Source organism: Xanthomonas hortorum pv. cynarae (assembly GCF_002939985.1).
Lineage (GTDB): Bacteria > Pseudomonadota > Gammaproteobacteria > Xanthomonadales > Xanthomonadaceae > Xanthomonas > Xanthomonas hortorum_D.
The window spans coordinates 1-57,671 of record NZ_MDFM01000027.1; the positions used below are offsets into that span (position 1 = coordinate 1).

41 protein-coding genes and 1 pseudogene are annotated in these 57,671 nt (G+C 62.7%); 24 read left to right on the forward strand and 18 right to left on the reverse strand.

Features of this window, described 5'->3' with window-relative positions:
* The coding region (locus XcyCFBP4188_RS16910) for an apurinic/apyrimidinic endonuclease family protein (RefSeq protein WP_487410576.1) at positions 1 to 736 on the forward strand (736 nt) is incomplete at its 5' end.
* 68 nt (positions 737 to 804) lie between these two features.
* Here the strand turns inward: XcyCFBP4188_RS16910 and XcyCFBP4188_RS16915 are convergent.
* Positions 805 to 1,821 (reverse strand): LacI family DNA-binding transcriptional regulator, encoded by a 1,017-nt coding sequence (locus XcyCFBP4188_RS16915; protein ID WP_225306921.1) that lies wholly within the window; start codon positions 1,819 to 1,821, stop codon positions 805 to 807.
* Between XcyCFBP4188_RS16915 and XcyCFBP4188_RS23465 the strand changes: the two genes are divergently transcribed.
* From XcyCFBP4188_RS23465 to XcyCFBP4188_RS16945, 7 genes are all read left to right on the forward strand, one after another.
* The gene (locus XcyCFBP4188_RS23465) at positions 1,772 to 1,960 is read left to right on the forward strand and encodes a hypothetical protein (RefSeq protein ID WP_225306922.1); all 189 of its coding nucleotides are present in this window, start codon (positions 1,772 to 1,774) and stop codon (positions 1,958 to 1,960) included. The genes XcyCFBP4188_RS16915 and XcyCFBP4188_RS23465 overlap by 50 nt on opposite strands.
* Positions 1,961 to 2,111: 151 nt before the next feature.
* Positions 2,112 to 4,250 (forward strand): alpha-glucuronidase family glycosyl hydrolase, encoded by a 2,139-nt coding sequence (locus tag XcyCFBP4188_RS16920; protein ID WP_428977246.1) that lies wholly within the window; start codon positions 2,112 to 2,114, stop codon positions 4,248 to 4,250.
* On the forward strand, positions 4,247 to 6,211 hold the full coding sequence (locus tag XcyCFBP4188_RS16925) for a sialate O-acetylesterase (protein ID WP_104592491.1): 1,965 nt from the start codon (positions 4,247 to 4,249) through the stop codon (positions 6,209 to 6,211). The genes XcyCFBP4188_RS16920 and XcyCFBP4188_RS16925 overlap by 4 nt, the downstream gene beginning before the upstream one ends.
* An 11-nt stretch (positions 6,212 to 6,222) precedes the next feature.
* Positions 6,223 to 7,482 (forward strand): D-mannonate dehydratase ManD, encoded by a 1,260-nt coding sequence (gene manD / locus XcyCFBP4188_RS16930; protein ID WP_043907214.1) that lies wholly within the window; start codon positions 6,223 to 6,225, stop codon positions 7,480 to 7,482.
* Between the two features lie 137 nt (positions 7,483 to 7,619).
* Positions 7,620 to 9,311, forward strand: a complete 1,692-nt coding sequence (locus XcyCFBP4188_RS16935; protein ID WP_428977245.1) for a glycoside hydrolase family 43 protein — start codon at positions 7,620 to 7,622, stop codon at positions 9,309 to 9,311.
* A 2-nt stretch (positions 9,312 to 9,313) separates the two neighbouring features.
* The gene (locus XcyCFBP4188_RS16940) at positions 9,314 to 12,001 is read left to right on the forward strand and encodes a glycoside hydrolase family 3 protein (RefSeq protein WP_104592492.1); all 2,688 of its coding nucleotides are present in this window, start codon (positions 9,314 to 9,316) and stop codon (positions 11,999 to 12,001) included.
* A gap of 111 nt (positions 12,002 to 12,112) precedes the next feature.
* Entirely contained in the window at positions 12,113 to 13,576 is a 1,464-nt protein-coding gene (locus tag XcyCFBP4188_RS16945; protein ID WP_006448669.1) for a mannitol dehydrogenase family protein, read from the forward strand.
* A gap of 75 nt (positions 13,577 to 13,651) precedes the next feature.
* On the opposite strand, the gene XcyCFBP4188_RS16950 is transcribed toward XcyCFBP4188_RS16945, so the two are convergent.
* Entirely contained in the window at positions 13,652 to 14,038 is a 387-nt protein-coding gene (locus tag XcyCFBP4188_RS16950) for a bleomycin resistance protein (protein ID WP_006448670.1), read from the reverse strand.
* A gap of 108 nt (positions 14,039 to 14,146) precedes the next feature.
* Positions 14,147 to 14,764 (reverse strand): uracil-DNA glycosylase, encoded by a 618-nt coding sequence (locus tag XcyCFBP4188_RS16955; protein ID WP_043907210.1) that lies wholly within the window; start codon positions 14,762 to 14,764, stop codon positions 14,147 to 14,149.
* Positions 14,765 to 15,100: 336 nt separating this feature from the next.
* On the opposite strand from XcyCFBP4188_RS16955, the gene XcyCFBP4188_RS23470 reads away from it, so the two are divergent.
* From XcyCFBP4188_RS23470 to XcyCFBP4188_RS16980, 5 genes and pseudogenes are all read left to right on the forward strand, one after another.
* Positions 15,101 to 15,553: a SymE family type I addiction module toxin gene (locus XcyCFBP4188_RS23470; protein ID WP_228995967.1), complete on the forward strand. Its 453-nt coding sequence runs from the start codon at positions 15,101 to 15,103 to the stop codon at positions 15,551 to 15,553.
* A 219-nt stretch (positions 15,554 to 15,772) separates the two neighbouring features.
* Positions 15,773 to 15,931 carry a DUF2256 domain-containing protein gene (locus XcyCFBP4188_RS16965; protein ID WP_074056361.1) on the forward strand — a complete coding sequence of 53 codons (159 nt, stop codon included), beginning with the start codon at positions 15,773 to 15,775 and terminating at the stop codon, positions 15,929 to 15,931.
* A 234-nt stretch (positions 15,932 to 16,165) separates the two neighbouring features.
* Positions 16,166 to 17,170, forward strand: a complete 1,005-nt coding sequence (locus XcyCFBP4188_RS16970) for a 2-hydroxyacid dehydrogenase (RefSeq protein WP_006448671.1) — start codon at positions 16,166 to 16,168, stop codon at positions 17,168 to 17,170.
* Positions 17,171 to 17,208: 38 nt separating this feature from the next.
* Positions 17,209 to 18,820: pseudogene (locus tag XcyCFBP4188_RS23835) on the forward strand (L-lactate permease).
* 274 nt (positions 18,821 to 19,094) lie between these two features.
* Positions 19,095 to 20,132, forward strand: a complete 1,038-nt coding sequence (locus tag XcyCFBP4188_RS16980; RefSeq protein ID WP_104592493.1) for a Kelch repeat-containing protein — start codon at positions 19,095 to 19,097, stop codon at positions 20,130 to 20,132.
* 152 nt (positions 20,133 to 20,284) lie between these two features.
* On the opposite strand, the gene XcyCFBP4188_RS16985 is transcribed toward XcyCFBP4188_RS16980, so the two are convergent.
* The 6 genes from XcyCFBP4188_RS16985 to XcyCFBP4188_RS17010 form a co-directional block, all read right to left on the reverse strand.
* The gene (locus tag XcyCFBP4188_RS16985) at positions 20,285 to 21,322 is read right to left on the reverse strand and encodes an SMP-30/gluconolactonase/LRE family protein (protein WP_006448674.1); all 1,038 of its coding nucleotides are present in this window, start codon (positions 21,320 to 21,322) and stop codon (positions 20,285 to 20,287) included.
* 76 nt (positions 21,323 to 21,398) lie between these two features.
* Positions 21,399 to 22,583, reverse strand: a complete 1,185-nt coding sequence (locus XcyCFBP4188_RS16990) for an endo-1,4-beta-xylanase (RefSeq protein ID WP_104592494.1) — start codon at positions 22,581 to 22,583, stop codon at positions 21,399 to 21,401.
* Positions 22,584 to 22,633: 50 nt separating this feature from the next.
* Positions 22,634 to 25,345, reverse strand: coding sequence for a beta-galactosidase GalB (galB, locus tag XcyCFBP4188_RS16995; RefSeq protein WP_428977247.1), 2,712 nt, complete (start codon positions 25,343 to 25,345; stop codon positions 22,634 to 22,636).
* A 163-nt stretch (positions 25,346 to 25,508) separates the two neighbouring features.
* Positions 25,509 to 26,936 carry a glucuronate isomerase gene (gene uxaC / locus XcyCFBP4188_RS17000; RefSeq protein ID WP_006449513.1) on the reverse strand — a complete coding sequence of 476 codons (1,428 nt, stop codon included), beginning with the start codon at positions 26,934 to 26,936 and terminating at the stop codon, positions 25,509 to 25,511.
* A gap of 41 nt (positions 26,937 to 26,977) precedes the next feature.
* Positions 26,978 to 27,967: an endo-1,4-beta-xylanase gene (locus XcyCFBP4188_RS17005; RefSeq protein WP_043907831.1), complete on the reverse strand. Its 990-nt coding sequence runs from the start codon at positions 27,965 to 27,967 to the stop codon at positions 26,978 to 26,980.
* 10 nt (positions 27,968 to 27,977) lie between these two features.
* Positions 27,978 to 29,486: an MFS transporter gene (locus tag XcyCFBP4188_RS17010; protein ID WP_104592495.1), complete on the reverse strand. Its 1,509-nt coding sequence runs from the start codon at positions 29,484 to 29,486 to the stop codon at positions 27,978 to 27,980.
* A 281-nt stretch (positions 29,487 to 29,767) separates the two neighbouring features.
* On the opposite strand from XcyCFBP4188_RS17010, the gene XcyCFBP4188_RS17015 reads away from it, so the two are divergent.
* From XcyCFBP4188_RS17015 to XcyCFBP4188_RS17035, 4 genes are all read left to right on the forward strand, one after another.
* Positions 29,768 to 32,707, forward strand: a complete 2,940-nt coding sequence (locus XcyCFBP4188_RS17015; protein WP_167393561.1) for a TonB-dependent receptor — start codon at positions 29,768 to 29,770, stop codon at positions 32,705 to 32,707.
* A 143-nt stretch (positions 32,708 to 32,850) separates the two neighbouring features.
* Positions 32,851 to 34,338, forward strand: a complete 1,488-nt coding sequence (locus tag XcyCFBP4188_RS17020; RefSeq protein ID WP_104592496.1) for an MFS transporter — start codon at positions 32,851 to 32,853, stop codon at positions 34,336 to 34,338.
* 35 nt (positions 34,339 to 34,373) lie between these two features.
* Positions 34,374 to 35,408 carry a glycoside hydrolase family 43 protein gene (locus XcyCFBP4188_RS17025; protein WP_006449518.1) on the forward strand — a complete coding sequence of 345 codons (1,035 nt, stop codon included), beginning with the start codon at positions 34,374 to 34,376 and terminating at the stop codon, positions 35,406 to 35,408.
* A gap of 344 nt (positions 35,409 to 35,752) precedes the next feature.
* Entirely contained in the window at positions 35,753 to 36,286 is a 534-nt protein-coding gene (locus tag XcyCFBP4188_RS17035; protein WP_026064560.1) for a lipocalin family protein, read from the forward strand.
* A gap of 84 nt (positions 36,287 to 36,370) precedes the next feature.
* Here the strand turns inward: XcyCFBP4188_RS17035 and XcyCFBP4188_RS17040 are convergent, their stop codons facing one another.
* Positions 36,371 to 36,724, reverse strand: coding sequence for a ribonuclease E inhibitor RraB (locus XcyCFBP4188_RS17040; RefSeq protein WP_074058705.1), 354 nt, complete (start codon positions 36,722 to 36,724; stop codon positions 36,371 to 36,373).
* A gap of 522 nt (positions 36,725 to 37,246) precedes the next feature.
* Here XcyCFBP4188_RS17040 and XcyCFBP4188_RS17045 point away from each other — a divergent pair.
* The 3 genes from XcyCFBP4188_RS17045 to XcyCFBP4188_RS23225 all read left to right on the forward strand — a co-directional run bounded on the left by XcyCFBP4188_RS17045 (position 37,247) and on the right by XcyCFBP4188_RS23225 (position 40,115).
* Positions 37,247 to 37,504 (forward strand): XAC0095 family protein, encoded by a 258-nt coding sequence (locus tag XcyCFBP4188_RS17045; protein WP_006449522.1) that lies wholly within the window; start codon positions 37,247 to 37,249, stop codon positions 37,502 to 37,504.
* 173 nt (positions 37,505 to 37,677) lie between these two features.
* Complete coding sequence (locus XcyCFBP4188_RS17050; RefSeq protein ID WP_228995968.1) at positions 37,678 to 38,298, forward strand: hypothetical protein; 621 nt, start codon at positions 37,678 to 37,680, stop codon at positions 38,296 to 38,298.
* 5 nt (positions 38,299 to 38,303) lie between these two features.
* On the forward strand, positions 38,304 to 40,115 hold the full coding sequence (locus tag XcyCFBP4188_RS23225) for an XVIPCD domain-containing protein (protein ID WP_104592497.1): 1,812 nt from the start codon (positions 38,304 to 38,306) through the stop codon (positions 40,113 to 40,115).
* 99 nt (positions 40,116 to 40,214) lie between these two features.
* Here the strand turns inward: XcyCFBP4188_RS23225 and XcyCFBP4188_RS17060 are convergent, their stop codons facing one another.
* Positions 40,215 to 41,918, reverse strand: a complete 1,704-nt coding sequence (locus XcyCFBP4188_RS17060; RefSeq protein WP_006449525.1) for an AIPR family protein — start codon at positions 41,916 to 41,918, stop codon at positions 40,215 to 40,217.
* Between the two features lie 153 nt (positions 41,919 to 42,071).
* Positions 42,072 to 42,644, reverse strand: coding sequence for a hypothetical protein (locus XcyCFBP4188_RS17065; RefSeq protein ID WP_104592498.1), 573 nt, complete (start codon positions 42,642 to 42,644; stop codon positions 42,072 to 42,074).
* Between the two features lie 159 nt (positions 42,645 to 42,803).
* On the opposite strand from XcyCFBP4188_RS17065, the gene XcyCFBP4188_RS17070 reads away from it, so the two are divergent.
* Positions 42,804 to 43,007: a YdcH family protein gene (locus XcyCFBP4188_RS17070; RefSeq protein ID WP_023905744.1), complete on the forward strand. Its 204-nt coding sequence runs from the start codon at positions 42,804 to 42,806 to the stop codon at positions 43,005 to 43,007.
* 346 nt (positions 43,008 to 43,353) lie between these two features.
* Here XcyCFBP4188_RS17070 and XcyCFBP4188_RS17075 read toward each other — a convergent pair whose 3' ends face one another.
* The 4 genes from XcyCFBP4188_RS17075 to XcyCFBP4188_RS17090 form a co-directional block, all read right to left on the reverse strand.
* On the reverse strand, positions 43,354 to 43,911 hold the full coding sequence (locus tag XcyCFBP4188_RS17075; protein WP_180334346.1) for a hypothetical protein: 558 nt from the start codon (positions 43,909 to 43,911) through the stop codon (positions 43,354 to 43,356).
* Between the two features lie 379 nt (positions 43,912 to 44,290).
* Positions 44,291 to 45,271 carry a zinc-binding dehydrogenase gene (locus tag XcyCFBP4188_RS17080; protein WP_167393562.1) on the reverse strand — a complete coding sequence of 327 codons (981 nt, stop codon included), beginning with the start codon at positions 45,269 to 45,271 and terminating at the stop codon, positions 44,291 to 44,293.
* Positions 45,272 to 45,601: 330 nt separating this feature from the next.
* Positions 45,602 to 48,271, reverse strand: coding sequence for a glycerol-3-phosphate 1-O-acyltransferase PlsB (gene plsB, locus XcyCFBP4188_RS17085; RefSeq protein WP_104592501.1), 2,670 nt, complete (start codon positions 48,269 to 48,271; stop codon positions 45,602 to 45,604).
* Entirely contained in the window at positions 48,271 to 49,245 is a 975-nt protein-coding gene (locus XcyCFBP4188_RS17090; RefSeq protein WP_167393563.1) for a hypothetical protein, read from the reverse strand. The genes plsB and XcyCFBP4188_RS17090 overlap by 1 nt, the downstream gene beginning before the upstream one ends.
* Positions 49,246 to 49,653: 408 nt before the next feature.
* Between XcyCFBP4188_RS17090 and XcyCFBP4188_RS17095 the strand changes: the two genes are divergently transcribed.
* The 3 genes from XcyCFBP4188_RS17095 to XcyCFBP4188_RS17105 all read left to right on the forward strand — a co-directional run bounded on the left by XcyCFBP4188_RS17095 (position 49,654) and on the right by XcyCFBP4188_RS17105 (position 55,633).
* Positions 49,654 to 50,706, forward strand: coding sequence for a LacI family DNA-binding transcriptional regulator (locus XcyCFBP4188_RS17095; protein WP_074056347.1), 1,053 nt, complete (start codon positions 49,654 to 49,656; stop codon positions 50,704 to 50,706).
* 143 nt (positions 50,707 to 50,849) lie between these two features.
* Positions 50,850 to 53,882, forward strand: a complete 3,033-nt coding sequence (locus XcyCFBP4188_RS17100) for a TonB-dependent receptor (protein ID WP_104592502.1) — start codon at positions 50,850 to 50,852, stop codon at positions 53,880 to 53,882.
* Positions 53,883 to 54,112: 230 nt separating this feature from the next.
* The gene (locus tag XcyCFBP4188_RS17105; RefSeq protein WP_074056345.1) at positions 54,113 to 55,633 is read left to right on the forward strand and encodes a tryptophan halogenase family protein; all 1,521 of its coding nucleotides are present in this window, start codon (positions 54,113 to 54,115) and stop codon (positions 55,631 to 55,633) included.
* Positions 55,634 to 55,871: 238 nt separating this feature from the next.
* Here the strand turns inward: XcyCFBP4188_RS17105 and pyrF are convergent, their stop codons facing one another.
* Both pyrF and XcyCFBP4188_RS17115 read right to left on the reverse strand, forming a co-directional pair.
* Entirely contained in the window at positions 55,872 to 56,603 is a 732-nt protein-coding gene (gene pyrF, locus XcyCFBP4188_RS17110; protein WP_104592503.1) for an orotidine-5'-phosphate decarboxylase, read from the reverse strand.
* Positions 56,600 to 57,565 carry a 5'-nucleotidase, lipoprotein e(P4) family gene (locus XcyCFBP4188_RS17115; RefSeq protein WP_104592512.1) on the reverse strand — a complete coding sequence of 322 codons (966 nt, stop codon included), beginning with the start codon at positions 57,563 to 57,565 and terminating at the stop codon, positions 56,600 to 56,602. Before XcyCFBP4188_RS17115 ends, pyrF begins: the two co-directional genes overlap by 4 nt.
* Positions 57,566 to 57,671: the final 106 nt, after the last annotated feature.

A 57,671-nucleotide genomic window follows, 5' to 3' on the forward strand; every position in this document is an offset into this window, starting at 1 on the left:
CTATGCCTGCCTGCACAACACGCAGATGAAGCGCGAGCAGGACAACATGGCACGCTTCCTCACCCTGGCACGCGACTACGGGCGTGTGATCGGCTTCAAAGGCAATTTCCTGATCGAGCCCAAGCCGATGGAACCGATGAAGCACCAGTACGACTTCGACAGCGCCACGGTGATCGGCTTCCTGCGCCAGCACGGCCTGGACCAGGATTTCAAGCTCAATATCGAAGCCAACCACGCCACGCTCTCAGGCCATAGCTTCGAGCACGACTTGCAGGTGGCTTCCGATGCCGGCCTGCTCGGCAGCATCGACGCCAACCGTGGCAACCCGCAGAACGGCTGGGACACCGACCAGTTCCCGACCGACCTGTACGACACCGTCGGCGCGATGCTGGTGGTGCTGCGGCAGGGCGGGTTGGCACCGGGCGGCTTGAATTTCGATGCCAAGGTGCGCCGCGAATCGTCCGATCCGCAGGATCTGTTCCTGGCGCATATCGGCGGCATGGACGCGTTCGCACGCGGGCTGGAAGTGGCCAACGCGCTGCTGACGTCTTCGCCGTTGGAGCAGTGGCGCGCAGAGCGTTACGCCAGCTTCGACAGCGGCGCCGGTGCGGCGTTTGCCGATGGCACCAGCACGTTGGTGGATGTGGCCAAGCATGCGGCTGGCAACGAGCCAAAGCAACTCAGCGGCCGCCAGGAAGCCTACGAGAATCTGATCAACCAGTATCTGACGCGTTGATGCTGTGCAGGTGATCGCTGCACATGCACGCGATCACCTGCTGTCTGCGCGCCTGAAAGCGCGCAGCGTTAGGGCTGTTCCGCTGCATCCGGCGCTGCCGGTGCGGCTACCGAATCCCGCTTGACCAGCAGGTGCGCGACCACATGATCGACCATCTTCGCCGTACGCTCCTTGGCACGAATCGTCTTCAACAGGATATCCAGTGCAGCGTCGGCCATGGCGGCGATGGGCTGCTGCACGGTGGTGAGCTCGGGCCACACTGCGGTGGCGGCAGAAGTATCGTCGAAACCGACTACCGACAGATCGCGCGGCACATCCAGACCGCGCCGGTGCGCAACCGAGATTGCAGCGGCGGCCATATCGTCGTTGCTGGCGAAGATGGCGCTGGGGCGGCGTTTGCGCGCCAGCAGTTTTTCCGCAGCGACCAGACCCGATTTGTAGGTGTAGTCGCCCGGCTGCACCAGATGCCGATCCAGGCGCAAGCCGGCATCGGACAGCGCTGCCTGAAATCCTTCGAAACGACGTGCGCTTGCGGACAGATTGGGATGCCCGGCGATGTAGCCGATGCGGGTATGCCCCTGCGCAATCAGATGCTCGGTGATCTCCTTGGCGGCGGCGAACTCGTCGATGCGCACGCAGGCCACATCCGGGCTGAAGTGGTTGGAGGCGATCGCCACCACCGGCACCTTGGCGCGCACCAGTTCCAGTACTGCGGCCTTGGATTCGCACAGCGGCGGCGGCAGGATCACCCCGGCCACGCCCTTGGCGAGCTTGCGTGCGGCACGGCGTTCGGCATCGGCATCCAGGTCGTCCCAGCAATCGATCACCAACTGGATCGAGGTACGCGAGGCCACCCGCAACACGCCCAGCAGCAATTCGCGCAAATATGCGCCGCTGGGGTCGCTGTAGATCAATGCGATGCGCATGCTCTGCGCGGCGGCGAGTGCGCTGGCGGCCAGGTTGGGCGTGTAACCGAGCTTGTCCACGGCGCGCAGCACGCGCGCGCGGGTGGCATCGCGCACGCTGCCATTGTTGTTGACCACGCGCGAGACCGTCATCGGCGAGACCTTCGCCAGCGCCGCCACCTCATCGATGGTGATCGCGCGGCTGGTGCGGCGGACCGATTTCCTGACCTTCTCCAAGCGTGGCCTCTTCAAGTGGGTGGCGAACCTGCACGATGCACACATGCTGCGGGCAGAACGCAAGCGCCGCATGCGTGCGTGACGATGCAAGGCATGGTACCGGGAAGCAGGCACAGCGGCGATACACGGCGGCGCGCGTTGACGCCGATGGAGCATGCGGCATGAGCGCGCGCCTGACTGTTCGCTGCGTCGCGGATTGCCGTGCGTTGCTGCTGCAGTGGTTGCTGGTTCTGATGCTGCTATGTAGCGGGCTGTTAGCCAGCACCAGTGCGCAAGCCGAAGACGGCTATGATTTATGGTTGCGCTACCACCCGCTGGCCAACGCGGCGCAGTTGCGCGGGAACACGAGCGAAGTGATCGTTGCCGGTGATTCACCCAGCTTGCAGGCAGCCCGTGACGAGTTGCAGCGCGGACTGTCGGGCTTGCTTGGTGCCTCGCCGCAGTTGTCTGCCACTGTCACCCGCAATGGCGCGATTGTATTGGGTGCTGCCACGGCGCCGCAGATCGCTGCGTTGAAACTGCAGACCACCGGCCTGGGCCGCCAGGGGTATCTGATTCGCAGCGTCAGCGTGGGCGGGCATCGCATCACCGCCATCGTCGGCGGTAGCGACATCGGCGCCTTGTATGGCGCGTTTCACTTCCTGCGCCTGCTGCAGACCGGCCAATCGCTCACCGCACTGGATGTGCGTGAGTCGCCGCGGCTGCAGCTGCGCATGCTCAATCATTGGGACAACCTGGATGGCGTGGTCGAGCGTGGCTATGCCGGTGCCTCGTTATGGAACTGGCAGACCTTGCCCGGTTATCTGGATCCGCGTTATACCGACTACGCGCGCGCCAATGCCTCGCTGGGCATCAATGGCACTGTGCTCAATAACGTCAATGCCAAGGCATGGAGCCTGACGCCGCAGTACCTGGACAAGGCTGCGGCGCTGGCCAAGGTGTTTCAGCCGTACGGCATTCGCGTGTTTCTCAGCGCGCGCTTCAGTGCGCCGATCGAGATCGGTGGTTTGAAGAGCGCCGATCCGCTGGATCCGCAGGTGCAGCGGTGGTGGCGCGACACAGCCAACGCGATCTACGCACGCATTCCGGACTTTGGCGGCTTTTTGGTCAAGGCCAATTCCGAAGGCCAACCCGGCCCGCAGGATTACGGGCGCAGCCATGCCGATGGCGCGAATCTGCTGGCCGATGCACTGGCGCCGCATGGCGGTGTGGTGATGTGGCGCGCGTTCGTCTATTCGCATGAGCAACCGGACGATCGCGCCAAGCAGGCGTATAGCGAGTTCGTGCCGCTGGATGGAAAATTTCGCGACAACGTGATCGTGCAGGTCAAGAACGGGGCGATCGACTTCCAGCCGCGCGAGCCGTTCCATCCGCTGTTCGGCGCGATGCACAAAACGCCGTTGATGCCGGAGTTTCAGATCACCAAGGAGTATCTGGGCTTTTCGACGCATCTGGCCTACCTGGGCACGCTGTTTGCCGAAACCCTGCAGGCCGATACCTATGCGCGCGGCAAGGGCTCGACCGTGGCCAAGACCGTGGATGGTTCGCTCTTCAACGACACGCAACGCACCCGGCTGACCGGCATTGCCGGCGTGGCCAACATCGGCGCGGACCGCAACTGGAGCGGCTCGATCTTCGATCAGGCCAACTGGTATGCGTACGGGCGGCTGGCCTGGAACCCGGACCTGTCGCCGCAGACGATCGCGCAGGAATGGGTGCGCATGACGTTTTCCAACGATGCTGCCGTGGTCACGCCCGTGGTCGACATGATGCTGCGCTCGCGCGAGGCGGTGGTGGACTACATGACCCCGCTCGGCCTGCATCATCTGATGGGACGCGGCCATCACTACGGCCCGGCGCCGTGGGATGCGGGCAGCGAGCGCCCGGATTGGGACCCGGTGTATTACCACCGCGCCGACCGCAACGGCATCGGCTTCGACCGCAGTGCCAGCGGCAGCAATGCGGTGGCGCAATACGCGAAGCCGGTGGCGCGCATGTTCGGCGATGTGCAACGCGTGCCCGAGCGCGATCTGCTGTGGTTCCACCATGTGCCCTGGGACCACCGCATGGCCTCCGGGCGGCCGTTGTGGGACGAGTTGGTGTGGCATTACGACCATGGCGTGGACGAGGTGCGTGCAATGCGAGCCACCTGGCAGGGGCTTGCCGGCAGGATCGATGCGCCGCGTTATCAGCAGGTGGCGAACTTCCTGGCGATCCAGCAGGACGAGGCGCAGTGGTGGCGCGATGCCAGCATCGCCTACTTCCAGAGCGTGTCCGGTCGGCCGTTGCCTGCCGGCACGGCGCCACCGGCGCATCCGTTGACGTACTACCAGGCATTGAAATTTCCGTATGCGCCGGGGAATCCGAAATGAGCGTGCGTGGTTTGGCCGTGGTCATCGCCACGCTATCGGCATCGCTGCTACCACGCATCGCGCATGCAGCCGACGCACCGCTGCTGCATGCGCTGTTTCAGGAGCATGTGGTACTGCAGCGCGATGCGCCGATCCGCGTGTGGGGAGACGCCCCCCCTGGCGCGCGCGTGAGCGTGCAACTGGCTGCACAACAAGTGCAGGCACGCGCAGATCGACAAGGCCATTGGGAAGCGCGCCTGCCTGCGCAACCCGCGGGCGGGCCGTACACCTTGAGCGCACGCACCAACCAGGGCGCGGCGCAGCAAGTGAACGACGTGCTGATCGGCGATGTGTGGCTATGCTCTGGCCAATCCAATATGGAATTGCAGGTGCATCGCACATTGAATTCGCGCAGCGAGATCCCCGATGCCGACAACCCGCGCATTCGCATGTTCAAGGTGCCGGCGCAGTCCAGCCCGACGCCGCAGCGCAGCTTCGGTGGCGCTGCGGCATGGCAGCTCACCACACCGGAGACGGTGAAGGAGTTTTCTGCCGCCTGTTACTACTTCGCGCGTGAGTTACAGAAGACCGTCGATGTGCCGATAGGCTTGATCAACGCCTCGTGGGGCGGCTCGCAACTGCAGGCCTGGATCGGTGAGAAGGCATTGCGCGCAGCCGGCGACGATGGCGCGGCACTGGATGTGCTGGCGCGTTACGCACGCGACCCGGTGGATGCCGCGCCACGTTGGGGCGCGCTGTGGGAGGCCTGGTGGCATGCACACGGCGAAGGCGAGCCCTGGCAACCGGATGCGCCGGGCACGTGGCAAAGCGCACCAGCCGCGCTGGGCGCGTGGGATGACTGGGGCGTGCCGCAGTTGGTCGGCTTCAACGGCATGGTCTGGTATCGCACCAGCATCGAGTTGACCGAGGCGCAGGCCGCACAGGAGGCCACCTTGTTGCTGGGGCCGGTGGACGAGCTGGACCAGACCTGGGTCAACGGGCGCGGCGTGGGCAGCAGTTACGGCGCCGATCAGCCGCGTCGCTACAGCTTGCCGCGCGGGCGCCTGCATGCCGGGCGCAACAGCGTCGTGCTCAATGTGCTCAATACCTATCGGCGTGGCGGCTTGCTGGGCGATGCGCAATCGCGTGCGCTGCAGTTTGCCGATGGCAGCACACTAGCGCTGGCCGCGCCCTGGCAGTACCGCATCGTGCCGCCGCAACTGGGCTCGCCACCGCGTGCGCCGTGGTCGTCGGCGGCCGGGCTGACCACCTTGTACAACGGCATGATCGCCCCGCTCGGTCAGCTCGGCCTGCGTGGCGTGCTGTGGTACCAGGGCGAATCCAATGCCGGCGATGCAGCGCATTACCCGGCCTTGCTCACCGCATGGCAGCGCGATTGGCGGCAGCGCTTCGGTGCGCAGTTGCCGCTGCTGATCGTACAACTGGCCAACTACGGCGCACCGCCCACCCAGCCGGTCGAAAGCGGTTGGGCGCAACTGCGCGAGGCGCAGCGCCGCTTCGTCGCCAACGATGCGCATGCGGGCCTGGCAGTAGCGATCGATCTCGGCGACCGCTACGACATCCATCCGGCCAACAAGCAGGAGCTGGGCCGGCGCCTGGCGCGTGCGGCGCGACATGTGGTGTATGGCGAGGCGATTGCGCCCTCCGGACCGGTGCCGCGCAACGTGCGACGTGACGGCGACGCACTGCGCATCGACTTCGATGACGTCGACACCGCGTTGCTGAGCTATGGCGCCGATGCGCCGATCGGTTTCGAAGTGTGTGGCTCTGCGCCCAACACGTGTCGCTATGCAGTCGCCACCTTGCACGATCAGGCCATCAATCTGCGTATCCCCTCTGGCCTGGCTGCCACGCGCGTGCGCTATTGCTGGGCCGACAGCCCGGTGTGCACGCTGTATGACCGCAACGGCCTGCCCGCCGGCCCGTTCGAACTCCCCATCACTGCCGCTTCTTCCCCATGAGCGAGACCCCGATGTCACAGACTCCCGACTCCCCTGCTCCGCTGCAAGGCTCGGCCCGCGATCGCGAGATCGTCGAGGCGCGCGTCATCGTCACCTGCCCCGGGCGCAACTTCGTCACCTTGAAGATCCGCACGCGCTCGGGCATCACCGGGCTGGGCGATGCCACGCTCAATGGCCGCGAACTGGCGGTGGCGGCGTATCTGCAGGAACACCTGGTGCCGAACCTGATCGGCCGCGATGCGGGCCGTATAGAAGACATCTGGCAGTTCTTCTACCGCGGCGCGTATTGGCGGCGCGGCCCGGTGACGATGAGCGCGATCGCCGCAGTGGATGTGGCGCTGTGGGACATCCTGGGCAAGATGGCTGGCATGCCGCTGTATCAGTTGCTCGGCGGGCGCTCGCGCGAGGGCGCTTTGGTCTACGGCCATGCCAATGGCCGCGATATCGCCGAAACCAGCGAGGAAGTCGGCCGTTTTCGCGAGCTCGGCTTTATCGCCATTCGCGCGCAATGCGGCGTGCCCGGCGTCAAGAAGACCTACGGCATTTCCAGCGGCGGCAAACCGTACGAGCCGGCCGAAAGCGAACTGCCGACCGAAACGGTGTGGTCCACGCCACGCTATCTCGGCGTGGTGCCAAAATTGTTTGAGCAACTGCGCAACGATCATGGCGATGAGATTGAGCTGCTGCACGATGCGCACCACCGGCTCACCCCGATCGAAGCCGCCCGCCTGGGCCGCGACCTGGAGCCGTACCGATTGTTCTGGCTGGAAGACGCCACGCCTGCCGAAAACCAGCGCGCGTTCGAAGTGATTCGCCAACACACGGTCACACCGCTGGCGGTGGGCGAGGTGTTCAATTCGCTCTGGGATTGCAAGCATCTGATCGAGCAGCAGTTGATCGACTACATCCGCACCACGATTGTCCACGCCGGCGGCATCACCCATGTGCGGCGGCTGGCCGATTTCGCCGCGCTGCATCAGGTGCGCACCGGCTTCCACGGCGCCACCGATCTGTCGCCGGTGTGCATGGGCGCGGCATTGCACTTCGACACCTGGGTGCCCAACTTCGGCATCCAGGAATACATGTTCCATTCCGACGAGGCCAATGCGGTGTTCCCGCACGACTATGTGTTTCGCGATGGCCGCCTGCATTGCGGCGAGACACCCGGGCATGGCGTGGAGATCGACGAGGCGCTGGCGGCGAAGTATCCGTACGTGCCCAAGCAGTTGCCGGTTGCTCGCCTGGAAGACGGCGCGATGTGGGACTGGTGATGCGGTCCACAACGGCTGATGCCGCGGTGCGTCAAGGCGAACCCCATACAATGCCTGTGCGGCAGCCAAGCGGGCCTGTCCGGCATGCGGAGCCGGCGCCGAGCCTGCGGCGTCTGCGCGCCGCCTGCGCTGCTCTGATGCTGGCTCGCCACGTGGTGTTGGGTGCTGTCATCGCAGTGCTCGCACCCACGACCGTGCAGGCGCAAGCGCAAGCCGATGTCGCCTTCGATTGGTTCGACTATCGCGGCGACGATGCGGTGTTCGTCACGCCATTGCCGGCCGGCCATTACCGCAACCCGGTGCTGGCCGGGTTCTACCCGGATCCCAGCGTGACACGCGTGGGCGATCGCTATTACCTGGTGAATTCCACCTTTGCGTATTTCCCGGCGATCCCGGTGTTCGAGAGCACCGATCTTGTGCACTGGACGCAGATCGGCAACGTGGTCGAGCGCCGCGAGCAGTTGAACTACGACGGACTGGGTGTGTCGCGCGGCATGTTCGCCGCCAGCATTCGCCATCACGACGGGCGCTTCTATGTGGTGGGTACCTCGGTCGATAGTGGTGGCAACTTCATCGCCAGTGCCAGCAATCCCGCCGGCCCATGGTCGCCACTGACCTGGCTGCCGAGCATCGATGGTATCGATCCGTCGTTGTTCTTCGACACCGATGGCAGCGCCTATCTGCTCAACAATGGCCCGCCGGAAGGCACGCCATTGTACGAAGGCCATCGCGCGATCTGGATGCAGCGCTTCGACCTCGCCACCAATCAACCGACCGGCCCGCGCAAGGTACTGCTCAACGGCGGCGTGGATCTGGCCAGCAAGCCGATCTGGATCGAAGGCCCGCACCTGTATCAACGCGACGGCTGGTATTACCTTTCGTGTGCCGAAGGCGGCACCGGGCCGCAGCATTCGCAGGTGGTGCTGCGCAGTCGCAACGTGTGGGGGCCGTATGCCGCCTCGCCGCACAATCCGATCCTGACCCAACGCGACCTGCCGGCCGAACGCACGTACCCGATCAGCAACGCCGGCCATGTAGATCTGGTGGACACGCCGGATGGGCAATGGTGGGCGGTGTTTCTGGCCAGCCGCCCGTATGCGGGCGAGCGCTACAACACCGGGCGCGAAACCTTTTTGCTGCCGGTGCAATGGCACGATGGCTGGCCGTCGATTTTGCCGGCCGGCGAGCCGATTCCGTATCACGCACAGAGCCCGCGCGGTGGGAAGACACCCGCCGATCAAGCACCGTTGTCGGGCAACTTCACGTGGCGCGATGACTTCGCCGGCACCTCGCTGCAGCGCGAATGGCTCTATTTACGTGTGCCCAAACAGGATGTGGCCAACCTGCGCGCACGCCCCGGTTGGTTGACCCTGCATGCCAGTGCACACGGCCTGGACAGCACCTCTACACCGGCCTTCCTCGCACGGCGCCAGCAACACACGCGCTTCACTGCGAGCACTGAATTGACTGCGCCCACCCAGGCTGGCGTCAGTGCCGGGCTTGCCGCTTTTCAAAATTCCAATGCGTGGTATGCGTTGGGTGTGCGACGCAATGGCAACGCGCTGGAAGTATTTCTCGACAAGCGCGATGGCGACAACACCGCCACCCTCGCACACACACGTATACCGGCAACCACACAGTTGCGCCTGCAGATCAGCGGCGACGGCGGCGCCTACAGCTTCGCCTTCGACGCCGATGGTCGCGGCTGGCAATCGCTACGCCGCAACGACGATGCAGGCATGCTCAGCACCGCACAGGCCGGCGGCTTCGTCGGCAGCATGATCGGGCCTTTTGCCCAGCTGGAACCGGATCGCACCAAGGAGGACTGACCATGCATTCGCACTTCGCACCATCCGTTGCTCGCACACCCCGTGCACGCGCACGCAGCGTGCTGCTGGCGATTGCACTTGTCGCAACCACTGGGCAGGCCGCAACGCCACCGCCGTATCTGGACACGCAACGCCCCTTCGACGCCCGCGCGGCCGACCTGGTGGCGCGCATGACGCTGGAAGAAAAAGCCGCGCAGATGCAGAACGCCGCGCCCGCCATCCCGCGCCTGCAGGTGCCCGAGTACGATTGGTGGAACGAAGCGCTGCACGGCGTGGCGCGTGCCGGTGGCGCCACTGTATTTCCGCAGGCGATTGGACTGGCCGCCACCTTCGACACGCCATTGATGGCTGAGGTCGCCACTGCCATCAGCGACGAAGCGCGCGCCAAGCATCATGCCTTCCTCGCGCGCGGCGAGTACAAGCGCTATCAGGGGCTCACCTTTTGGTCGCCCAACATCAATATCTTTCGCGACCCGCGCTGGGGCCGCGGGCAGGAAACCTATGGCGAAGATCCGTTCCTCACCGCGCGCATGGGCGTGACCTTCGTGCAAGGCCTGCAGGCGCAGCAAGGTCCGTATCGCAAGCTCGATGCCACCGCCAAACACTTCGCCGTGCACAGCGGGCCGGAGGCCGACCGTCATCACTTCGATGTGCATCCCAGCGAACGCGATCTGCACGAAACCTATCTGCCTGCATTTCAAGCCCTGGTGCAGGAAGGCAAGGTCGCCGCGGTGATGGGCGCCTACAACCGCGTCAATGGCGAATCCGCCTCGGCCAGCACGCGGCTGGAAGGCATCCTGCGCCGCGACTGGGGCTTTGATGGCTATATCGTCAGCGACTGCGCGGCGATCCGCGACATCTGGCAGAACCACAAGATCGTCCCCACGCCCGAAGCCGCCGCCGCACTCGGCGTCAAGCACGGCACCGACCTGGATTGCGGCGACACCTATGCCGCGTTGCCGGCCGCAGTGCGTGCCGGTTTGATCGACGAGGCCACCATCGATACCGCGCTCAAGCGCCTGATGACCACACGCATGCGGCTAGGCATGTTCGACCCGCCCGCCAAGGTGCCGTGGGCGCAGATTCCCGCATCAGCCAATCAATCGCCGCAGCACGATGCACTGGCACGCCGCACTGCGCGTGAATCGCTGGTGCTGCTAAAAAACGACGGCGTGCTGCCGCTCAAGCCTACGCTCAAGCGCATCGCCGTGATCGGCCCCACCGCCGACGACCCGATGTCGCTGCTGGGCAATTACTACGGCACCCCGGCTGCACCGGTCACTATCCTGCAAGGCATCCGCGACGCCGCACCGCAGGCGCAGGTGATCTACGCGCGCGGCAGCGATCTGGTGGAGGGACGCGAAGACCCCAACGCCGCCGCACCGATCGACACGCGCTATCTGCGCCCGGCCGCTGGCGCCACGCAGAACGGGTTGACCGGCGAATACTTCAAAGGCCGCGCATTGGCCGGCACGCCGGTACTGACCCGCATCGACCCGCGCATTGCCTTCCGTTGGGATCGCAACGCACCCACCGACGATGCGGTGGGCCGTGGCGAGTTGCATGCCGACCGCGCACTCGACAAGGACGACTTCAGCGTGCGCTGGCATGGCCAGCTGCTGCCGCCGGTCTCGGGCAACTACGAGTTGCAAGTGGCCGCCGACGATGGTGTGCGCCTGTCTCTGGACGGCAAGCTGCTCATCGATTACTGGAGCGACGCCCCGCGCATGCGCGGCGGCAACGCCAGCGTGGCGCTGGAGGGCGGCAAGGCCTACGACCTGCGCGTGGAGTATTACGAGGCCACCCGCGATGCCGGCGTGCGTCTGGCCTGGCGCATGCCTGGCGCCAAACCACCGCTGCAGGAAGCCGTGGACGCCGCCCGCGATGCGGAGGTGGTGGTATTCGTCGGCGGCCTCACCGGCGATGTCGAAGGCGAAGAGATGGACGTCAACTATCCCGGCTTTGCCGGCGGCGACCGCACCGACACGCGCCTACCCAAACCGCAACGCGAACTGCTGCAGGCACTGCAGGCCACCGGCACGCCGGTGGTTGCAGTCCTCACCACCGGCTCGGCGCTGGCGATCGACTGGGCGCAGCAACACGTGCCCGCCATCCTGCTGGCCTGGTACCCCGGCCAACGCGGCGGCAGCGCGGTGGGCGATGTGCTGTTCGGCCAGGCCAGTCCCGGCGGCCGCTTGCCGGTCACCTTCTACAAGGAAGCCGAGCGCCTGCCCGCCTTCGACGATTACGCCATGCGCGGCCGCACCTATCGCTATTTCCAAGGTAAACCGTTGTACCCGTTCGGCCACGGCCTGTCGTACACGCAGTTCGCGTATTCGGAACTACGCCTCGATCGCACCACGGTTGCAGCCGATGGCACGCTTACCGCCACGGTCACGCTGAAGAACACCGGCCAACGCGCAGGCGATGAAGTGGTGCAGCTCTATCTGCATCCGCTGAAGCCACAACGCGAACGCGCCCTCAAGGAACTGCACGGCTTGCAGCGCATCACCCTGCAGCCCGGCGAACAACGGCAGCTGCGCTTCACCATCAAAGCGCAAGACGCCCTACGTATCTACGACGAGCAACGCAAAGCCTACGCGGTGGACCCAGGTGCCTACGAGGTGCAGATCGGGGCCTCAAGCGCTGACATCCGCAGCAAACAACGCTTCACCGTCACCCCAAACTGATCCCACCGCAAGCCGCGGAATCAAAGCCCCTCTCCCGCCGGGAGAGGGGTTGGGGTGAGGGTACGGCCATCAAACGAACTTGCAGCACCCCACGCTTTCAAACAAAAACCCATGCCAATTTCAACGCTCTCCATCGCAACACTCGGCCACCTACCTACCACCGTCCTCACTCCCAACTACAATGCCAAACACACCACCATCGGCATCGTCCACCTAGGCGCAGGCGCCTTCCACCGCGCCCACCAGGCCGTCTACATCGACGACCTACTCGCGCATGACCCCACCTGGGCGATCAGCGCCGTCTCGCTACACAGCCCACACGTGCGCGACGCCCTACGCCCACAAGACGGTCTCTACACCCTCGCCCTGCTCGACGAACACCCGCAACTGCGCATCATCGCCGCCATCCGCGAAGTGCTGTGCGCCGCGGACGAACAAGCTGCGGTGCTCGCACGCCTCGCCGACCCAGCCGTGCGCCTGGTCACTCTCACCATCACCGAGAAGGGCTATTGCCTCGCAGGCGACACCCTTGACCTCACCCACCCCGATATCGCGCACGACATCGCACATCCAGCGACGCCGCGTAGCGCCATCGGCTATCTCGTCGCCGGCCTGCGGCAGCGCAGGCAGCAAGGCAACGCGCCGTTCACCGTCCTCAGCTGCGACAACCTGCCCGACAACGGCAGCCTGCTACGCCGCGCGGTGTTGCTGCTCGCACAGCAGAACGATCCCGCGCTTGCTGGCTGGATCGACCAACACGTCACCTTCCCGCGCTCGATGGTCGACAGCATCACGCCCGCCACCAACGACGCGCTGCGTACGCAGGTACACACCCAAACCGGCCTGCACGACGCCTGGCCGATTCAACGCGAGCGTTACACCCAGTGGGTGATCGAAGACCGTTTCTGCAACGGACGCCCCGCCTTCGAGCGCGCAGGTGTCACTCTCAGCGACGACATCGCCGGCTACGCACGCGCCAAACTGCGCCTGCTCAACGGCCCGCACTCCGCGCTCGCCTATCTCGGCAGCCTGCTGGAGTTGGAGACCGTCGCAGACGCCATGTGTCACCCACAACTGGCCGCCTTTGTCGAAACCCTGATGCGCGAGGACATCGCCCCCACCCTGCAACCGATGCAAGGCTTCGACCCGCAGCACTACAGCGACGCCATCCTGGCCCGCTTCCGCAACCCCGCCATCCGCCACCTGCTTGCCCAGATCGCATGGGATGGCTCGCAGAAGATTCCCGTGCGCTTGCTCACCGCGATCAGCGATGCACTGGCTGCCGGGCGACGCATAGACCGGCTATGCCTGCCGGTCGCAGCGTGGTTGCACTTCGTGCGCAGGCAGGCACGTAATGGCATGACCTTGATCGATCCGTTGAGTGAGATGCTGAGCAAGATCGGGTGCGACGCAACCGGCGATGCCATCCACGACGTGGCAGCGTCCCTCACTCTCGATGCCGTATTTGCTCCGCTCTCTGGCGATGCGCGCTTTGTTGAAGCACTGCAAGCTGCCTACGGTGCTCTGGGCAGAGCAACACCAGCAGAGATAAACCGGATGATCGATTCGAGGTGATGCGCAGCAAATGCATCTTTGGCGCCATCGCATGTCAACAGAGTCCGATGCGTAATTTGTGCGATTGTTGGACGCCTACCCGCCGACCACCTGCCCAATCCTAATCAGATTGCCGTTCTCATCCACAATCGCAAACTCACGCATTCCCCAAAGCTTGTCCCCGACAGGATCCATCCGAGGAATGCCACGCGCGGGCAGCTCTGCAACACACATCTCCGCGTGGAGCTCGTCGACATTGCCAACCCGGAGATAGCAACCTGCATAGCAGACAGCAGGATCAAGATCAGGATGCGCGAAGAAATGCAGTTCGACATCGCCACGCGTCAGGATCGCGTACCCCGCATCATGTGGATGCGCATCGCCAACGAACCCAAGACGCCGATAAAAGGCGACTGTGTGCGCAATCGACCGGCTAGGCAGCAGTGGAATAGTGCGGTTTGGCGTTTCGGCACTGGAAGTCATTACTACCTCGAATTGGGCTGTAGGATAGTCTCGATGCAGGTTCGATGTGCAAGCTCTCGGCGAGTTTTATCAAGGAGGGACGATTGGTCCTAGATGGCAACTTCTCAACTAGCTCTTGGCGTGAATTCCAGCGGCGACCACTGCAAGTTGATCCAGAAGAAGTTTCCGATTTCCGCGAGCCCGGTTCACAAACATCGGGCTCGGATGCAGCATCGAATGAATCACAGTGGTTTGCGCAAGACGAGTGACTGCTTCCCGCGCCAGCATTGCCTTCTTACCAACTAACACTATCGTGTGGACTGCTGGCAGGAGCGTAAGCAGGTCTGCTAATGCAGGTGCAGCTTGACCTAGATCTCGCGTCGTCGCTGGACGGATCTTTGTTCCAGACCCGATGTACCACGGCACGATGTTCCAGACAACGGTACGCTTCCGCTCAAGTCCAGCATCCCTATTCAATTGAAAAAAATTCTTTGCCGTTTCATCTGGATTATTTCGAGACACAAAGCCAGTAGCGATGGCTTTGGGTCCTGGAGCTTCGAGAAGGAACAAACACTCAGCGTCCGTGCCGCCATCGAGCGGATCGAAGTACGGAATACCGTACTCGCTACCCATCTCAAGTCTCAACGACTCGACGTACCTTGTTAGCGCCAGCACATGTAGTTGCTGCAGCATGCCGAAGCGCGCTTGCCTAACCGCAGGAGAAGCAAGTGACTTGGGTGCGTCCATGATATTTGGTTTCGATCAACGCCTGAGTTTGGCTGACTAGCGAGGTGGATTTGACGTACCTCAATATACCAACTGTCTTTCGAACCGTAGGCCTTTCGTGGTCGGGTCGATATCTGTTGACTCACTTCATCGGCAGGTAGCAAGATGAGGGTGCTGCGGCACATTCCGCAGCCGGATTTGACAGTCCGAAACCACAAGGCGCACCAGCGCCCATTGCACGATGTCGGCGCTTTTTCTTTGCCCGATGTCTGCGTTGGGGAGCGTGCCCGCTCTATGGCGGGCGGTGTGCGGAGACCGAAAGGTCTGCCGGTACCTTGTGGCCGGTCTGTCAACCGCATGCCGTCCGCCACCTCGATTGACAGCGATGCGGCGGACTTCCTATCGCACAAGGAGTTCGATATGACACGTCCCAAAGCAACAGCCCGTGCAAGCTCTGCACCGCCCGCCAAACGCGCCTCCGTTGTACGCAAGACGGCAAAGCAGAGTCCGGTCTTCACCAGTACTACTGATGAGACATCGGTCGATCCAACGCTTGCGCCTACGCCGCCCTTACGCAAACCGTACTTCCGCATCCCGGACCAGGTCACCATGAGCCGCCAGCATTACAACGTGCGGCGTGCCGAAGATGTGGTTGGCTGCGCGGTACCCAAGCTGCGGCTTTCCGGGCGTTGGTTGGAGCAATGCGGTTTTGCCGTTGGCGATGCGCTGCGGGTCACGGTGGGGCGTGGCGTGTTGTTGATCAGCCGCGTGGCGCCCGCTATTCCTTCGGCAAGACCACGCAGAAGGTGACACGCTTTGAGCGCGCGCATCCGGCGCTTTGCGCCCCTTCTCCCGTGCAAGGGAGAGGGGGAACTGTCTGTTCCGGCGCGAATGGCAGAACAGTAGCTGCGTTATGTTTGAGCGGCTTGAGACCTACGCAGCTAAGAAGACAGCTACGCCATGTCGCTCAACATGACATGCTTGGCTCACCCTTGCTCCCACCCATGTTCCGTGAGGTCTGAAACCCGCATGGCCATGCGCAAGAAACACGAGTTGCCGGAAAAACCCTGCATGCACTGCGGGCGGCCGTTTCGTTGGCGCAAGAAGTGGGAGCGCGTGTGGGACGAGGTGAAGTATTGTTCCGACCGTTGCCGTGGCGAGAGCAAGCGGACGCGTCCGGCTCCGTGACCAGTGCATTTTGTTGATCGCCGATCGACAGCCCGCGCGGCACCGCTACCAGGCCGGTTCGCAGATGTGCATTCGCCTAGTGTTGGAACTCGATATGCAGAGGCGAAGCTCAGTGCCAGGCTGACTTCATGCGGCCGCTTGAGCTAACCGTGTTCGCACTGGTTGGCGGAACACGGTGCAAGACGCGTGGCGGCTGGTGAGCTACCGTGTTCTCGCACCTATGGAGTTCTCTGCATGAAAATGGCTGTTTTCAGCACGCGCCCTTACGACAAGCGATTTCTCGAAGAAGCGAAACTGCGCTTGAGAGAGGACTCCACAGCCGAGTTCGTTTACTTCGAAGCATCGCTCGATCTGCAGACCGCAACGCTGGCGCAGGACTGCGAAGCAGTCTGCGTGTTCGTCAACGATCAACTGGATGCACCCGTGCTGCAGGCGCTGCATGCGATGGGCGTGCGCGCAGTGCTGCTGCGCTGCGCCGGCTTCAACAACATCGACCTGGCCACTGCCAAGGCGCTGGATCTCTTCGTCGCACGCGTGCCGGCCTACTCGCCCGAAGCAGTGGCCGAGCACACCCTGGCACTGGTCATGACGCTCAACCGCCAGACGCACCGTGCCTATAACCGCGTGCGCGAGGGCAACTTCATGCTCAATGGCCTGCTCGGCCGCACCTTGCACGGCAAGACGGTGGGCCTTGTGGGCCTGGGCAAGATCGGCCTTGCGACCGCACGGATCTTTCGTGGCATGGGCTGCCGCGTGCTCGGCTACGATCCCTATCCCTCATCGGGATTCGACGAGCTCGGTGAGCGGGTCGAACTGGATACGCTGTTCGCACAGGCGGATATCGTCACGCTGCACTGCCCGCTGACGCCGGCAACGCAACACCTGATCGATGACGCAGCGCTGACCTCGATGAAGCCCGGCGCGATGCTGGTCAACACCTCACGCGGCGGGCTGGTGGATACCGATGCGGTGATCCGCGCGCTCAAATCCCGCCAGCTCGGTCATCTGGCCATCGATGTCTACGAGCAGGAAAGCGCCTTGTTCTTTCAGGACCGCTCTGGCGAGATCATCGACGACGATGTGTTTCAACGCCTGATGACCTTCCCCAATGTGTTGGTGACCGGGCATCAGGGGTTTTTCACTGCCGAAGCATTGCAGGAGATCTCCGAAATTACCCTGCGCAACCTCGCTGATTTCGCTGCGGGCACTGCGTGCGCGAATCTTGTTGCGGCACCTTAGCGTCACCTTTTCCGTTCACCACCCGCGCAGGCCCGACCATGTGGCAACAACTCTACGACCCGCTCGGTAACGCCAACCTCTCGGCCTTGCTGGCTGCCTTGCCGGTGGTGTTCTTTTTGCTGGCGTTGACGGTACTGCGGCTCAAGGGGCTGACCGCTGCGTCACTGGCGGTGCTGGTCTCGGTGGCGGTGTCGTCGCTGGTGTTCGGCATGCCGATGGCAAGCATCGTGGGCGCCGCGCTGCTGGGCATTGCCAACGGCATCTTCCCGATCGGCTTCATCGTGCTGATGGCGGTATGGCTGTACAAGCTGGCGATCCGCAGCGGCAAGTTCGAGGTGATCCGCGGCAGCATCGCCACGGTGTCCGAAGACCAACGCATCCAGGTGTTGCTCATCGCGTTCTGCTTCGGCGGATTTCTGGAAGGCGCTGCAGGCTTTGGCGTACCGATCGCCATCTGCGCGGCACTGCTGGTGGAGCTGGGCTTCCGTCCGCTCAAGGCAGCGATGTTGTGCCTGCTGGCCAACGGCGCAGCGGGCGCCTACGGTGCGATCGGCATCCCGGTACTGGTCGGCGCGCAGCAGGGCGGCGTGCAGCTGGACGAGATGTCGCTGATGCTGATGGCATTGGTGCAGGTCTGTGCCTGCGGGGCTGGTGGCGATGCTCGATGGGTGGCGTGGCGTGCGCGAGACCTGGCCGGTGCTGCTGTTTGTCGGCGTGGTGTTCAGTGGCGTGCAGACGTTGACCTTGTACCTGCTGGGGCCGGAACTGGTGGACATCCTCGGCCCGCTGGCCGGCATGGGCGGGCTGGCACTCTTCATGCGGTTCTGGCGCCCCAAGCGCATCTACCGCGAAGCGCAGGCACCGCCCTGCTCCACGCAACGCTGGACGCTCAAGCAGGTGCTGCTGGCATGGTCGCCGTTCTACATCCTCACCGGCGCGATCCTGGTGTGGAGCCTGCCTGCCTTCAAGGCGCTGTTTGCCGCAGACGGCGCACTTGCGGCCACGGTGTTGCATCTGCCCATCGGCCTGCTCGATCAACGCGTGCAGGAAGTGCCGCCACTGGTCGCCAGCGTGCGTACATTGCCTGCGGTGTGGAACGTTGGTTGGCTCAACGCTTCCGGTACGGCGATCCTGATCGCGGCGGTGCTCACTGTGCTGCTCTCGCCGCGTTTGAACCTGCGCTCGGCGGCGGGCGAGTTGGCACAGTCCGCGCGCGAGATGTGGAAGCCGTTGGCCACCGTGTCGCTGGTGATGGCGGTGGCTTATGTCACCAACTATTCCGGTGCCTCGTCGAGCATCGGTCTGGCCCTGGCACAAGCCGGTGGCGTGTTCCCGCTGCTGTCGCCGGTCATCGGCTGGATGGGCGTCTTTATCACCGGCTCGGTGGTCAACAGCAACACCTTGTTTGCGCACCTGCAGGCGGTGACGGCAGCACAGATCGGCGTGCCTGCTGCATTGCTGGTGGCAGCCAACACCGCAGGCGGTGTGATGGCGAAACTGGTCTCGCCGCAATCGATCGCCATTGCCGCGGCTGCGGTCAAGTTGGTGGGGCAGGAGTCGGCGATCATGCGCACCACCTTGGCCGCAAGTCTTGGGCTGCTTGCGTATGTGTGCCTTTGTACGTGGCTGTTGTCGATGGTGTTGCAGTGAAAGCAGTCGCTGCGTGCTGGCTGCATTGATTTTTCGAATGCACCGGCACGCTCCTTTTCAGCGCGACGCGTGGGTTGCTTCAAGCGCACGCCGTGCTCTGCCTGCCGTCGCCGTCGCCGTCGCCGTCGCCGAGCGATCAGGCACGCGTATTTGTTGAGCCCGCCATGGCGTGCGCACAGCATTTTTTGCTTGAGAAGTCCGGCACGGCTTCGCAGGCTGCCTCATCGCGATACCGCTACACTCACTGCACTTCGCACTCAGAGAGCGATCTTCCATGACACCGTCAGCGAATGCATTCCGTGTGGCTGTTCTGTTGCTTGCATCCGCAAGCGTGCCTGCGTTTGCCCAGACTGCAGTGCATGCGCCTGGAGTGCCGGCGACGCAAGCTGCTGCGCAGTGGAAGAGTGTTTCTGGCGAAGGCAAGCCGCATGCGCGTCACGAGAACAGCCTGGTCGCCATCGGCGACCGTCTGTACCTGATCGGTGGGCGCGATGATCGGCCCTTGGACATCCTCGATACCAAAACGCGCCGCTGGTCCAAAGGCAGACCGCCGCCGCTGGCAGTGAGCCACGCGCAGGCGGTTGTGTCGGCCGGAAAACTCTACTTCGTCGGCGGCCTCACAGGCGACTATCCGGAAGAAGCCGCGCTGACCCACCTGTTGATCTACGATCCTGCCGCCGATCGCTGGCAGGTGGGTGCGGAGATCCCGAAGGATCGCCGCCGCGGCGCTGCCGGAACGGTGGAACACGATGGCGTGCTGTACCTGGTCGGCGGCAATACGCGCGGCCACATGAGCGGCTATGTGCCATGGCTGGATGCGTTCAATACGAAAACGCAGCAATGGACGCGACTGGCCGATGCACCACGTGCGCGCGACCATTTCCACGCGGTGGTGATCGATGGCAAGGTGTATGCGGCCGGTGGACGCCGCTCGGCGCATGAAAGTGGCAACACCCTGGCGCAGACAATCGGCGAGGTCGATATCTACAACATCGAACGCGGCACCTGGACTGTCGCCCCGGCGGCGTTGCCGACCCCACGCGCGGGCACCGCAGCCATCGCACACGATGGCCAGCTGCTGGTGATGGGCGGCGAGAGTACGCGCCAGTTCAAGGCGCACGACGAGGTCGAGGCCTACGATCCGGCCACCGCTACCTGGAAGACGATGGCTGCGTTGCCGCAAGGCCGCCATGGCACACAGGCCGCAACCATCGACGGCGATCTCTATCTGGTTGCGGGAAGCGCCAATCGCGGCGGTGGACCGGATTTGGATGATGTGTTGGTGTTGAGCGACGCGGGAGCCATGCGGTAAGCGACGTGGGCTACACCCGACTCGAATCGCAATATTGGCTTGAAGAAAACGCGACTTAGCATGTACGGCGATGGGTAACGCCCCATCGCGGCCAGGGCCGCTCCTACAAGAGCGGCGACCGTGTGTGCTGCGGTTTAATCGCCCAGCAGGCGCTAGCGTGCAAACTCCAACCCAAGCGCCTTCACCCGCACGCGCGTCAGCATCGCGTGCGAGGTCATGTACAGCGTGTGGCCGTCGTTGCCGAAGGCACAGTTGGAGATCGGCTCGCCGGTTTCGATGCGGCCCAGCCGGCGGCCATCGGGGGCGAACACGATGACGCCGCCGGGGCCGGTGGCGAACAGGTGGCCGTCGGCGGAAACCGCCATGCCGTCGGGCAGGCCGGGTGAGTCCTTTGCAACCAGATCGGAGGCATCGGCGAACACGCGCTTGCCGGTCACCGCACCGTTTGCGTCGAGCGCATAGGCCATCCAGATCGGGCGCTGCGGATCGGAGTTGGCCACATACAAGGTGCGCCCGTCGGGCGAGAGCGCAATGCCATTGGGAAGGCTCAGGCTGTCATCGAGCAGATGCACGCTGCCGTCGGTATCCAGGCGGTAGACGCCGTTGAAGCGCAGCTCCTTGACCGGCGAGTCGTTCATGCCCTTGAGGCCGTACGGCGGGTCGGTGAAGAACACCACGCCGTCGCTGCGGCGAACCAGATCGTTGGGGCTGTTGAAACGGTGGCCTTCGAACTGGGTGGCGAGCGGTGTCTTCTTGCGCGTGGCCGGGTCGAGCCTGGCGACGATGCGCGTGCCGGAGTCCGCCAGCAACACGGTGCCGCCCGGTTCGGCATACAGGCCGTTGGCGCCTGCCTCGCGCAGCGTGGCCTGCTCCGGGCCGCTGTAACCGGAAGGCGACAGAAAGACCGATAGCCCTGCGTCTTCGGACCAACGATAGAGCTTGTTTTCCGGCACATCGGTGAACAACAGATAGCTACCGTTGCGCACCCATGCGGGACCCTCGGACCAGGTGAAGCCTTCGGTGAGCTTCTCGATACGCGCGTCGCTTGCGATCACATCGCTGAAGCTGCGATCGAAGGTTTTCAGCTGCCCGATCACAGGAAAGCGCGGCGGCGGTGCGTCTTTCTTGGTGCAGGCGGCAAGAATCGCCAGCAGCGGAACAGCCAACAACAGATAGGGCGGCAGGCGCATCGGTCAGTCCGGTAATCGAAGTCGGGCCATGATGCCATCATGGCTGTGCAGGTTATCTAGAGCGCTAACACCTTGCCTATCGCGCGCTTGAGTCCGCCGGCACCGCCAACACCGCATCCAGTGCAGGTTTGGGCTGGTGCTTGCGATCGAACAGCAGCGGGTAGTTGGTGCGGCCGGGTACCGGGTAATCGTTCTTCCACGACATGCCGTCGGTGACGCCCCAGACGCTGACGCGGGCGAGCTTGTCGCGCTTGCGCCAGAACAGCGCGAACAGTTCGGCATAGCGATCGCGCAGTTGCGCCTGCACCTCGGGCGGCAAGCCATCGCGATAGGGGTCGAGAAAGCGCTTGAATTCCGGCAGCTGGAACTGCTTGTGCGCAAGCCCGGTCCCGATGACCTGGCCTTCCTTGGTGAGCGGCAACACATCGACATCCAGCTCGGTGATCATGACTTTGATGCCGAGCGCGGCGTAAGCGTCGATGGCATCTTCGATATCGCGCAGGCTGGGATAGTCGAGCCCCCAGTGTCCTTGCATGCCGATACCATCGATGCGGATGCCGGATTGCTGCAACATCTTGACCATGCGCACGATGCCCTCGCGCTTGGCCGGCCGCCAGGCATTGAAGTCGTTGTAATACAGCTGTGTATCGGGCGCATAACGCTGCGCGAAGCTGAAGGCATTGCGCACTACGGTGTCGCCGTCGCCGACGCGCTGCACCCAGTTGATAGCGCGATAACTGCCGTCTTCGTCGATGATCTCGTTGACCACATCCCAGGCCTGCACCTTGCCCACGTAGCGCCCCGCCACGCGTTCGATGTGCGCGCGCATGCGTTCCAGCTGCGCGTTCGCGGTGTTGGGGTTGCCCTGCGCATCGACGAAGAACCAGTCCGGGGTCTGGTTGTGCCAGACCAGCGTATGGCCGATCACAAACATGTCACGGCTGCGTCCGTAGGCAACGAAAGCATCGGCAGCACTGAAGTCGAACACGCCCGGACGTGGAGCAACCACTTCGGCCTTCATCACGTTCTCGGCGGTGATGGCGTTGAAGTGGCAGGCGACCAGCGCGGCAGAGGCGGCGTCCTTGCCGGAGACGATGTCGGTATTGACGGCCGTGCCGATCAGAAAGCCGTCGGCATAGGCGTGCTTGAGCGAATTGCTGCGGGTGTCGCATGCAGCAAGTGCCGGCAGCGCCATGACGGCGCCGATGAGGGCCAAACCGAAACGCAAGCGCGTTGCTGGACCCTTGGGGCTGTACTGCATCGCTGGGTTCCTGTTGAGGTACTGCATGCACTGCGTCATCGATAGCCCCATCACTCCACCACCACCTGCGCACTGCCCGCTTGCAAGGTGTCGGACTCGACATGGACCGTGATCGTCCCACGTGCGCCGGCCTTGGCGCGCACGATGGCCAGACATAGCCCGTTGAAGGCGTTGCGTTGCGGCGAGACGAACGATTCCAGATTGGTCGGATCGCCGTTGTCGGTGGCGACCAGCTCGCCCGGGCCTTCGATGCGGAAACGCAGGCGGTCGCCGGCGGTCGGTGCAGGGCGTCCGGCGCGATCGAGCAGCCGCACAGTGACGAAACTCAGATCCTGCCCGTCGCCACGGATGCTGCTGCGGTCGGGCGTCACCTGCATGCGCGCGGCGCGGCCGGCGGTCTGCACACGGTCGCTGGCCCAGGGCTTGCCATCCTTGTACGCCTGCACACGCAGTTCGCCAGGGTGGTAGACCACCTGATCCCAGCGCAACCGATACTGCAGGGGCGCCTTGCGCTTGCGCCCCTGCGACACGCCGTTGACGAACAGCTCGGCCTCATCGCCCGAGGTGAACACATGCACCGGCGTGAGCTGACCCTCGCGACCGGGCCAGGTCCAGTGCGGCAGCAGATGCGCCATCGGCAGGTCAGGGCGCCAGCGCGATTGATACAGCCAGTAACGATCCTTGGGAAAACCGGCCAGATCGAAGATGCCGGAGTAGGAACTGCGCGAGCTGTAGTACGGCGTGGGTTCGCCCAGGTAGTCGAAGCCGGTCCAGACGAATTCGCCGGCCACATATGGATGCCGGTCCTGTGCAGCGAACACCTTGTCGGCGCTGGAGCCGAAATCCACCGTATGCAGTTCGTAGGCGCTGACCTGATGCGTGGCTGAGTCGCCGCCGCGCCCATCGCGCACCGGTGCGCTGTTATCCGGCGTCACCGGAAACAGATACACGCCGCGGCTGCTCAATGCCGATGCGGTCTCGCTACTGAGAATCGCTTTGTGCGGAAACTTGCTATGAAACGCCGGATACTGCGGCTGTTTGCGGATGCGCTCGGTGCCTGCGAACTCCGGCATGTCGCGAATGCCTTCGCCCTGATAGTTGAGGCTGATGACATCCAGCGCAGCGGGCAACGGCATCTCGGGCGAGGCGTAGTTCATCGCCACAGTAGCCGGGCGAGTGGAGTCTTCGTCGTACACGATGGCATGCAGCGTGCGGGCGATCGCGGCGCCCTGCTCGCCGGTGTATTGCTCGCCGACTTCGTTACCCACGCTCCACAGCATCACCGAGGGATGATTGCGGTCGCGCCGCAGCATCGCGCGCAGGTCCGGCTCGTGCCACTGCTGGAACACCAGGTGGAAATCCAGCGGGGTCTTCTTCATCTCCCAACTGTCGAACACTTCATCCACCACCAGCAAGCCCATGCGGTCGGTCAACTCCAACAGCTCGGGCGCGGGCGGGTTGTGGCTCATGCGGATGGCGTTGGCGCCCATCTGCTGCTGCAACTGCAGTTGCCGCTCGGCGGCGCGCAGATTGAACGCTGCACCCAGCGCACCGAGATCGTGATGATTGTTCACGCCGCGAATCGGCACATGTTCGCCGTTGACCAGCAGCCCCTTCCCGGCATCGAACACGATGCTGCGGATGCCGAACGGTGTGTCATAGCGATCTACCACGCGCCCGTTCTGGCTGACTTCGGTCACGGCGATGTAGCGATGCGGGCGCTGTGTTGGTGGCGGGCCCCACAGACGTGGTTGATCGATCTGCGTAGTGCCTTGCACGCGTGCGCTACCCGTTGCGGGAACCGCAACCTGCACAGGCGCAATGCGTGCAACAGGCTCACCACTGCGCGTGCCACGCACATCATCGAGCACATAGATCGCGGTACTGACTTGCGCTTGCACAGCGCTGCGGGCGGCATTCTCCAGCGTGATCGCTAGCTGCACCTGCGCAGTGTCTGCCGACACCTGCGGCGTGGTCAGCTGCGTGCCCCATTGGGCGATATGCAGCGGAGCAGCTTTGGTCAACCACACATTGCGATACAGCCCGCCACCCGGATACCAGCGTGCCGAGTCGGGCGGGTTGTCCAGACGAATCGCCAGCTGGTTGCGTGCACCGAACACCACGTACGGGCTCAGGTCCACGCGCCAGGAGCTGTAGCCATACGGCCAACCGCCGACCAGCTTGCCGTTGAGCCAGACCGTGGCATATGACATCGCGCCATCGAGATCGAGAAACAACGAGCGGCCGCGATCGCTGACAGGAATGTCCAGGCTTTTGCGATACCAACCGATACCCCAGCTAGGCAAGCGCCCCATGCCGCCATAGGGACCATCTGCCAGGAACGGCCCTGCAATCGCCCAATCGTGCGGCAGGTCCACCGGCTCCCAACCGCTGTCGTCGAACTGCGGCTGCACGAAGGCAACGGTGCCGCCGGGATTGCCGGGGGGGCGCGTGTGCTGCTTTGCGGGATCTGCAATCAAGCCATTGGCAGTCGGCAGGATCCACGGCTTGAGCACGCGTGTTGCGGCGGCATCGATGTGCTGCGCCTGCTCGGGTTGTGCATCGGCCACCTTGCCGTCTTCGCTACGCACCACTTGCGGACGCACATCGTAGTCCAGGGTTTCGCGATTGCCAGGGGGATCGCCGCGGTGGAAGCGCCATTGCGCGTTGAGCGAGACACGCTCGCGTGGCATCTCGGTTGGCGCCGGTGGTACCGCCAGTGCGGGCAACACAGGAAGCGTGGCGCAGAGGCAGACGAACATCACCTGTGCAAGACGCACGCTGCGTTCGGCAACACGGCGCTTCAGCGCGCACCACATCTCTACGCGCATCATGTCGCTACTCCATCCGACCAGACGCATGCGCTCGGTGTAAAGACTCCACACGCACGTGGGAAGGCATCGCCACACTGCGCGCCATTCACCCTCACAACTTGTAGGCCTGCTTCGGCAAGCGATATGCCAGATCGATCGCGACCTCGGCCGCTTCATCCTCGTCCAGCCGATGCTCGGCAACGAGCTTGGCGAGAAACGCGCTGTCCACGCGCCGCGCCACATCATGCCGCGCGGGGATCGACAGGAAAGCACGGGTGTCGTCGTTGAAACCCACGGTGTTGTAGAAGCCGGCGCTGGCCAGGGTCTGCTCGCGGAAGCGCCACATGCCCTCCGGCGCGTCATGGAACCACCACGCCGGCCCGAGCAGCAGCGAGGGATAATGCCCGGCCAACGGCGCAAGTTCGCGGCTGTAGCTGGTTTCGTCCAGCGTGAACACGATCAGACGCAGGCGCGGGTCGTTGCCGAAACGATCCAGCAGCGGTTTGAGTGCGTGCACGTAGTCGGTGCGCATCGGAATATCAGCACCCTTGTCGCGCCCGAAGGTGTGAAACAGCTGCCGGTTGTGATTGCGGAAACAGCCCGGATGCAGCTGCATCACCAGGCCGTCGTCCAGGCTCATCGCCGCCATCTCGGTCAGCACCTGCGCGCGGAATAGCTCGGCCTGTGCGGGCGTCGCTGCGCCACGCACCACGGTGTCGAACAAGCGCTGTGCCTCATCCGGCGACAGATCGGCGGTGGCCGCACTGGGGTGGCCGTGGTCGGTCGAGGTTGCGCCATGCGCGGCAAAGAACGCGCGGCGCTGCCGATGCGCACGCAGATAGCCCTGCCAGGTCAGCACATCCTCGCCGGTGAGCGTGCCGAACTGCTGCAGCGCACCGGCAAACTGCTCGTGTTCGGGGTCGACCACCGGGTCTGGCCGGTATGCGGTGAGCACGCGCCCCTTCCAACCGCTGTCGCGAATGCTGGCGTGATGTTGCAGCGTATCCAGCGGCGATTCGGTGGTGGCAATCACCTCGATATTGAAACGCTCGAACAACGCACGCGGGCGAAATGCCGGCGTCTGCAAGGCTGCGGTGATGTGGTCGTAGTAATGATCGGCAGTGCCTGCATCCAGCCGGACACGCAGATCGAACACGTCGTGGAACACGTGATTGAGCCACAACGCAGATGGCGTGCCGCGCAACAACGTGTAGTGCTCGGCGAACACACGCCACGCCGCGCGTGGATCTACCGCTGCACGCGATCCATCCGCACGCGGGATGCCCAAGGCATCCAACGCGATGCCCTGGCTGTAGAGCATGCGGAACACATAGTGGTCCGGCACCAGCAACAACTCGGTGGCGTTGGCGAACGGCGCATTGGTGGCGAACCACGCCGGGTCGGTATGGCCGTGCGGGCTAATGATCGGCAGCGCGGCGATCTGCGCATACAGGCGGCGCGCAATCGCACGCGTGCCGGGTTCGGCGGGCAACAGGCGGTCGGCGTGCAGGGTCAGTGGTGTGGGCGTGGGCGTGGGCATAAGTCAGTCAACAAACAAGCGAAAGGTGAGTGGCACAACGCTCACGGCGTGGCGTTGCGATGTGCGGCCACGTAACTACGCAGCCAGGTCAGCGCCGGCCGTTCGCTGCCATCGGTGCGAATCAGATAGGCCGCCTCCTTGTCGCGCCACTGCCCTGGGCGAAAGCCCCACAGCGTGATGCCACGCACACCGGGATGCTCCCAGAACACCGGGAACACGCGTTGGTAGTCGGCCAGTTGCTGCGCATCGCTTGGCCCGTCCAGATCGAACTCGGTGATGTAGATCGGCAGGCCAGTTGCAGCCAACGCATCGAGATTGGCGCGATGCACCGACATCGCCACATTCGGAGTGGTTTCGAAGGCGTGCTCCTGGATGCCGATGGCATCGACCAGCTGCTCGCGCTGCAGCAACTGCACGATCTGCAGATATTTCTGTGTGGCCTGCGGGTTGTTGGTGATGCTGTAGTCGTTGATCATCAGCCGCGCACGCGGAAAGTGCTGGCGTGCGAGCCGAAACGATTGCAGCACCCACTCCCAACCGCTGGCGCCGTTGCCACCCAGCGCCTGCAGGTAATTGCCGCCGCCGGTGTCGTTTTTGCTGGGCGGGTCGTTGAGTGGTTCGTTGACCACTTCCAGCAGATCGATCTCCGGATAGCGCTGCGCCACTGCGGCAAACCACTGCTCGATCTCGCGGCGTTGCTCGGCCGGCGGCAAGGTCTTGATCCACTCCGGCTGCTGATTGCCCCATACCATCACATGCATCTGGAACGGCATGCCGTTGGCCTTGGCAAACTTGTAGGCGGTATCCAGGCCGCTCCAGTCCATCTGGTCGCGCACCGCTTCCACGCTGCCCCACTTGCCGCTGTTTTCGGGTGTGAGCTTGTTCCAGTACTGGGTGAATCCTGCCGCTTGCTGCGGGCTGTAGGCGCTGCCCAGGAATTTGGACGCACCGGATGCCAATTGCGCAGCAGATGCAGATGTTGCGAGGCTGGCTGCGAGCAGCAGACTGGAGAAAACGACCCGCGTACGCATGGCGATCACCTCAGGACGAAGGGGAAGATGCAACGGCAGCATCGGCCGGTAGCTGCGCTGGATCCAGGCGTGGCGCCAGCGTGTGCACGACCGTCAACGCCAGCAGGTAGGCCGAGCCCGCCATCAGGAACACCGGCACGTAGCTGCCGGTGGCCTGCAACAGAAAACCGATGAAAGTAGCGATCAGCATGCCGCCCACCGCGCCGGCAAAGCCACCGATACCGACCACCGTGGCGACCGCATGGCGCGGAAACATGTCCGACGGCAGCGTAAACAGGTTGGCCGACCAGCCCTGATGCGCGGCGGTGGCCAAACCGATCAAACCGACCGCCACCCACAGGTTGTCTGCACGTGCGGCGAACACGATCGGCACTACCGAGATTGCGCAGATCAGCATCGCGGTCTTGCGCGCCCGGTTGACGCTCCACCCGCGCGCGATGAAGCGCCCGGCGACCCAGCCACCGGCGATGCTGCCGATATCGGCAAGCACAAAGATCACGATCAATGGCGCGCCCAGTTGCAACAGACTCAGGCCATATTCGGCATGCAGGAACTTGGGCAGCCAGAACAGGAAGAACCACCAGATCGGGTCGGTGATGAACTTGCCCAGCACGAAGGCCCATGCTTGACGATGCCGCAGCACCTGCAACCACGACAGCCGCCGTTGCACCGGCTCATGCGCATCGCTGCGGATATGCGCCAACTCGGCAGCCGACAAACCCGGTTGCTGCTCGGGCGGGTGATAGCTCAGCCACCACACCAGCAGCCAGGTGGCGCTGAGCACGCCGGTGAACAGAAATGCCGCCTGCCAACCCCAGGCGGTGGCGATCACCGGCACCAGCAACGGCGCGACGATGGCGCCGATATTGGAGCCGGAATTGAAGATGCCGGTGGCCAGGGCGCGCTCGCGACGCGGGAACCACTCGGCCACCGTCTTGAGCGCGGCGGGGAAGTTGCCGGACTCGCCCAGCCCCAAAAAGAAGCGCGCAATCGCAAATCCCACCACTGTGGTGGCCAGCGCATGCCCCATCGCCGCCAGGCTCCAGATGCCGATCGCCAGCGCATAGCCGATGCGGGTGCCGAAGCGGTCGATCACCGCACCGCTGCACAACAACCCCAGCGCGTAGGCGGCCTGGAACGCGGTGACGATGTAGCCGTACTGGATTTCGTTCCAGCCGATCTGCGTCTGCAGAAACGGCGCCAGCACACCGAGCACCTGGCGGTCGACATAGTTGATGGTGGTGGCGGCGAGCAGCAACGCGCACACGCGCCAACGCACACGGCCCAGGCGCGTTAGCGTGCCGTCAGGTGCAACCGCCTGCGGCAACTCGCTCATGCGCCTGAGCGTCGCAACGCAGCTAAACGCAGCGCGCGATGGGCAATCGCACAACGACCATTGCAATGCGCTGCCGCATGTCCGGGGCAGTTCGGCGCATTGCTGCCGCGTTCTTCGGTGAAATTCATCGACCACTGCACCTGCACAAAGGTGGCCTTGCGCCACGGGTGATAGCGCTACCATTACCACGCCGTCCGGTAAAATCCATCGCGCAGTGCAGCACGCCAGTTGTGCGCCGACGTTCAAGACCGTCTCGATAAGCGCTACTGCCACATTCGTCGCTATGCCCCGACATCTATGCTGCCCTGCAGCGTGATGTTCTGAATTTGGTAGCGCTAACATCCGCCACCACTGATCGCCCGTCTCCCCCATCGCATCATCGTCGCGCCGCGCATCGGCAGCGGCACTCCCTGCGCAGGGGCGATGCGTGGGACATCCGCTCACCTGTTAGGGAAGGGATTACGGTGAAGAACAGCTACGCACAAACCGCGTTGTCCTGCGCGTTGGGGTCCGTCCTGCTGGGCATGGCCAGCACGTCCGCCTTGGCCCAGTCCACCGACGCCGCCAGCGCAACGACCGCACAAACTCCACCGGCCGCAACCGCCAGCGGCGATGCAGTGACCCAGCTGGACACCGTCACCGTCTCCGGCTACCGACGCAGCATCCAGTTCTCCACCGATGCCAAGCGCGATTCGGTGGGCTTTGCCGACACCGTGTTTGCAGAGGACATCGGCAAGTTCCCGGACATGAATATCGCCGAGTCGCTCAACCGCATCCCCGGCGTGCAGCTCTCGCGCGACGTCAATGGCGAAGGCGTCAACATCGCCATCCGCGGCCTGGGCACCAGCTTCACCAAGACCACGCTCAACGGCGCCAGCATCGCCACTGCTTCGATCGGTCTAAACGCGCAGAACCAGAACCGCGAAGTCGATCTGAACCTGTTCCCCACCGAGTTCTTTACCCAGCTCACCGTGAGCAAGACGCCCACCGCCGGCATGCTCGAAGGTGGCGTCTCCGGCGTGGTGGACATGCGCAGCGCACGCCCGTTCGATCGCCCCGGCGTGCACTTCACCTATCAGGCACAAGCCGACTGGAACAGCACCAGCGAAAAGACCACCCCGCGCGGCGCCTTCATGGGTAGCTGGACCAACGAGGAAGGCACCTTCGGCGCATTGCTGGGCGTGGCCTCGGTGCGCGGCAAACTGGGCGTGCGCGGCTTCGAGAGCGTGGGCTGGACCAACCCAGGCCTGACCTACACCCAGTGCGGTCTCACCCCGCCTGCGGGCACGCCGGCCACCAATCAACCGGCCGCCTGCAACGTCAATGGCGGCGGCAACTGGCGCATTCCCGATCGCGTGCCGGCCACCGCCGGCAGTGGCCTCACCACCGGCGAGACCATCGATGCAGCCTGGTTGCTCGCACGCAACCCGGGCTTGAGCATCGACCAGATCAGCGACGCGTTGATTCCGCGCCTGGGCCGCAGCGTCTACATGAATGGCGACCGCGACCGCGATGCCTCGGTGATGTCGCTGGAGTGGCGCCCCTCCGACAGCATGCATTTCTATCTGGACACGCTGTATTCCGAGGCCAAGCGCACCACCGAGCGGATCAGCATGAATCTGATCGGCCGCAACGGCAACATGATCCCGCTGGGCATGCAGCTGGATCAGAACAACGTGGTCACCAGCGCCACGTTTGCCAACGCGCAGTACTTTCTGGAAGCGCGCCCGTATCGCGAAGAGGTCAAGTTCTGGAGCGTCAACCCGGGCGCGGAACTGTTGTTCGGCGCCGAGCAGGACATCAAGCTCAACGTGCAGGCCAATGCCACGCGCAGCTGGCTGGATCGTGAGTCGCCCAGCATCCTGGTGACCTCGCCGTTCACCACCGTCGACTACCGCAACGAGGGCGGCGACCGCCCGTCGATCAGCAGCCCGCTCGATCTCAACGACCCCAATCTGGGCTGGGGCTGGAACGGCGGCCGGGTCAATATCCAGAACGAAAAGCGCGTGACCGAAACCCGTGGCGGCCGCGCCGACCTGCAGTTCGGCGAAGACAAGCGCAACATCAAGATCGGCGCCGCCTACGACCAGGCCGAGCGCACCATTCGCGGCTTCGACAACAGCATCGCCTGGGAGCAGGTGGTCTGCCGCGGCGGTGGCGGCAACGTGTGTAACGGCGGCCCTGGCTCGGCGGTGCCGAATGCGGCCCTGGCCGGCTATCTGCGGCCCGGCCCGGACGGCTTTATCACCGCCGATTTCAACCGCTTCCTCGGCGACACCAATTACTACGCGCTACGCGATTCCGCACCGGAAACCAACTCCGCCAACACCGGCGCCTCGGCCGGCGGCATCCGCGAAAAAAACTGGGGTTTCTACATCGAAACCAATGCAGAAACCGAAGTGTGGAACCGCACGCTGCGCTTCAACGCCGGCGTGCGTTACGTGACCACCGACCAGACCATCACCGGCCCGGTCACCATCAACGGCATCCGCCGCATCCAGGTGCTGGATTCGGACTACAAGGAAACCCTGCCCTCGTTCAACGCCGCCTGGGATGTGGCCGACAACGTGGTGCTGCGCCTGTCCAGCTCGCGCACGCTCACCCGGCCCGACCCCAGCGCGATGCTGCCCAACACCAACTTCAGCGACCCCTCCGCGCAAACCGCAACCCAGGGCAATCCCAACCTGGCGCCGTATCTGTCCACCAACGTGGACTTCGGCGGCGAGTGGTACACCGGCGGCGAGGGCTATGTGGGCCTGACGCTGTTCAACAAGCGCATCAGCGGCTTCACCGTCAACGGCGTGCGGCGCATTCCGTTCAACGACCTGGGCGTGCCGTACGAGAGCCTGCTGCCGATCCAGCAAGCCGGCCTGGACCAGCGCGGTGGCCCCAATGCCGCCACGGTGGACGTGCAGACCCAGGTCAACGCCGACGGCGTGCTCAACATCCGCGGCACCGAGGCCATCTGGGTGCAGCCGCTGGACAAGCTGGTCGACGGCATGGGCTTCAGCGTGAACTACACGCACGTTACCCAATCCTCGGAAGGCGAAGGCATTCCCGCAGTGGCGGTCGGTGTTGCGCCGAACCTGTGGAACGGCACCGTGTACTGGGAAAAAGACGCCGCCTCGGTGCGCCTGTCCTACACCTGGAACGACGACATGGTGATCTCCGGCGCCAACCAGAACGGCATCCCGTATGCACGCCTCAACGCCGACGCGCGCGGCCAGCTGGATCTGTCGGCCAGCTACACGCTGGAATCGTTGCCGTCCAAGCCGCAGATCACCCTCAACGTCACCAACCTCACCGACGAACCCCTGCGCACCACCTACGCCTGGCCCAACGCCACCTACGATCTGTACGAGCCCGGGCGCACCGTCATGCTCGGCATCCGCGGTACCTTCTAGGAGTGGCTATCAACACTACTGCGCTACGTTTTGTTAGCTACTCCAAGTGCTGTCTTCGCCGTCGCGATCATCCCCATCGCGACCGGCGAAACAGCACGCACCGCGGCGTTTTCCGCAGCACTCCTTGAGCCCCGCCCCACCTCATGAACGATCGCTCACAGCAGCTCTCCTTGCACGAAAAGATCGGCTACAGCCTGGGCGACCTGGCGGCCAATCTGATCTTCCAGACGCTGGTCACTTTTCTGGCGTTCTTCTACACCGATGTGTTTCGCATCCCGGCGAGTGTGGCAGCCACCCTGATCTTTGTGGTGGGCATGCTCGGCGCCTTCGTGTTCACCCCCATCATCGGCATCCTGGCCGACCGCACGCGCACGCGCTGGGGCAAGTTCCGGCCGTGGATCCTGTGGACGGCACTGCCGTTTGGCGCGCTATCGCTGGCCGCGTTCAACACGCCCGCACTCGGCGAGCAGGGCAAGATCGCATACGCCTTCGCCACCTACACACTGCTGATGCTGGTGTATGTGGCCAACAACCTGCCGTATTCGGCATTGAGCGGCGTGCTCACCGGCAGCATGGAGCAGCGCAACAGTCTGTCGGCGTATCGCTTTCTGGCGGTGACGTTTGCACAGTTCATCATCCAGGTGTTGCTGCTGCCGCTGGTGCTGATCCTGGGCAATGGCGACAAGGCGCAGGGCTTTCGCAACACGATGGCCTTGTTCGCCGCCGTCGGCACGCTGTGCTTTCTGATCACCTTTTTTACCACCCGCGAGCGCGTGCTGCCGATCAGCGAACAGCGCACCAGCGTGCGCCAGGACCTCGCCGACCTGGTGCGCAACAAACCCTGGCTGGTGATGCTGGCGCTGACCATCCTGGTCTTCATCAATCTCGCCATGAAGGGCGGGATGTATATCTACTACTTCAAGTACTACCTCGATGCGAACGCATTGACGCTGTTTCTGGATCACGCAGGCTTCAATCGCTTTATCGGCGGCATCAACAGTGTGTTGACCGGTGCCGGCATGAGTGCACTTCAGTGGCCGCAGGATGCGCCGACATCCGCATTTAGCGTGTTCAGTGCCGGCGGTATCCTGGCGATGATCGTGGGCATCGGTTTTTCCAAGCGGCTGGCCGATCGCTACGGCAAGCGCAACGTGTTCGGTGGCGCGCTGCTGATCTCCACCGTGTTCCTGCTGGCGTTCTACGTGTACCCGCCGGAGGCGATCGGCTGGGTGTTCGCCTCCTATGTGCTGCACGGCTTTTTCTACGGCATCACCATCCCGCTGCTGTGGGCGATGATCGCCGACGTGGCCGATTACTCGGAGTGGAAGAACCACCGCCGCGCCACCGCGATCATTTTCTCGGCGATGTTGTGCGGGCTGAAGATCGGCCTGAGCGTCGGCGGCGCATTGGTCGCCGGCATCCTGGCGTTCTATGGCTATGACGCCGCACTGCCGCAACAGAGCGGCGCGGTCACCGACGGCATCCGCCTGGCCATCAGCGTGTACGCCTCCATCCCGTTCCTGCTCGGCACCGCGTTGCTGGTGGTGTACGAGATCGACAAGGCACTGGAAACCCGCATCGAACACGAGCTGGGCGCACGCCGACAGACCGCAACGCTCGCTACTCACTGACGCCCTCCCCCTCCACTTCATGCACAGGTACGCGCATGTCCGATGAACTGCACTCCGCTGCACTGCAGGCGCTGGCGCGCACCGCCATTTCCGCACCGCTGGTCACCCATCTCTACACCGCCGACCCCTCCGCACACGTGTTCGACGGCGCGCTGTACCTGTATCCCTCGCACGACATCGATGCCGGCGTTGCCTTCAGCGATGACGGCTCGCATTTCGACATGGCCGACTACCACGTGTTCCGGATGGCGCACCCCAACGCGCCGGTCGAAGACCTCGGGCAAGTGCTGCACGTCCGCGACGTGCCCTGGGCGCAGCGACAGATGTGGGCGCCGGATGCCGCGCAGCGCGACGGCAAGACCTATCTGTATTTTCCTGCCAAGCGTGCCGACGGCATCTTTCAGATCGGCGTTGCGGTAGGCGATCACCCGCAAGGCCCGTTCGTCGCAGAACCCGAGCCCATCGCCGGCACCTACTCGATCGATCCGGCGGTGTTTGCAGACGACGACGGCACGCATTACCTGTACTTCGGCGGCATCTGGGGTGGCCAGCTGCAGCACTACCGCGACAACGTCTATGCGCCGACCCATCAGGAACCGGGCGACGACGCACGCGCACTCGGCCCACGCGTCGCGCGCCTGCACGAGGACATGACCCAACTGGCCGAACCCACCCGCGAGATCGTCATCCTCGACGAACACGGCATCCCGCTACGCGCCGGCAACCATGCCCGCCGCTTCTTCGAAGGCCCCTGGGTCCATCACCACGCCGGCCGCTATTACCTGTCGTATTCCACCGGCGACACCCACCTGATCTGCTACGCCACCAGCGACACGCCGTACGGCCCGTTCACTTATCAAGGCGTGCTGCTCGCACCAGTGGTCGGCTGGACCACCCACCACTCCATTTGCCTGTTCGAAGGCCAGTGGTATCTGTTCTATCACGACGCTGTTTTGTCGGGCGGGCAGACGCATCTACGCAGCATCAAGATGGCGTCGCTGGAGCACGATGCGGATGGAAGGATCGCAACGATTTATCCGTATGGGGAGGGAGCGGTGTCGCCTTGGTGATGCGTTGTTGGGCGGCCCCTTCCCGAGATTCCGTCAAGGCGTCATAGCGCGCCCGCCAGCACTGCACGAGAGAATCATCGCCAAGGTTCCAGGCGCGTCGTGGTCCTCACTATGGCCGATCGTCGAACCAATCCTCACGGCTTTCTGATCGCGCGTTTCCTGCCGTCTGCGCAACTCTTGGATCTCGCTCCTCAACGCTGCCACGACTTCTCGCACGGTACCGTCATGTCACTGGCACAGAGAGGCACGCTTGCGCCCGGGCCCGAACTGCATCGCATGGGGCTGCATCCAATCGCATTGCAGCTACGTAGGCCCATGTACGTGCTCTTTTGATGGATGTTGCCATGCGACATCGCTCGATGCTGTTGTTACTGACGCTTGCGGTCTATGGGAGTGCCAGCGCAAGCGACTCACGCGCTGCCCTGCCTCGCGCAGACACCGTTGACGTGCCACGCTTCATGGGCGACTGGTACGTCATCGCGCACATTCCTACACGGCCCGAGCGCAAGGCCTACGATGCCGTCGAGCGCTATGCGCTGCGACCGGATGGCCGCATCCAGACCACGTTTACATTCCGCAAGGGAAGTTTCGAGGCGCCGCTCAAGTCCATGCATCCGATCGGCGAGGTCGCAAAGGAGGGCAATGGCGCGCTATGGAGCATGCAGTTCCTCTGGCCGTTCAAGGCCGAGTACGTGATCGCCTGGCGGGATGCAGACTATGCGCAGACCATCGTGGCACGCAGCAAGCGCGACTACGTCTGGTATATGGCGCGTACCCCGCAGGTTTCCGATGCCGACTATCAACAAGCCGTTAAACGTATCGCCGCAATGGGCTACGACGTGCCACAGCTGCGCCGCGTACCGCAGTCGCAGCGTTGATGCGGTAAAGCAGTGACGCGGTAAAAAGTGCAACGCGCTCAGCGATGCAGTGACTGCATCGCCTGCTCTCGTACACCGACTGCGTCAGACGTCCTTGTCATCTATAGAAAATTCCCAGCCGTCATTCAAGCCTCCCAACGGCTTGGCCTCCACGGCCAACTCCTCCTCGAACGCCGAAATCGCCTTGTGCGACGGGACCATCGTCGGATACACCGTCACGTCCATTGGAAACGCCGTATTTTCCGGGTAATGGCAACAACGCACCTTTTGCTCGAAGCGCAGCAGCGTCACCGAAAACGCCAATGCAGACTCCTTCGTGGGGAAGACCACGGAGAACGCAATCTCTCGCGACGTCGAAAGATCCACCCCCTGTTGCGCAATATGCCAAAGGGTGTCGCCATTATCGTCGTTAGGGTACAGATCCGGATTTCGTTGCATGGGAAGCTTCATTTTTTTGACCAATTTACCGAGGAGGAATCCTAGCGCCTGGCTTGTGTGGGGCCTGTCATTAACTGCGTGCCTGAAATCAAATGGTGTCAAAATGCCCTTCGCGCTCACTATATTTCTGGCGATCACACCATTTCCCGCTTCATCAGCAGGCGCATTCGCGTCGCCTAAGTATCCCCTGAGCTGAAATTTCTGCATGTTAATACCTACATCTCTGCGATACGGCATTGATAACCGAAAGGGCGCGAAGACTCCAGGCCTGCACCTTGACTCCTCCATGCATCGGTAGCACACTTCTTCACGGAGCGTAGCAACTCCGCAAACAGCGGCACCACCCCCGTCAAGCGGTGGTTTTTTGTGCCTGATGTTCGGGCACATGCTCGGCGTCTCCACGCCGGGAGGGCGGCGAATACAACACCCGCAAGGGAAATAAGCCCGCCGTCTGTTTGCGGTTGCTAACCTCCCGGCATCCCGCCGCATCGTGCGGCGGGAGCCTGTTCCGGAGGAGTGAGCATGGAGCAGTCTCTGTTCGGGTATTACCTGCTGCCGGAAAACGCGCAGCTTCGGTTGCTGCAAACGCGCGATCATTTACGCTTTCTGGCCGCATTGGCACGTCCCTGTTGCATGTCGAACACCTCAGGCATCAATGAGCCTCTCGTACCGATCGATGCTTTGGCTTTTTGCTTCGATCTGTTAGCTGAGCAATTGGATGATGTGCTGATGCAGACCAAGGTGCCTGACGACATGACAGAGCGACGTGCTTCGTCATAGCATGCACATGACTTGAATCAACATGGGCAATCGCTGTAGTCCCGATCTCGGCTACCTGTTGCTGCTTTTACAAGCTATAAGCAATTTGACAGAGAAAAGCACCAAGCCACTGAACATCGTCAGGCAACAGAATTTTTCAGCGATGCACTTGGCAAATGAAGGGAGCATGCGAAATGAAATTCAAAGCAAATCTAGCGGTAGTCGCAGTGCTCATCTGCTTGGCAACTTCTTGTGCAACTGCCAAACCGACGGCTGAAGAACCTCGAGGAACAAAGATGACAACACACACTGAGCTGACACCCCAAGTCCTGATGGATCGCTTCTTATCCTTGATAAGAGATGTCGAAAATTTCGACGAGCTGTCGCCATTAATTCTTGAAAGGTATCTAGAAGTTCCCTTCACCAGGAATGCAGGTGAAAACTCTGGGTTCTATGTGCTCGATCAATCCTCTCCTTATTCAAAATATGCCACCACTTACAAATTCGACGAGAAATTTTCGGAGTATTCGAATGTCACTCTGGAACTTTTACCGCCGAGCAGTATTCCTCCTTCAACCCTTCCTCCTTGCGAGCTAGTCTTTGAGAAATACGACAAGGCCTTGAAAGACGCTGGATTCAAAACTGAAATAGGATACTGGTCTTATAATGAGTTTGGGTGGGTCCTGTCCTTTCAATACTTACGTAAGAATATACGTGCCCAGATCAATCCATGGCACCCTGTCTCCGTAGACCCCCAAAGAAAATCAAGAGAAAACTGTGTCAAGTCGATAAGTCTGCACAAGTTTGAGGAGTAACGATAATGGCAAACGCCAACACTCAATTGCAGTCCATATTGGCGCAGTTCGCGGGTCGGTCAGATGTCACCCCCGATCAAGAAGCGCAGTTACGCGCGACGATTGCGTCCGATCCGGACCTTACACAGAGACTCAATCAAGAAGCAGCCAGCGGCCATCTAAAAGGATTCTTGCCAGGCGTTGGCGGCTCCGAACCGCTGACGGGCTCCTACGACAAGGCATCCGGAATCGTCACCCTCCCGGCTTTTGAGCCGGGATCTGCGCCAACAACGAGCCTGCGTGGTTCGCTCCGGCTGCAAGAGATGGGTATCCGTTTTGCAACTAGTGCGTACATGGATGTAAACCATCAAAGCCAGCCTGTAACGCAAGATATGGTTGCCAATCTTCAGGCGACAATCAACAGTTCCCCAATGTTGGCGAACGAGATGAAACGCGCCGTCACGACTGCCATTGACAGCAAGGACCCGAAAAGCCCGATGCTGCTTGAGAACTTTTCGCCTCTCAGCGGCACGGTGGCAGGCGGGACCTTCAATCCAACAAACAAGACCATGAGCATTCCACCAACCACGGTTGGGAAACTCCAAAGCCAGTTTAATCAGCTAAATGCCAATGATCTAACATTTGTTCTGGGCCATGAGACGCAACATGCTTTCAATCAAGTGAGCATGGCCTCATCGTACAAACAGTTTGATAATGCAGTTAAAGCAATTGCGAAAGACAGCAATCCAATCAACGATTACACGTTGCCTGTAGAAGCTCTTGTTAAAAGTTCTCGAGACGATGAGGCAAAGGCTCAGATTGCAGGATGGAATGCCTTGATTGATCGGCAACGACAAATCAACCCGGCTGTCGATCTGAACACAATGAAAGGCCTCGGGAACGCTCGCCTGGATGACTTCATCCAGGCTAGTCCGACCAACGGGAAGCAGGCACAGGCACTGCCAGGGATTACGTTCAACCAGGACGGTTCGCTACCCATGACATCTCAAAATATCGCTGCGCAGGCGACTTACTACTTCGACAAACCTCCACAAGGCGCGCCGGGACTATCAAGGACTCAGACAACAGGCATCGGGTTCCACGGTGACTCGGACTACCCCAACTACTATGGGGCCGGCGCTGTCAGTCGAGCGATTGCATTTGACAGGGCCTATGCGCATCCGGTGGGTGGGGTCGCCCCGCAAATGCAGCTTGATATGCAACGCCTGCGCTTCAAAGAAGAGCTTTTAGAACATAACGGAATCACGCTGCCCCCAGGCACCACCGCCACACCGCAGGTCTATTGGGACACCGGCAGCAATCCGCCAACCCGCGGGCTGTTGCAACACACAAAAGGATCGCACCAGCACATCAGCCCGACTCCCGACATCGATCCTCAACAGCCAGCACTCAACGTACCCGGCAAGACAGTGCAACCAGACAATGAGCTGCTGGATAAAATTCGCGGTGGCGTTCGCGGCCTTGACCAGCAAGCGGGGAAATCTTGGGATGAGAATAGCGATCGACTAAGCGCAAGTTTGATGCTCATGGCAGCAGAAAAGGGCTTTACAGCAAAAGACGATTTGAAGTTTGCGTTCAACTCACCGACCGATAAGATGGCGGGTGGTGAAGTCCTGCACATGTGGCGAGAAGGCCACCAGTCCCCCGATCCGGCTGCACATCGAGCGCATATGACTACACAGGAAGCGCTTTCTATTCCTGCGGATCAGCGCTTCGCGCAAGTGGAGGTGATGCAGCAAGCAAAAGCGCAGGAAGCCACAATCACTCAACAGCAAGAGGCCGTACAAGCACAGTCAACACAAGCACGCTCGATGTAAGAAGATATTTATAGCTCGCTGCTTGCCAGGACCTTATTAACACGCACTTTCAGCGCAGTCGTAGCGGATGAAAGTGCATGATTCGAGGGCGCATCCACGCTATGTGAATGAGACTTTGAATTGCGCAAATACCGCATCTGATCTGATGGCGTCACGCACTTGCTCCCGCGTTCTCCCATCGCCTAAGAACCCGTCAAGCTGATCCGACACTTGATTAATATGCTGAACAAATTGATCCTCGTCGAGCAATATTTTATATGCCCCCTCAAGGACTTTGCGCTGGTCTTTTTTGCTCGCCGATATAATGTTTGGTGTAGTCCAGAGTTTTCTAACTAGTGAGAAAAGGCAGTAGTACTTATAAATCGCCTTTGCTCTATCAACCTTCGAAGTTCTTATAAGATAGCCAAACCTGTAAGACGCGTATGCGGCCAGGTGATAGAGTTCTACGCTATGAGATGGCTGGAATATCTTGTCAGCAAATTCACTTCTTATTCCTCGATGATCACGTGCAGCTCTGTTGGGCTGGAAAAAAAACATCGCCGCTGCAGCTTTCATTAAGTCGGAGGGTTTCATTATTCTAGCTCTTTCGATCGAAACATTTCGATACTGATTTTCTCGCCGCTCTATGAATATTCTCTCATCACCATCTTTGGACTGACAGTATTCTTCAAGGTCTTTCATAAACGGCAATAATGCCCAAAACTGATCCGCCCTAACTTCGTTCTGCTTGTTAGTTCCTATAATTATGCTAGAAATGAACTCGGCGTTTTTGCTTCCGATCAATCGAAGTGGAACATAGATAAGAGAAGCATAGCCGGCATTTTCCGCCAGAATATTAGTTGTCTGGCACCCATTTACAATTTGATAATCTTCTATAGAAAATACGTCACCTTTCCTATTTATGCTTTTTGCTACGACCGTGACGCCATTATTCTTAAAAACAAATGATGAGCACCCGTCATTTAACAGGTCATTTGCAATTGACTTATTTATCTCAGAATCCGGATTAAAGTCTCTCACATTATCATAGAAAACGGCGCGATTAATTGAACTTTTTCCTTCCGGATCTTTAGCAGTGAGAACAATTTCGAGAAGCTGGTCCGCTTGGATGTAACCAACGTAAGCCTCGTCAACCTTTTCATGCGCAGGAAGTGTCAATGCTTTTGGAAAGTTCAACGCAGCAGAATTTGAGTTGGTAGCTGATCGGTATCCAGACTGAATCTGCTTGGCCCCCACGCATATTATTTCCACGTCATCAAATATACTTAACTCCTCAAGCCTTTTCTTACCAGCAGAAATTAGACTTTCTATCGCCCCGGAGGGCATGTCGGATCCTGTCGTGCAGAAAAAACATTTTAAACGAGGGTTGCTTTTGGTAGAAGAAGAATAAACAAGATCTTTTGCGCTTATCAGATCAATTATTTGACCGCTATGGAGCAGAGCATTCTTTGTAAAGAAATCATAGACACCGTCTATGAATTTAGACAAATCGCCGTAATCCATTTTCTCCGATGTCTTTGATTGAAAGAAATGAAACTCCGCTAGATGGTGGTTCCCAACGGCTAGTACTGACGCAACGTCATCCGTGTCCTTGCAGAGGGTTCCCTGAACTAGTACAGCGATTCCATCGACTCCAAACTCCTCCCCCTTAAGATGAGCATCGAACGGATCGATATTTTCACCTAAGAGTCCATTTTCTACCGAAAAAATAGAGAAGACTTCGAAATATTCGCTATCTTTCTCAAAACAATTCGGATTCGATCTTTTGAACTCTCCGAGCTGAGCACTAACAACGGGATTCATATCGCACCATCCAATTATAATTATATTGCCATTAGGGGTTACGTTTCGAAAAAGCTATTCTATATATAGCCCCTCTATTAATCGACACCACAGCACATTTCAAATTAAATAAGCTTGGCTCTTTGAGTGTTTTCCTGCGTAAACCAATGAAAATTACTGCACCCAAATCAAATTCATCAACTGCGGGTCGGCCGTCACCTTGACCAGCTTGCCACTTGGCCCGAACTGCACCTGATACTCGGAGAAGCTGTCACGCCAGTAGCGCCATAGCGAGGCTTCCAGGTTGGGGTTCTCGCTGCTGATCGGGTAGCCGACCGCCATCAGGACCTGTTCGCGGGTCATGCCGCCGGTGAGCTTGCCATCGTTGATGGCCTGGCGAATCTTCGGCGGGAAGGTGGCGAGCTTGAGCTTGGGGTCGGCGGTGACGATGTAGCGGGCGGCGAAGGCGGTGTTGTCCAGATCGCGGCTGTAGTCGTTACCGATGGATTGCTTTTCGCCGGCGATCTTGAGGTTGACGCGGTTGCGGCCAAAGCCGGTGACGCTGACCGGGGTGCCGACGGGGAGTACGCGCTTGCCGTCTTCGGCGTAGTTGCTGTCGCTGATCCAGCTGCCGTCGGTGCGCAGGTTGCAGCACAGAAAGCCCTCGTACTTGGCGACGTCGGCGGCGGTGGCCAGGGTGGAGGCGGTGAGCAGGCTCAGGGCCAGCAGGGAACAACGCAAACGCATCGTAAAGACTCCTTTCTCGACGGCCGTGGCCGCGCGGCAATGATGAGGTGAGGCGCGCCGCCATTTCCCCAACGGCGCGCAGGCATTGTCGCAGCCTCGGGCAGCTTGGCAAGCGCGGCGGGTGACGCGGCCGGCATCGGTTTGTGTATGCTCGGAGCCGTGGAAACCCTCTCACCCGCCGAGATTGCCGAGCAGATCGCCGAGTTGCGGCGCGCCCACCGCGCGTTGGACGAGGAGATTCAGCGCGTGCCCGCGAACATGGACGACGAGCTGCAGATGAAGCGCTTGAAGAAGCGCAAGCTGCATCTCAAGGACTGCATTACGCGGTTGGAAATGGAGCTGGTGCCTGACGAGCCGGCGTGAGGTTTATGCATGCGGTTGCTTGGGCTTGCTTTGCGGTGGTGGGCTCACTTGCCCCCCGCCGCGCGTCCGGCCCCGCTTACGGCGCGGGCGCTCCAGGACAGGTGGAAAAAGCAGTTGTGTCGCCAGCCACCATCACCTGTTGTTGAAACGTCTGGGGGCGGAAGGTCGAGTCCGTTTGTACGCAGTTCATCCGGAACCATTCTTTCGCTGCGCTCATATGTCCGTGGGGGCTAATAAAACAGCGTGGCGGGCCTGCGCGATCTTCGCCAAGGCCTTCGTAACCTTCTCAAAAGATAGGTCGCGATGCACCAACTTTCTGTGGTTCCTGCCTTGGATCTGAAGCCGGTCACGCGTTATTGAAGAATCGCTGGAACTCGCTTTCGTAAGCGGTTGCGTGTTGAATCTCGTACTGATATGCAAGCGAATCCTCAAACGAACTGTACATCGGTTCCAGAGCTCCGCTCTGAGGATGCTCCTGAAGAAACCAGCGGTCAGGGTGATCGCCCTCTCCATGGGCGCGTAATGCGCCACGCGCTTCCTCAAAGATCTGGGCGCTCGACAGGCTGGTGTTGTATTCGATGCGCTCGAGCTCTCGCGCATAGCTGCTAGCATTGAATGCGCCGTATTGGGCAAGGCCGTACACGGCCTCTGCTTCGGAACTACGGGCCAGATTATTCATTTCGAACACCAGCGCGCTGACCAGGGACGGTCCGTCTCCACTCCCGGCATTTGACAACGTTTGCGGCGAAAGGAGAATGGCGCGATTGGTTAAATCCGTTGACGCGACGTTGACGTTCCCCTCGCGAATGTCAACCCCTCCTTCGTCCCGAACTTTTTCTGCCACAGCCCTGAATGTAGGCGAACTGCGGTAGAGATCACCAAGCACGTGAATGGCTCTCGTCAAACGACTATCCCTCGGGTCACTCACACGGAGACTGGTCCGTATGGAGGACCAATGAGAAGGCGACGTACGCGCTGCCGTCGAGCGCAGCGATAACCCACCAAGTACCGAAGACCGCGTGCTTTGGGTCGGACCCGCTGACGCACCTTGTGGCATCGGGCTAGTTGAAGCAGCGGAGGACGAATCGCCACCGTAAACACTCGTCGAATTTTTGGATACACACAGTCCCATGATCAACTCCGTCTAGTACGTATTCGAACGTTAAAACACACCAATGGGCGACTGCGGCGCGCCAGCGAAATGGAGGAGTTCAAAGCGATTCTCGTAGATCTGCCTGATGGTGAACATTGGCAAGCTTCCTAGAGTAGCCCGCTCTCTTGCCCTAGCCCGCGCGTAGCAGGACCTTGCCACTGCGTCCCGGTTCGGCACTTGCCGCGGCGGCCTTGGCGGCATCTTCCAGATCGAACACTGCTTCCACCGGCAGGGCCAGGGTGCCGTCGAGTGCGGCCTTGAGCAGTTCGCCGATCATGCGGCGCTTGTCCTCGGGCTTGGTGGCGGCCGTGGCCTTGCTGCCCCAGAAGCCGCGCACGCTGGCCTGCTTGAAGATCACATCGCCGCTGGAGATCTGCAGCGGCTCGCCGGTCATCGAGCCGAACGAGATCAGCTCGCCGCTTTCGGCCAGCAGCGCCATCAACTCTCCGGCCGCGCTGCCGGCCACCGAGTCGATGGCGCGCACGATCGGCGCGTCGCCGGCCAGCGCGCGCGCCTTGTCCTGCCAGCCGTCCTGCGCGGTGGAGACCGCGTTGCCGATGCCCAGTGCCTGTAACTCGTCCACGCCGGCATCGCGACGCACCAGGTTGATCACGTTGATGCCGCGTGCGGCGGCGAGCATGGCTAAGGTCTTGCCGACGGCGCCATTAGCGGTGTTCTGCACGATCCAGTCGCCTTTTTCGACCTGCAGGAACTCGATCAGCATCAAGGCGCTCAGCGGCATGGCGATCAGTTGGCAGCCGCGGTCGTCATCGAGTGCGTCGGGCAGCGGGACGACGCCGGAGGCGTCGGCGAGGAAAAACTCCGCCCAGCTTTCGTGCACACCGGCTGCGACGACGCGTTGGCCCACCTGCAGGCCTTCGACACCTTCGCCGAGGGCGTCGATCACGCCCGCCGCTTCACTGCCGCCGATGGCCGGGAGTTCGGGCTTGTAGCCGTAGTTGCCGCGCACGGTCCACAGGTCGTGGTTGTGGATCGGCGAGCGCCGCATCGCGATGCGTACCTGGCCCTTGCCTGGCTGCGGCGTGGGCCGCTCGCCAAGTTCGAGCACCTTGGCGGGGTCGCCGAATTGGGTGTGGATGGCTGCGCGCATGGAGGTCTCCTGCCGGGCACGCTCTTGCTGCGACGCGCCCGATCGTTGTGAAAGGTGGCGCGATGCTATCGGCAGGGCTGCAAGGGAGGGATGAAACGAACGGAACTGCTGTGTGAAGTTGTTGGCGTGCGCGAGTAGTGAGGTTGGTCTGCTGCAGCGCTGGAGGATTTGCTGCTGGCCGACCCTCATCCGCCCTTCGGGCACCTTCTCCCGGAGGGAGAAGGGAGGCGTCGCGCATGTCTACGTTTGCCTGCTGCTGCCCTGCTGCTGCCCTGTCTATTGCCGCACCCTCACGTACCGCAGGGAGACAGCGGCGTTTGCATCGCCGTCTTACTCGGCCGGCGGCAGCACCACATCCGGCTTGGCCGCTTCCGGGCTGACGCGCTCGATGGTGTGCCGCAGCTCGCGGCCCAGGATGAACTTGGCATCCTTGGCCCACGCATCCAGGCGCTCGTCGAACACCAGCTTGCTGTTCTCGTCCGGCCACACCAGGCGCAGTTCGCGCAGTTTCTGGATGAAGCTGCGGAACAGGGTCTTGTCGAAGAACTCCGGGGCGGCCGGGGCATACAACAGGCTCAGGCGTTGCGCAGCCTGTTGGCACAGGCTTTCCAGTTCGCCGGCGCCGAGCACGCCGGGGCCGTTCTTCACCAGCACCGAGATGGCGATGTAATAGCGCTCGAACGCCTGCTGCAACGAGTGGCCGATCGCACGCAGGCGGAACACTTCATCGGTCTGCCCGGTGTTACGGGTCAGCACGCCGCCATCGTCGTCGGCGACGTTGAGCAACAGGCCTTCGCGCACGAACATGTCGATGGTCTGTTCGATACGTTCGGCGAAGCGATCTTCGCTCCACGGCAGGAACAACTCCGCCTGCAGGAACGGGTACACGGTGCGGCCCAGCCGCAGCAGGCCGGCACGGCTCATGCGGCGGTTGTTCTGGAAGCAGCACGCCACCCACGACGATGCGGTAAACAAATGCAGCACGTTGTTGCGGAAGTAGCTCAGCAACACCGCGGTGTCGCCGCTGACGCTGAGCACATCGCCCAGCGGATGCGACACACGCGTGAGCACGTTGATCTCTTCGGCGTGGGTGATGATGCGCGCCGGGGTGTGCGGGGTGACGGTGACGCGGTCCGAATACGGCATCTCCGCCAGCAGCTTCTTGCACAACTCGATCTGCGCGATCAGGTCGGCCTCGCCCATCGCGTGCTTGGGTGTGGACAGCAGCGCCAACGCCAGCAGGTTGATCGGGTTGACGTCGGCGGCGCAGTTGATGCGGGTCTGGATCTGCGTGGACAGCGTATCCACCGCCGGTGCCAGCCAACTGGGTTTTTCATCGTCGGGCAGCGGTTGGCCATCCCACTCCGGGGCGTGCTTGGCCAGCACGTCGTTGAGCGCGATCGGCTCGCCGAAGTTCACCACCACCTGCCCGTAGTTCTGCTTGAGCACCTTCGGGATCGACCACAGCAACCCCCAGATGGATTCTTTTTCCTTGGGCCGGCCAGTGAGCTCGTCCAGATAACTATTGCCTTCCATCAGCTTTTCGTAGCCGATGTAGACCGGCTGGAACAGCACCGGCTTGCGCGGCTGGCGCAGGTAGGCGCGCAGCGTCATGGCAATCATGCCGCCCTTGGGCTGCAGCAAACGGCCGGTGCGCGAGCGCCCGCCTTCGACGAAGTACTCGATCGAATAGCCGCCGGCCACCAATTGGGCGACGTATTCGCTGAGCACCGCCGAATACAGCGCGTTGCCGCGGATACTGCGGCGGATGAAGAACGCACCGCCCTTGCGCAGCAGCGTGCCGACCACCGGCAGATTGAGATTGATGCCGGCCACGATATGCGGCGGCACGATGCCGCGTTCGTACAGCAGGTAGCTCAGCAGCAGGTAATCCATATGGCTGCGGTGGCTGGGCACGTAGACCACTTCGTGCCCGGGCGCGGCCTGTTTGAGCTTGTCCAGGTGATGCACCAGCACGCCGGCGTAGATGCGGTTCCAGACGTGGGTGAGCAGGAAGCTGGCCGAGCGCACCACCGGGCTGGAATAGTCGGCGGCGATTTCCCAGGCGTAGGCGTGCGCCTTGCGCCAGGCATCGACCGGCTTGGAGTTGTCGCGCCTGGCCTGGGTGGCGATGGCCTCGCGCACCGAGTCGGCGGCCAGCACCTGGTCCACCAGCAGGCGGCGGGTGGACAGATCCGGCCCGATCACCGCCTCGCGGATACGCCGGAAATGCGTGCGCAACACGCGCTGCAATTTGCGCAGGGTGCGCTCGGGCGGCAGGCCCTCGGCCATGGTCTGGCGCAGCGAGATCGGCGGGGCGAAGCGCACGATGGTGGTGCGGCCGTTGAGCAGCACCGCCAGCAGGCGCCGGAAGCGGCCCACCAGCGCCCAGTTTTCCGAGAACAGCACTGCGAACCAGCCGCTCTGCTTGTCCGGCGCGCGGCCGACGAAGATCGACACCGGCACCAGATGCACGTCCAGGTCGTCGCGCACGCGGTGCGCCTGCAGCAACTTGGCCAGCGAGTCGGAATGGGTCTTGCCGCCGCGCTGCTCGGGGATCAACGAATTACTGCTGCTGCGCCGCGACAGCGCCAGGTAGGCGCGCTTGCGCTGCAGCGGGTCGCCCGGCAGTGGCACCAGTGGCGAGGGCAGCCCGGCCTCGCGGCAGGCCTTGTCCAGGATCAGCGCGCTGGACAGGCCGTAGTCCTCCAGCACGTAGACCACCGGCGTGCCGTCGTCGTAGCGGCTCGGTTGATCCGGTTCGATGGTCAGGCTCAGCCACGGGTCGGCCAGCCGGCCAAGCAGGCGCGCCCACCACGGACGTTTGGCGTTACGGGCGGCGGCGACGGCCGGCGCGATCGACGGCGCGGCGTCCGGCGGAACCGGTACGGCCGTCGGCAATGCCGCGGCTGTGGCACCGAGATCGGCGGCGGCAGCGCTGGGCGGGGCGGACTGGCCGTCCGGGAACGGCAGGGGATTTTGTTCTGGCATCACGGTCATTATCGCCCAGCCGGGCGTTGCCCGGTGGCGGCGGGCTTGGCGGGCGCGGCCGGCGGGGTGTCGGGCGCTGCAGCGGCGTCGGGTAAGGGCGCGGCCGGCGCGGCGCTGAGCAGCGCCTGCACCTCGTCCTGGGTTTGCTGCGGGTACCAATGGCCTTCGCGCTTGAGCAGGGCGATGGTGAGGTCGATGTCATGCGCAGCCAGGGGATAGCGCAGCCGTACCTGGGCGCGCTCGCCCTCCTGTTTGATCAGGCCGGTGCGCAGCGCATCCAGGCTGCTGTCCAGCGACAGGTCGTAGCGCTCCAGCACCTGCTTGGCCGCTTCCCAGAACGGCCCGAGCCGGCGCAGGCTCTCTTCCATCCCCAAGCGCTGCAGATCGGCGTCCGAGCCGATGCCGGTGGCGCGGGCGGCAGTCACCAGGTCGGTGATGCTGGCCTTGGCACGGGCGCGATCGGCCAGCGGCGCGGTGGCGGCCCAGGCGCTCAGCGCGTCGACCAGTTGCACGTAATGCGCGCGCTGCTCGGGCTGGTAGTCGTTGCGGCTGCGCAGGTATTGCACGCCGAACTGGCCCAGCGACTGCGCGGCCTGGCGGATGCCCTGCGCCTGCCCGGCCAGTTGCGCATCGAAGGCCTGTTGCAGCTGGCGTTCGGCACCGGGCGCCGACAGCGTGCCGAGCAGGTTGCCCACCTCATTGGGCAGCGGCAGCTCGGTCAGCGGCCAGCGGCTGGCACCGCTGCGCCAGGCCGCTTCCAGCTGGGTGTACTGCGCAGGCGTGACCCGGATCCGCGCATAGGCAACCAGATCGTTGCGCCGCAATGGCATGGTCATCGACTGCATCGCCGCTGCCGGCTCGGCGGTGGCGCCGGGCAAGGCAGCGGCAGTGTCGCTGCGCTGGCAGCTGCTGGCGCATAGCGCTGCCAGCAGCACCCACGCGATGGACTGGAACCGGCCGGCGCGGACGGTGGATAGCGACATGCGCACGATGTTCCCCTGATCGATCGGCGCATCTTGCTGTCTGAATGCGTTGGCGGCAAGGCGCGCGACAACCGTGCGCTCGGGTACGGTGGAAAACGTTAGATTTTCGTAGTTCCAGGCATGTTGTCGTCCAGTGTCCGACATTGACCGCTGTTGTCTTCTCCGGACAAACTTGTCCAGGCGTCTGCTCCGAGCCCTTGTGCCGCCTGCGTTTGCTGCAATGCTGCAGCGCATCATGTAAGCGCTTGCAGTTCCTGCTAGCGTGCGCGCCATCTCGTTCTGAGATCGCCATCGGTCGGGGCCGATGTCATCCATGTGCATGTGTGGCACGAATGTTCTGCGCCAGCGGACCATGCGCCCTGACCCGGCGCGCGGCGCCAGGCGCGTTGTTTTGGGGAGTGCGAGAGCATGAGTCGACCAAGGTCCGAAGGCGGTAGCGTCACCATCAAGGATGTCGCGCGCGAAGCGCAGGTGTCGGTGGCCACGGTCTCGCGCACCATGAACGGGCATCAGCACGTGGCCGAGTCGGTGCGCGAACGCGTGTTGCAGGTCGCCCGTGCGCTGCACTACATCCCGCATCACGCCGCGCGCAGCTTGAGCAGCCGTCGCACCCACACCATCGGCGTGGTGTTGCCGGACCTGCATGGCGAATTCTTTTCTGAATTGATCCGCGGCATCGACCAGGTCGCGCGCGAGCAGGGCTATCACCTGCTGGTGTCCAGCTCGCACGGCGACCCGCAGGCGCAGCGCAAGGCGCTGGAACGCCTGCCCGGGCGCGTGGACGGGGTGGTGGTGATGTCGCCCTCGCTGGGCGACTCCGGCGTGCACGAAGACGCGCTGCCCGGCGGCCTGCCGGCAGTGCTGCTCAACTGCGCCGGCACGGCCAGCCAGCGCCCGGTGCTCAACGTGGACAACTACGGCGGCGCGCGGTTGATGACGCGGCATCTGCGCGACAGCGGCCATCGCCGCATCGCCTTCATCGCCGGGCCGGCCGACAACTTCGACGCGCATGAGCGTCTGCGCGGCTACCGCGACGAGCTGGCGCTGGATGCGCAGGCGCAGCCGTGGGTGCTGCCGGGCAACTTCGATGAAGAATCCGGCTACCGCGCCGGCCAGACGCTGGCGCAGGACACGCGCCCGGATGCGGTGTTTGCGGCCAACGACATGATGGCGCTGGGCTGCCTGTTCGCGCTCGGCCATGCCGGGCTGAAGGTGCCGCAGGACATCGCGCTGGCCGGCTTCGACGACGTGCCGATGGCGCGCTACGTGCTGCCGGCGCTGACCACCATGCGGGTGGATATCGCCGGGCTGGGCGCGCGTGCATTGCAATTGTTGCTGGGTCAGCAACTGATCGATGCGCCCGCCCCGCCCGCCGATGCCGCCCCGCCGGCGTTTTCCGAGATGGTTCCCGAATTGATCGTGCGCGCTTCCAGCGCGCCGCGTGCTGCGCCTCCTACCTGAGACGCGCCACCTTTCTGCTGATTTTGTGTTTCTTGCAGTACCTGCTGTTGTTGCTAGCCGTTCCCGTTTCACCACACCAAGCACCAACCTGACGCGCCAGTCACTTCACTGGTTCGCGCTTTACCCCTGGGAGGGGGAAAGTCATGAAGAATCACCGCACCGTCTCCACCCTGCCCGCACGTAGCCTGTTGTGCTGCGCCCTGGCTGCCTCGTTGTTCGCCACCACCCCGGCCATGGCCCAGTCCAGCAACGCCACGTTGCGCGGCCAGGTCGCGTCCGCGCAAAGCGGCAGCGAGGTCGTCGTCACCAACCTCGCCACCGGCTCGGTGCGACGCGCACCGGTCAATGCGAACGGCAACTACACCATCGTCGGTTTGCAGCCGGGCACCTACAAGGTTGAATCCAACGGCGCCAGCCGCACGGTGACCCTGTCGGTGGCTTCCAGCGCCACCGTCGATCTCGGCACGGAGGCGGCAGCAGCGCCGGCCGGCGATGCGACCACGCTGGACACGGTGACGGTCAGCGCGCCGATGATTCGCGACGTGAAAACTTCGGAAGTGGGCAACACCGTGTCGCTGCGCCAGATCCAGCAGCTGCCGCAGGCCACGCGTAACTTCCTGGAATTTGCCGACACCGTGCCGGGCATGGTGTTCACCATCGACCAGGACGGCAACACCAAGTTGCGCGGCGGTGCGTCCAACGCCAGCTCCAGCAATCTGTACATTGATGGCGTGAGCCAGAAGAGCTACGTCTCCGGCGGCGGCATTGCCGGCCAGGACGAGACCCAGGGCAATCCGTTCCCGCAGTTGGCGATCGGCGAATACAAGGTCATTACCTCCAACTACAAGGCCGAGTACGGCCAGATCAGCGGCGCGGCCATCACTGCGGCAACCAAGTCCGGCACCAACGAGTTCCACGGCGAGGCGTTCTACCGCTTCACCAATCAGGACCTGCGTAAAGAGCGCCCGGACGAAGCCGATGGCAAGGTCGACTCGCAGACCAAGGAATACGGGTTTGCGATCGGCGGACCGCTGATCCAGGACCGCATGCATTTCTTCTTCGCCTACGAAGGCAAGGACAACGTCGCGCCCAAGAGCGTGCAGCCCAGTGCCGAAGCGACGCCCTTCATCGGGTTGTTGCCGTCGAACCTGCGCGATCAATACGGCGCGTCGAACATGCCGTTCAGCGAGGACCTGTACTTCGGCAAGATCGACTTCGAACCGACCGATAACGATCGTATCGAATTGGCCACGCAGTACCGCGACGAAACCCAGGTCAGCAACGTGGGCGGCCAGAACGCGCCCGACCGCGCCGTGGACAAGGTCAACAAGGACAAGCGCACCAGCCTGCGTTGGCAGCACAGTGCCGATGGCTGGTTCAACGAAGCCATCCTCACCACCGAGGATTCGCGCAATCTGCCGACGCCGCGCGGCGTCGGCAATGGTTCGATCTACACCTACATCGATCGCACCCAGGCCGACCCGCGCCAGTGGGTGTTTCTCAATACCGGCGCCGCCAGCGGCGAAGACTTCAAACTGCGCAGCCAGAAGGGCTGGTCGTTCCAGAACGACCTGACCTTCAATGCGCTGGAGTGGCACGGCGAGCACACCATCAAGACCGGCGTGACCTACCGCGACATCAAGCTGACCTCGCGCGAATCCAGCTCGCTCAATCCGCAGTTCAGTTATGAAGTCGGCCAGAACGGCGTGGCGCCGGTGCCGTTCCAGGTGCGCTACATCCGTGCGTTCGACAATCCCGGCCAGCTGCCGGTGGTCGAATCGCCGTCCAAGCAGTACGGCATCTATCTGCAGGACGACTGGGCTGCCACCGACAAGCTGATGATCAACATCGGCGTGCGCTACGACTACGAAGACACCCCGGCCTACACCGACTTCGTGACCTCGCAGCCGTTCGTGGATGCGCTGTATTCCGACGATCCGGAAAACCCCGGTCAGCCGTGGGCCAACCGCCTGCTGCCCAGCGGCGTCAACGTGGCCGATTACATCAGCACCGGTAACAACCGCAAGAACTTCAAGGACGCCTGGGCGCCGCGTCTGGGTTTCTCGTACGACCTGTTCGGCGATGAGGCGGCGGTGATCCACGGCGGTGCAGGTCGTTCCTACGACCGCAATCTGTTCGAGCAGCTGGCGCTGGAATCGGTCAAGGCCGCGTTGTCGCCGGTGGTGGTGTACTTCAGCGATGCCGCCAGCGGCCAGGGCTGCTTCCGCACCGACCGTGTCTGCGCCCCATGGAATCCGGCGTTTCTCAACGGTATCGATCAGCTCAATACGATCGATGGCACCAACGACAGCTCCGAGCTTTTCATGTTCAAGAACAAGCTCAAGACCCCGTACAGCGACCAGTACAGCATCGGCATCAGCAACCAGGTCGGCGACTGGCTGACCGATGTCACCTTCCAGCGCATCCTGTCTTACGACGGCCTGGTGATGAGCCTGGTCAACCGCTATCCGAACGGCGCGTATTTCGATGCCAACGGTGGCGTGCCGTGGGGCGAGCCGGTGCCTGGCTACCGCAATACCATCATCGGCGACAACGGTCTGGAGCAGCGCAGCAGCCAGGTCTTGCTGTCGGCCGAAAAGCCCTACACCAAGGAATCGGGTTGGGGCTTGAACCTGGCCTATACCCACACCAGCGCGCGCCAGAACCGCAACATCGACGAGCCGTTTGCGTTCGACAAGGCCACCATCCGCGACTACCCGTTCGTGAAGTCCGATGCGGCCTCTGCGCATCGCTTCGTGGCTTCCGGCTCGCTGGATGGTCCGTGGGGCGTCACCTTCGGCGCCAAGCTGGTGTTGGCCACGCCGGAGCCGATCAACACGATTGCCTGCTACGGCTTCACCGATCCCGATGGCGGCACCTGCCAGCAGGTCGGCGTCGTACCGCCGGGCAACGGCAAGTTCCTGCTCGGCGGCAAGATCTGGGGGTATCGCACCGTCGATCTGCAGGCCACCAAGGACTTCACCGTGGCCGGCGACTTCAAGCTGACCGCTCGGGTCAACGTGCTCAACGCGTTCGACTTCAAGAACTTCACCCAGTACGAATACAACAGCTTCGGCAGCAACGGACGGCTTGACCCGGATATCACTGTTGTCAACAACGGCGAGATCAGCTACGTGCCACGCAGCGTGATCTTCGAGGTGGGCGCAAAGTTCTGATCCAACGTAACCTGCACGCGCATACGCTTGGATGCGCGTGATTCGAACGGGGCCGATTGGCCCCGTTCGCCTATCAGCTTCTGGAGCAGCTGACAAAACGTATTGAGCAGTTGTCAGATGGGTGCGTCAACACGTGCAAATGGTGCTGCATGTCGCACCGGCTGCAACCGTCAGGCAGTGAGCGCAGACGTTTTGTGAGTGGCTTTATTTCTTTTGAGGACCGGACCTCCATGATCCCCGCTCCGCTTCGCAACATCGTCATCGTCGGTGGCGGCACCGCCGGCTGGATGGCGGCCGCCGCCTTCGCGCGCGTGCTTGGCCCCGGCTTCAACGTGCAGCTGATCGAATCCGAACAGCTCGGCACCGTCGGTGTCGGCGAGGCTACCGTGCCGCACATCAAGGCCTTCAACAATCTGCTCGGCATCGATGAGGCCGAGTTCGTGCGACAGACCCAGGGCAGCTTCAAGCTCGGCATCGAGTTCGTCGACTGGCAGCGGCCCGGCACCTCGTACATCCACGGCTTCGGCACCCAGATCGGGCATCCGCTCGGGCTGCTGCCGTTCCATCAGTACTGGATCAAGCAACACCTGCGTGGCAAGGCGCAGCCGCTGGGTGCGTACACGCTCAATACCGTGGCCGCCGTGCGCGGCAAGTTCATGACCTCGGCCGGCGATGTGCCGGCCAATTCGCCGCTGGCCAATATCGCCTACGCGTACCACTTCGATGCCTCGCACTACGCGCGCTTTTTGCGCAGTTATTCGGAACAGCGCGGCGTCACGCGTATCGAAGGCCTGGTCGAACAGGTGCAGCTGCATGCGGACACCGGCCATGTGCAATCGCTGCAGCTGGCCTCCGGACAAGTAGTCAGCGGCGACTTGTTCATCGACTGCTCCGGCTTCCGTGGGCTGTTGATCGAAGAAGCGCTGCATACCGGTTATCACGACTTCACCCATTGGCTGCCCTGCGATCGCGCACTGGCGGTGCCGTGCGAAAACGCTGGCCCGCCCACCCCGTACACGCGCTCCACCGCGCGCGCCGCCGGCTGGCAGTGGCGCATTCCGCTGCAGCACCGCACCGGCAACGGCTACGTGTATTCCAGCGCGCACATCAGCGACGACGAAGCGGCCGCCACGCTGCTCGCCAACCTGGATGGCAAAGCGCTGGCCGACCCGCGCCCGCTGCGCTTCACCACCGGGCGGCGCAAGCAGTTCTGGAACCGCAATGTGGTGGCGCTGGGCCTGGCGAGCGGCTTTCTGGAGCCACTGGAATCGACCAGCATCCATCTGATCCAGGCCGGCATTTCCAGGCTGCTGGAGTTGTTTCCGCGCGAGGGCATCAGCCCGGTGCTGGTGCAGCGCTACAACGACCGGCTGGCGTTCGAGTTCGACCGCATCCGCGATTTCCTGGTGCTGCATTACCACGCCACCGAGCGCGACGACAGCGCGTTCTGGCGCCACTGCCGCACCATGCAGATCACCCCGGAACTGCAATTCACCCTGGACCTGTTCCGCGACAGCGGGCGCTTCTACCGCAATGCCGAGGAAATGTTCGCCGAGATCAGCTGGGTGCAGGTGATGGTGGGCCAGGGCGTGTTGCCGCAGGGCTATCACCCGCTGGTGGATCAGGTGCCCGACCATGACGCCGAACGCTTCCTGGCCAGCATCGCGCAAACCATCGGCCATTGCGTGGACGCCATGCCGACCCACCAGCAGTTCATCGATCGCTATTGCAAGGCGGCGGCGCCGCGTTGAGCGATGGCTCGACGCCGCAGTCGCCGCACTCGCCAATCTGCAGGCAAAAAAAAGGATCGGGCACAAGGCCCGATCCCTTCGAAAACCGGGACAAGCCCGGTGGACAATGAGTGGCACAGCTTCCGACTGACATCGGACGAGGGCATCGTACGCAGCCCTTAACGTTAAAGCAACACTTTAATTCTACCGAATTAACTTATTGATTTTATTAGCCAGCGGATCCCATCAAGCGCCTCCACTACGCCTGGCGCTGCGCCAATGCCATACGAATCTCGGCCTGGATCGCATTCGCCGCCGTCGCCGGATCGGCAGCCAGGCGAATTGGGCGGCCGACCACGATGGCATCGGCGCCGTCGTTGAACGCCTGCGCCACGCCCACGGTGCGCTGCTGGTCGTCGCCGACCGGGCCGCCGGGGCGGATGCCGGGGCAGACGATCGAAAAGGCCGGGCCGGTGGCGCGGCGGATCGGGCCGGCTTCCTGGCCGGAGGCGATCACTCCATCGATGCCGGCGGCCTGGGCGGCCAGCGCGCGCTCCACCACCACCTCCACCGGTTCGCGGTCGATGCCCATCGCGGCCAGATCCGGCCGGCCCATCGAGGTCAGCACGGTCACCGCCAGCAAGCGCATGTCGCCGTGGTTGGCCTCGGCGGCAGCCTGCAACATGCCCGCGTGCCAGCCATGCACGGTGCAATAGCTCACCGGCCACTGCGCCAGGCGGCGGATGGTGCCGGCCACGGTGGCGGGGATGTCGAAGAACTTCAGGTCGACGAACATGCGTTTTTTGCGCTTGGCCAGGGTATCGAGCACATGGAAGTACTCGCCGGAGGCCAGCAGCTCCATGCCGATCTTGTAGAACGCCACCGACTCGCCGAGGCGGTCGACCCAGGCGATCGCCTCGTCATGGCTGGGCACATCCAGTGCGAAGATCAGCCGCTCGTGTGCGGCCAGCGGCAACGGTGCGCGGCTCATCGGGCCACCTCCAGCGCGGCGCGCTTGGCGTCGTGCCGCTGCTGCCAGGGCTGGCTGAAGTCGTTGTTGAACTGCGCCGGCTCCCAGCCGCCGTAGCTGGGGTTGGGCAGCATCCACCAGCGCTCGCCGAACCAGTCGTGATATTGCTGCAGCAATGCACCACGGGCCTGGCTGGTGTTGGCGGTGACCTGCACAAAGTCGCCCAGCTGGTCGCCGAACTGCATCAGCACGCGGTAGGTCTGCCCGGCCAGCTGGCGACGGCAGTTCTTCTCGCTGCCGTTCTGCTCGCAGCCCTGGACCACCGTGCCCAGGCCCAGAAACACGCTGTCGTCGGCCACCGGCAGCCCGACGCTGCGCAGGTTGGCCAGCGTGGCGTCCTTGAGGTGCACGGCGCGGTTGGAGATATAGATCAGGGTGATGCCGCGGGCGTTGGCGGCCTTGGCGAAATCCACCACGCCCGGGATCGCGGTGGCCTTCTTCTCGGCCACCCACTGGTCCCAGCTCAGCTCGTCGTATTCCTTGCCGTCGCGCAGCAGGCGGGCCTGGTAGGGCGAGTTGTCGAGCACGGTCTCGTCCACGTCCAGCACCACTGCCGGCTTCAGGCCGGTGGCGGCATTGCCGCGCTCTTCGGGCACCAGCGCGTCCCAGTTGGGCTGCTTCAGCGCAGCGTCCAGCTTGTCGGCGGCGGCGCGGTAGGTCTGCTCGGCCACGGCGCGGTATTCCTCCGAGCGCTGCATCCACAGCACCGCGTTGAGATTGTCATCGCCGGCCGGTGCGGTGGTGGCTGCTGGCTGCGTGGCGGTCTTGGCGGCGGCGGCGCTGGCGGCCGCATTGGCGGACACGGCGGCTTCCTGCGCGCGCTGCGCCAGCTCCTTGTCGGCGGGCTTGCAGGCGTTCAAGGCCAGCACGGTGCAGGCGAGCAGGGACAACGGTGCGTAAAACGAGGGGCGCATGGCATCCACCAGAACAGGAGCGGCAATGAAGTCGGCGATTTTAGCGGGTTCGTGCGCTGGCGCTTCCATCGCACTGCTGGCAGCGCCCGCGAGCAGGATCGGTATGCTTGCGGGC

Coding starts and splice junctions, on each gene's coding strand:
- XcyCFBP4188_RS16920 (WP_428977246.1), top strand. CDS start 2,112: ATGCTGCTATGTAGCGGGCTGTTAGCCAGCACCAGTGCGCAAGCCGAA.
- XcyCFBP4188_RS16925 (WP_104592491.1), top strand. CDS start 4,247: ATGAGCGTGCGTGGTTTGGCCGTGGTCATCGCCACGCTATCGGCATCG.
- manD (WP_043907214.1), top strand. CDS start 6,223: ATGTCACAGACTCCCGACTCCCCTGCTCCGCTGCAAGGCTCGGCCCGC.
- XcyCFBP4188_RS16935 (WP_428977245.1), top strand. CDS start 7,620: ATGCTGGCTCGCCACGTGGTGTTGGGTGCTGTCATCGCAGTGCTCGCA.
- XcyCFBP4188_RS16940 (WP_104592492.1), top strand. CDS start 9,314: ATGCATTCGCACTTCGCACCATCCGTTGCTCGCACACCCCGTGCACGC.
- XcyCFBP4188_RS16945 (WP_006448669.1), top strand. CDS start 12,113: ATGCCAATTTCAACGCTCTCCATCGCAACACTCGGCCACCTACCTACC.
- XcyCFBP4188_RS16950 (WP_006448670.1), bottom strand. CDS start 14,038: ATGACTTCCAGTGCCGAAACGCCAAACCGCACTATTCCACTGCTGCCT.
- XcyCFBP4188_RS16955 (WP_043907210.1), bottom strand. CDS start 14,764: ATGGACGCACCCAAGTCACTTGCTTCTCCTGCGGTTAGGCAAGCGCGC.
- XcyCFBP4188_RS23470 (WP_228995967.1), top strand. CDS start 15,101: ATGCCGTCCGCCACCTCGATTGACAGCGATGCGGCGGACTTCCTATCG.
- XcyCFBP4188_RS16965 (WP_074056361.1), top strand. CDS start 15,773: ATGGCCATGCGCAAGAAACACGAGTTGCCGGAAAAACCCTGCATGCAC.
- XcyCFBP4188_RS16970 (WP_006448671.1), top strand. CDS start 16,166: ATGAAAATGGCTGTTTTCAGCACGCGCCCTTACGACAAGCGATTTCTC.
- XcyCFBP4188_RS16980 (WP_104592493.1), top strand. CDS start 19,095: ATGACACCGTCAGCGAATGCATTCCGTGTGGCTGTTCTGTTGCTTGCA.
- XcyCFBP4188_RS16985 (WP_006448674.1), bottom strand. CDS start 21,322: ATGCGCCTGCCGCCCTATCTGTTGTTGGCTGTTCCGCTGCTGGCGATT.
- XcyCFBP4188_RS16990 (WP_104592494.1), bottom strand. CDS start 22,583: ATGCAGTACAGCCCCAAGGGTCCAGCAACGCGCTTGCGTTTCGGTTTG.
- galB (WP_428977247.1), bottom strand. CDS start 25,345: ATGTTCGTCTGCCTCTGCGCCACGCTTCCTGTGTTGCCCGCACTGGCG.
- uxaC (WP_006449513.1), bottom strand. CDS start 26,936: ATGCCCACGCCCACGCCCACACCACTGACCCTGCACGCCGACCGCCTG.
- XcyCFBP4188_RS17005 (WP_043907831.1), bottom strand. CDS start 27,967: ATGCGTACGCGGGTCGTTTTCTCCAGTCTGCTGCTCGCAGCCAGCCTC.
- XcyCFBP4188_RS17010 (WP_104592495.1), bottom strand. CDS start 29,486: ATGGTAGCGCTATCACCCGTGGCGCAAGGCCACCTTTGTGCAGGTGCA.
- XcyCFBP4188_RS17020 (WP_104592496.1), top strand. CDS start 32,851: ATGAACGATCGCTCACAGCAGCTCTCCTTGCACGAAAAGATCGGCTAC.
- XcyCFBP4188_RS17025 (WP_006449518.1), top strand. CDS start 34,374: ATGTCCGATGAACTGCACTCCGCTGCACTGCAGGCGCTGGCGCGCACC.
- XcyCFBP4188_RS17035 (WP_026064560.1), top strand. CDS start 35,753: ATGCGACATCGCTCGATGCTGTTGTTACTGACGCTTGCGGTCTATGGG.
- XcyCFBP4188_RS17040 (WP_074058705.1), bottom strand. CDS start 36,724: ATGCAACGAAATCCGGATCTGTACCCTAACGACGATAATGGCGACACC.
- XcyCFBP4188_RS17045 (WP_006449522.1), top strand. CDS start 37,247: ATGGAGCAGTCTCTGTTCGGGTATTACCTGCTGCCGGAAAACGCGCAG.
- XcyCFBP4188_RS17050 (WP_228995968.1), top strand. CDS start 37,678: ATGAAATTCAAAGCAAATCTAGCGGTAGTCGCAGTGCTCATCTGCTTG.
- XcyCFBP4188_RS23225 (WP_104592497.1), top strand. CDS start 38,304: ATGGCAAACGCCAACACTCAATTGCAGTCCATATTGGCGCAGTTCGCG.
- XcyCFBP4188_RS17060 (WP_006449525.1), bottom strand. CDS start 41,918: ATGAATCCCGTTGTTAGTGCTCAGCTCGGAGAGTTCAAAAGATCGAAT.
- XcyCFBP4188_RS17065 (WP_104592498.1), bottom strand. CDS start 42,644: ATGCGTTTGCGTTGTTCCCTGCTGGCCCTGAGCCTGCTCACCGCCTCC.
- XcyCFBP4188_RS17080 (WP_167393562.1), bottom strand. CDS start 45,271: ATGCGCGCAGCCATCCACACCCAATTCGGCGACCCCGCCAAGGTGCTC.
- plsB (WP_104592501.1), bottom strand. CDS start 48,271: ATGACCGTGATGCCAGAACAAAATCCCCTGCCGTTCCCGGACGGCCAG.
- XcyCFBP4188_RS17090 (WP_167393563.1), bottom strand. CDS start 49,245: ATGTCGCTATCCACCGTCCGCGCCGGCCGGTTCCAGTCCATCGCGTGG.
- XcyCFBP4188_RS17095 (WP_074056347.1), top strand. CDS start 49,654: ATGAGTCGACCAAGGTCCGAAGGCGGTAGCGTCACCATCAAGGATGTC.
- XcyCFBP4188_RS17100 (WP_104592502.1), top strand. CDS start 50,850: ATGAAGAATCACCGCACCGTCTCCACCCTGCCCGCACGTAGCCTGTTG.
- XcyCFBP4188_RS17105 (WP_074056345.1), top strand. CDS start 54,113: ATGATCCCCGCTCCGCTTCGCAACATCGTCATCGTCGGTGGCGGCACC.
- pyrF (WP_104592503.1), bottom strand. CDS start 56,603: ATGAGCCGCGCACCGTTGCCGCTGGCCGCACACGAGCGGCTGATCTTC.